Source organism: Streptomyces sp. NPDC054813 (assembly GCF_053611365.1).
In genome coordinates this window covers 1-55944 of the sequence record NZ_JBSHAF010000043.1, presented here as the reverse complement: position 1 = coordinate 55944, position 55944 = coordinate 1, and the positions used below count along the sequence as shown (strand labels likewise).

Here is a 55944-nt window from a genome sequence, read left to right as displayed (position 1 = left end):
GTCGACCATGAGGCAGCCCAGGGTGATGCGGGCGTTGAGCTCGATCTCCCGGGCGCCCACCATCCGCGCGTACTCCACGGCCCGTTCGGCGGCGGCGAAGGCCTCGGGGCCGGGTTCGTGGAGCATGCACCAGTTGGCGACGTTGGCCAGCACATCGGCGTGCACCTCCGAGGGCGGCAGACCGCGCACCAGGTCCTGGGCGGTGCCGAGCTCCTGCCAGCCGTCGCCCCGGGCCAGGTCCTGGACCAGCCGGGAGCGCTGCACCCAGAACCAGGCCGCGCGCAGGGGGTCCCCCTCGTCCTCGACCATCCGCAGCGCCCTCTTGGTGATCTTCAGGGCACGTTCGCGTTCCCCGCAGAAGCGGCCCGCGACCGCCGCCTCCGCCATCAGGTCGAGATAGCGCAGCGGTGTGGTGGCCGGATCGCAGCCGCAGGGAGGGTAGACGTCGGTGTAGTCGACGGGGCGCAGGGCCGCACGGATCTCCTCGGGGGCCGTGTCCCACAGCTCCATCGCCCGCTCCAGGAGCCGCAGTTGCTCGCTGTAGGCGTGCCGGCGGCGGGCCACGACGGAGGCCTGGAGGACGGCGGGCAGGGCCTTGGCCGGGTCGTGGGCCTGGTACCAGTAGCTGGCCAGGCGGGTCACGCGCGCGTCGGCCGGCACCAGCCCTGGGTCCGACTCCAGGGCCTCGGCGTAGCGCCGGTTGATCCGGAAGCGTTCGCCGGGGAGCAGGTCGTCGGCGACGGCCTCGCGGACCAGGGAGTGCCGGAAGCGGTAGCCGTCGCCGCCGGGCGTGGCGGTGAGGATGTTGGCGCCGACGGCCGCCCGCAGCGCCTCGATGAGGTCGTCCTCGGCGAGCTGGGCGACGGCGGCCAGGAGCCGGTACTCGACGGTGGAGCCGCCCTCGGCGACGATCCGGGCGACCCGCTGGGCGCTCTCGGACAGCGCCTCGACCCGCACGAGCAGCAGGTCGCGCAGGGAGTCGGTGAGCCCGGTACAGCAGCCCTCGGCCCAGGCGACGGCGAGTTCCTCGACGAAGAAGGCGTTGCCGTCGGAACGCTCGAAGATCTCGTCCACCTGAGCGGGGTCGGGTTCGGCGGCCAGGATGCCGGCCATCTGGCGGCCGACCTCCTCCCGGTTGAACCGGGCCAGTTCGATACGGCGGACGGTGCGCAGCCGGTCGAGTTCGGCGAGGAGCGGGCGCATCGGGTGGCGGCGGTGGATGTCGTCGGAGCGGTAGGTGGCGAGGACCACGAGCCGGCCGGTGCGCAGGGTGCGCAGCAGATAGGAGAGGAGGTGGCGGGTGGAGGCGTCGGCCCAGTGCAGGTCCTCCAGGGCGACGACCACCGTGCGCTCGGCGGCGACCCGTTCCAGCAGCCGTGCGGTGAGCTCGAAGAGGCGGGCCATGCCCTGCTCGTCGTGGCGGCCGGCCGAGGCCTCGCCGAACTCCGGCAGCAGCCGGGCCAGTTCGTCCTCCTGCCCGGCGGCGGCCGCGGCCAGTTCGTCGGGCAGCGCGGCCCGCAGCGCGCGCAGCGCGGTGGAGAAGGGGGCGAACGGGAGCCCGTCGGCGCCGATCTCCACGCAGCCGCCGAGCGCGACGACCGCGCCCCGGCGGCAGGCGGCCGCGGCGAACTCCTCGACCAGCCGGGTCTTGCCGACCCCGGCCTCACCGCCGAGCAGCAGCGCCTGCGGCTCGGCGGCCTCGGCACGGGCCAGCGCCTCGTTCAGCGTCCCCAGCTCGTCGCTGCGGCCTACGAACACGGGACTCACGGACCTGGTTTCCACGGGCCAGAGCATCGCATGCGGCTCGGAGTGGACGGCAGCGGTTTTCCACAACCCCGGTCCGCTTGTCATACGACCCGCCGGCGTGGCCGGCAGCGGGCGATCCGACGACTGTCCCGCAGACCGGTGGCCGACCCCCGTACGGCCACCGGTCCCCGTGCTCTCGACCGCCGTGTCCTTGACCGCCGTGCTCTCGACCGCCGTGTCCTTGACCGCCGGGCGGCGGTCGGTGCCGCCCGGCCCCCTGTTCACACCGTGCCCGCGAGCCCGCGTCGGCCGCGTCGGACGGTATGGACCTCTTCCGGCACGGCGGCCTGGCGGGCCGCCTGCTCGCGGCGGGCGGCCCGGCGGGAGCGGACGGCCTCGCGGGCCAGGCGGGCGTCGGCGGCCTGGCGGTGCAGTTCGGCGGCACGGACCTGGTGGAGTTCGAACTCGAACATGGTGTTTCCCTTGTGAGAGACGGTGGTTGGGCTTCGCTTCTCGCGATGCCTCCACCTTCGTCTCCCAGGGGGGTGCGCCACATCGGGAGAGTTCCGCATCTTCGGACGGCCGCCGGACCGCGGACACGCATAAGGGGCCTCAGGTCGTCCATAAGGTGCTTACGGACGTCCTAAGGCCCCTTCCGACCTGGGCTGTCTCAGCTGGTCGAAGGCAGTCCGAGGAGCGCGTCGGAGTACTTGAGGACGGCCAGCAGCAGGCCGATGACGCCGAGCGCGACACCCGCCCAGGCGACCGACTTGATCCACGGCGCCTGCGGCCTTCCGGGGGCACCGAAGGCGGGCCGGGCGAGCACCACGACGCCGGTGATCAGCGCCACCAGCGCGAACGCGCCGGCCCACAGCGCGGTGGTCTGCCAGGCATCGCCGTAGACCTCCTTGACCTGCTTGGCGACGCTCGCGGTCGACGAGGTCTGGAGCTGGCCGACAAGGGTCTCGCGGGCGGCGGCCACCGTACCGATCCAGCCACCGGTGAGGGAGACCAGGCCGAGGGCGACGGAGACGACGGCGGCGGCGCCCTGGCCGACCCCGGACGGGCCCTCGGCCTCGTCCTCGGCCAGGTCCCCGGCAAGGTCGGCGTCGTCCTCCAGGTCCTCCGCCTCGAGGTCGGCGTCCGTGCCGTCGGCGGCCTCGGTCCCGGCGGCCGCCGACTCCGCCTCGGCCTCGGTCCCGGACTCCGTCACGTCGTCGGCGCTCTTGGTGACGCTCACCTTCTCCTCGTCGGTCGTGGCCTCGGTGCCCGTCTCGGCACCGGTCTCGTCAGCTGTCTTGGTTCCCATGTCCGGCACCGTACGGATCCTGTCTGAGAGGCGTCTTAATGATCGTTCTGTACGGCACGCGCGCGTGCTTCACGCCATTCCGGGGCGAGGATCGACCACACCTCCAGGTCGTGCCGTAGGCCACCATAGGGGTGCGCCTGGCGGCGTACGCCATCGCGGGTCATCCCCAGCCGCCGGGCCACGTTCAGGCTGGGCTCGTTGCCCGAGGCGGCGACCCACTCGATCCGGTGGATACCGCGCCGCTCGACCGCGAAGTCGATCAGTACCCGCATCGCGCGCGTGACGAGTCCGCGCCCGGTGCCGGCCGGCTCCAGCCAGCAGCCGACCTCGCAGTTCCCCTGCTCCGCGTCGAAGTTCAGGAAGAGCACCCCGCCGACGAGCGTGCCCTCGAGCCACAGTCCGTGCAGGGAGCCGGTGTCGGCGGCGCGCAGGTCGGCGTACCGCTGGAGCATCGCCCGCGCGGAGGGCACGTCCGTCTCCCTGGAACCGAAGGAGATGAACTGTCCGATGAACTCCCGCCCGCGTTCCAGGTGGGCCAGGAACTCCTCGGCATGCCAGGGCTCCAGCGGACGCAGTTCGGCGCCGTCGTCACCCAGGGATATCGCGTACATCGTGCTTCTCCAGTTCCACCACGTCTTCGACCAGCGCGTCGAGCCTCTCATGCGCGGCGTGGCACTCGGGCGGCTCGTTGCCGATCCGGGGCGGGCACGTCAGTCGAACTGGTCTCCGAGAGCCATGACCATGACCCCCAGGATCATCAGCCAGAGGGCTCTGCGGGTACGGCCCCGGGCCCCGAGCACCCCCGCGCCCACACACACGGCGGAGCCCACCGCATAGGCGGTCGGCACCAGCGCGGGCACGCCGCCGCCCAGTCTCATCAGGGAGGCGGTCATGCCCATCACGGTCAGCAGGGCCCCGGTCACGGTGGCGGTCCAGCGGGCCCGACGGGCGTCCTCGTAGGGATCCTCCTCGTCGTCCGCGGCCTCCACCTCGTCGTCCGCGGCCTCCACCTCGGTCGTCTCGGGTTCGGTGTCGGATTCCGGGTGTCCGGTCATGGCGGGCGAGCGTAGTGCCCGCACCTGAGGAAACCTGCTGCGAACGATGTCGACAACTGCTAGCTTCCGCTGGTCAGCCTCGATCGGCCCCTCGCCGACGACCGAAGCGGGTGCATTGTTTGAAGGTCCGAATGAGCTCCTACGCATCGCCTTCCACTACGAAGATCACAAGGAGCCCGTTCACCCATGTCCGACACCAGGACCGGGGGCGACCGCCTCGCTGACCGCCTGACCCACCCCCGTTACCCGCTCAGCAACACCTACGACCCCCGCTGGGTGGTCGACAACCAGATGGGCCCGCACGCCCTGTGGCTGCTGGAATGGCTGGCCCCCGCCCTCGGGCTGGACGGCCTGCGCCCCTGCGCGCGCGTGCTCGACCTCGGCTGCGGCCGGGCGATGACGTCGGTCTTCCTGGCCCGGGAGTTCCATGCCCAGGTCACCGCCGCCGACCTCTGGATCAAGGCCGACGACAACGCCCGGCGCATCGCGGAGGCCGGGTTCGCCGACCGGGTGCAGCCCGTGCATGCCGAGGCGCATGACCTGCCCTTCGCCGAGGGCGGCTTCGACGCGATCGTGAGCATCGACGCCTACCAGTACTTCGGCACCGACGACCTCTATCTCCCCACCGTCGTCCGCCTGTTGCGGCCCGGCGGCCGGATCGGTGTGGTCGTCCCGGCGCTGCGGGAGGAGCCCGCCGGGGTCGAGCCGCCGGAGCACCTCAGGCCCTGGTGGGAGCCCGGCTACTGGTGCTTCCACTCGCCCGGCTGGTGGCGCCGGCACTGGACCCGCAGCGGGGCGGTCGAGGTCGAGGCCGCCGACTGGCAGCCGGACGGCTGGCGGGACTGGCTGCTGTGGTGCGAGGTGGTCGCCGAGGAGAGCCCGGAGGAGTTCCACCGCACGATGGCCCGCCAGGTCGCCGAGATGCTCCGCGCCGACGAGGGCCGCGCCCTGGGATTCGTCCGCGTGGTCGCGCGCCGCACATAGCCGTACGGCCCCGGAGGCGATGCCTCCGGGGCCGTACCGCGTGCTGCTGCTCAGCCCTCGCTGACGCCCAGCCGCTCCAGGATCAGCTCCTTGACGCGGGCCGCGTCGGCCTGGCCGCGGGTCGCCTTCATCACCGCGCCGACCAGGGCGCCTGCCGCGGCCACCTTGCCGCCGCGGATCTTGTCGGCGATGCCCGGGTTGCCGGCGATGGCCTCGTCGACCGCCGTACCGAGCGCCGAGTCGTCGGAGACGACCTTCAGACCGCGCTTCTCGACGACCTGTTCCGGGGTGCCCTCGCCCGCGAGGACGCCCTCGATGACCTGGCGGGCCAGCTTGTCGTTCAGGTCACCGGAGTCGACCAGCGCGGTGACCCGGGCGACCTGCTCCGGGGTGATCGCCAGCTCGTCCAGCGCCTTGCCCGACTCGTTGGCGCTGCGCGCGAGTTCGCCCATCCACCACTTGCGGGCGGAGGCCGCGTCGGATCCGGCGTCGATGGTGGCGACGATCAGGTCCAGCGCGGCGGCGTTGATGATCGCCTGCATCTCCACCGCGGAGATGCCCCACTCGGTGAGCAGCCGGTTGCGGCGGGCCAGCGGCATCTCCGGGAGCGCGGCGCGGATCTCCTCGACCCACGCGCGGGACGGGGCGACCGGGACCAGGTCGGGCTCCGGGAAGTACCGGTAGTCCTCGGCCTCTTCCTTCACGCGGCCCGAGGTCGTCGACCCGGTGTCCTCGTGGAAGTGCCGGGTCTCCTGGATGATCGTCCCGCCGCCGTTCAGCACGGCCGCGTGCCGCATGATCTCGAAGCGGGCCGCACGCTCCACGGACCGCAGCGAGTTGACGTTCTTCGTCTCGGAGCGGGTGCCGAACTTCTCGGTGCCGTTCGGGCGCAGCGACAGGTTCACGTCGCAGCGCATCTGGCCCATCTCCATACGGGCTTCCGAGACGCCGAGCGCCTTGATGACCTCGCGCAGCTCACGGACGTACGCCCGCGCGACCTCGGGAGCACGCTCGCCGGCGCCCTCGATCGGCTTGGTGACGATCTCGATGAGCGGGATGCCCGCGCGGTTGTAGTCGAGCAGCGAGTGCGAGGCGCCGTGGATACGGCCCGTCGCGCCGCCCACATGGGTGGACTTGCCGGTGTCCTCCTCCATGTGGGCGCGCTCGATCTGCACGCGGAAGGTCTCGCCGTCCTCCAGCTGCACGTCGAGGTAGCCGTTGAAGGCGATCGGCTCGTCGTACTGGGAGGTCTGGAAGTTCTTCGGCATGTCCGGATAGAAGTAGTTCTTCCGGGCGAAGCGGCACCACTCGGCGATCTCGCAGTTCAGCGCGAGACCGATCTTGATGGCCGACTCGATGCCGATCGCGTTGACGACCGGGAGCGCGCCGGGCATGCCGAGGCAGGTCGGGCAGGTCTGCGAGTTGGGCTCGGCGCCCAGCTCGGTCGAACAGCCGCAGAACATCTTGGTCTTGGTGCCGAGTTCGACATGGACCTCAAGGCCCATGACGGGGTCGTACGACGCCAGCGCGTCCTCGTACGACACCAGGTCGGTCGTGGTGGTCACGGTGAAACTTCCCTCTCAGCCCAGCAGGACGTCGTCGTCGCCCAGCCGCTTCAGCTCGCGGTACAGCAGGGCGAAACCGGTGACGATCGCGACGGCGGACACGGTGGCATCGACCAGCCGGAGCGTGTCGTGCTCGGCGCGGGCCTTCTTGATCTGCTTGGCGACACCGACCGCGCCGAACACGGTGGTGGCCATCGACAGGTACGTACCGGACTTCGACTTCTTGAAGCCCTTGGCCTTGGACAGTGCGTTGCTCACAGCGACGGTGCCTCCTCAAGGAGCGGGTGCCCCCACCTTTCCACGAAGGCGGCCTCGACAGCGGCTCCGACCTTGTAAAGGCGGTCGTCCTTCAGCGCCGGCGCGATGATCTGCAGGCCCACCGGGAGGTTGTCCTCCGGGGCGAGACCGCAGGGCAGCGACATGGCCGCGTTGCCCGCCAGGTTGGTCGGGATGGTGCACAGGTCGGCCAGGTACATCGCCATCGGGTCGTCGGCGCGCTCGCCGATCGCGAAGGCGGTGGTCGGGGTCGTGGGCGACACGATCACGTCGACCTGCTCGAAGGCCTTCTCGAAGTCGCGCGTGATGAGCGTGCGGACCTTCTGCGCGGAGCCGTAGTACGCGTCGTAGTACCCGCTGCTCAGCGCGTAGGTGCCGAGCATGATGCGGCGCTTCACCTCGGGGCCGAAGCCCGCCTCACGGGTGAGGGAGGTGACCTCCTCGGCGGAGTGCGTGCCGTCGTCGCCGGTCCGCAGGCCGTAGCGCAGGCCGTCGAAGCGGGCGAGGTTGGAGGAGCACTCGGAGGGCGCGATCAGGTAGTACGCGGAGAGCGCCAGGTCGAAGGACGGGCAGTCCAGTTCGACGATCTCGGCGCCCAGTTCCTTCAGCAGCTCGACGGACTCGTCGAAGCGCTGGATGACGCCGGCCTGGTAGCCCTCGCCGCGGAACTGCTTGACGACACCGACGCGCATGCCCTCGACGCTGCCGTTGCGGGCGGCCTCGACGACCGGCGGGACGGGCGCGTCGATGGAGGTGGAGTCCATCGGGTCGTGCCCGGCGATGACCTCGTGGAGCAGGGCGGCGTCCAGGACCGTACGGGCACACGGGCCGCCCTGGTCCAGCGAGCTGGAGAACGCGACCATGCCGTACCGCGAGACCGCCCCGTACGTCGGCTTCACGCCGACCGTGCCGGTGACGGAGGCGGGCTGGCGGATGGAGCCGCCGGTGTCGGTGCCGATGGCGAGCGGCGCCTGGAAGGAGGCGAGGGCGGCGGAGGAGCCGCCGCCGGAGCCGCCGGGGATCTTGGTGAGGTCCCAGGGGTTGCCGGTCGGCCCGTAGGCGCTGTTCTCGGTGGAGGACCCCATGGCGAACTCGTCCATGTTGGTCTTGCCGAGAATGACCACGTCAGCGGCCTTCAGCCGCTTGGTGAGGGTGGCGTCGTACGGCGGGATCCAGCCTTCCAGGATCTTCGAACCGACGGTCGTCGGAACGCCCTCGGTGGTGAAGATGTCCTTGAGTGCGAGCGGGACGCCGGCGAGCGGGCCGAGCTTCTCGCCCCTGGCCTTCTTCTCGTCGACGGCGCGCGCCTGGGCGAGGGCGCCCTCGCGGTCGACGTGCAGGAAGGCGTGCACCTTCTCGTCGACGGCCTCGATCCGGGCCAGGTGGGCCTCGGTGACCTGGACCGCGGTGAGCTCGCCGGAGGCGATCTTCGCGGCGGTCTCGGCGGCGGTGAGCCTGATGATGTCCGTCATGACTGTCTAGTCCTCCCCCAGGATCTGCGGCACCTTGAAACGCTGCTGCTCCTGGGCCGGGGCGCCGGAGAGCGCCTGGGCGGGGGTGAGCGAGGGACGGACCTCGTCCGCGCGCATGACGTTCGTCAGCGGCAGCGGGTGTGAGGTCGGCGGTACGTCTTGGTCGGCGACCTCGCTGACGCGGGCGACCGCGCCGATGATGTCGTCGAGCTGTCCCGCGAAGTGGTCGAGTTCTTCGGGCTTCAGCTCCAGACGCGCCAGCCGGGCGAGGTGGGCGACCTCCTCGCGCGTGATGCCAGGCATGCAGCGATCCTCTGGGGTGAGTGTGTGTGGTTTGGAGCCAATCCTATGGGGCGGGGCCCGGTGACCGTGAAACGGTTTCCCCGGGCCCCGAAACCTCGGCGGCTCACCAGCTCAGTGGCGCTGCTCCCAGGCCGCGCTCTTCAGGTAGTGGTTGTCGTACAGCTCCTGCACCTCGAGGAGGCTCTCCAGGGTGGCCTCGCCCAGCCGCAGGCGCTGGAGGTGGCGGAAGTACTCGAAGCGCTCCACGCCCGGCGTGATGACGATCAGGATGTCCGCGGTGCTGCCGGGGACGGCGGCGAAGGCGTGCGGCGCCCCGGGCGGGATGACGACCAGGTCGCCGCGTTCAGCGGTGACGACGTCGTCGCCGGAGAGCAGGTCGGCGGCGCCGTCGAGCAGGTAGAACATCTCGGCCGAGTTGCGGTGCAGATGCGGCACGGCGCCGTCGGCGCCCTCCCCCAGCGTGACGCGCACGGTGGAGAGCGCGCCGCCGGTGGCGCTGCTGTCGGCGAGCAGCCGGACCCGGGTCGGATCACCGCCGACCACCTCGGCGTCGGCCTCCCGCACGATCACGGACTCATCGAACTTCGGTACGAACAATGACATTTCCGAACCCCCTGTTGATGGACGTGTCGTCCACGCGTGCCGATCAGACGAGGAACAGCAGCACCGCACTGATCAGCACAACGATCGCGGTGGCGAAGTGGATCCCGTACGCGACCGCCTTCGCTCCGCCGTGGCGCAGCACTATCACCGTGTCGAAGAGCGGCACGAGTGCCACACAGAGCATGAACCAGGCCTCGGCACGGGCGCCGGCGAACGCGAGCAGGGCGAGGCCGATGACGCCGAAGGTGCCGTCCCTGAGGCCCTTGATCGCGAGGTAGGCGGAGGCGTCGCCGTTCGGGTCGGCGGGGACGCCGTAGCCGACGGCGGACGCCTTGGGCTGGAGCAGGAACCTGGCCCCGATGAAGAGGATGAACAGGTCGAGTACGACGGCGAGCGTGTAGGCGGTGATGGTCATGACGGCCCCCTTGGTGTCTTTCTAGCAGTGCTAGGACTGAAAGCGAAGCTAGCAGAGCGTTGGCAGATTGGCTAGCGGTGCTAGAATCCCTGGCATGTCGATTCAGACGCGCCGGGAGCGCGAGCGGGCAGAGCGGGAGCAGCTGATCGTCACGGCCGCACGGGAACTCGCGGAGGCGGAGGGCTGGGACGCGGTGACGACCCGCCGCCTGGCCGCCGAGATCGAGTACAGCCAGCCGGTCCTCTACAGCCACTTCAAGGGCAAGGACGCGATCATGGCGGCGGTGGCGGTCCAGGGCTGCGCGGAAATGGCGACGGAACTACGGGCGGCGCGCACGGCGGCGAAGGACACCAGGCAGTCACTGGCGGCGGTGGCGGAGACGTACACGTCGTTCGCCCGCCGACGCCCCGCGCTGTACGACGTGATCTTCACGCACACGGTGGACCTTCCGTTCGCGACCCCTCAGGCTCCGGAGGCCCTGCAGGCCGCGTTCGCGGAGCTGCTGCTGGCGGTGGAGCCGATCGCCATGGCCGGCGACGACCCCGCCCTCCTGACGGAGACGTTCTGGGCAGCCCTGCACGGCCTGGTGACCCTGATGCGCAGCGGCCGCCTGCCGGAAAGCGCCCACGAGACGCGGCTGGCACTGCTGATCGGCCATTTCAGCGCCCCGTAGGCCTTCTGCGCCCCGCAGGTTCCGCGCCCCGCAGGTTCCGCGCCCCAAAGGGGCGCGGGGAACTGCGCGAGCAACCACAGACGCCCCGCACCCGCCCACGGCGCCCCACCCCCACGGCAGACGCCGGCCTCTCCACGAACGGTGAAGGGGCGGGCGCGTCGGCGAAGATCACTCGGCGGCCGGCAACGCAGCCCGCGGACGCTGCCACCCCCGCGACCCCCGCGCCAACAGCCACGCCGTCGCCTCCTCCGGCGGCATCGCCGCGGCGACCAGCCACCCCTGCACAGCGTCACACCCGAGGTCCCGCAGCCGCTCCCACGTCTCGTCGTCCTCCACGCCCTCCGCGACGACCAGCAGCCCCAGCGAATGCGCGAGGTCGACCGTGCAGCGCACGATCTCCGCGTCCTCGTTGTCCACGGCCAGCCGGGCCACGAAGGACCGGTCGATCTTCAGCTCGCTCACCGGCAGCCGCCGCAGATGCACCAACGAGGAGTAGCCCGTGCCGAAGTCGTCCAGCGACATCTTCACGCCGTGCCCGGTCAGCCCGGCGAGGGTGTCGGCGGCCCGCTGCGGGTCCTCCAGGAGCACATGCTCGGTTATCTCCAGCTGGAGCGCCCCCGCCGGGACCCCGTGCCGGGCCAGCCGCGCCGCCACCGAGCCCGCGAAGCCGGGGGTATGGACGTCACGCGGCGAGACGTTCACCGCCACCGGCACCCGCAGCCCCTGTGCCCGCCACCGGGCGACCTGGCCGAGCGCGGTCTCCAGGACGTACTCCGTCAGATGGGGCATCAGGCCCGACGACTCGGCGATCGCTATGAACTCGTCCGGCGGTACTTTGCCGCGCTCGGGGTGCACCCACCGCACCAGCGCCTCAAGACCGGCCACCTGCCCGTCGAAGCGCACCTTCGGCTGGTAGTGCAACTGCACCTCGTGGGCGTCCAGGGCGCGGCGCAGATCGCCCAGCAGCCCCAGCCGGTCCGGGGTGTTGGAGTCCCGCTTGGACTCGTACACCTCGACGCCCGTACGGTCCCGCTTCGCCTGGTACATCGCCACGTCCGCCCGGCGCAGCATCCCCTCCGCGTCCAGCGCGTGGTCGGGGAAGACAGCGACGCCCGCGCTGGCCTCCAGGACCAGGGTGAGTCCGTCGAGGTCGAGCGGGGAGGAGAGGGCCGAGACCAGGCCGCGGGCGACGCGGGTCGCGGACGTCGTGGAGTCGGCGACCGGCAGTAACACCGCGAACTCGTCGCCGCCGAGCCGGGCCGCCTCCGCACCGCGCGGCAGCGCGGCCCGCAGCCGGTCGGCTATCTGCAGCAGCAGCCGGTCACCGGCGAGATGACCGAGCGTGTCATTGACCGAACGGAACCGGTCGAGGTCGATCAGCATCAGTGCGGAGCGGGCGCCGATGCGTTCGGCGTCGTCGAGGGCTGTCCAGATCCGCTCAAGCAGCCACTGCCGGTTGGGCAGTCCGGTCAGCGGGTCGCGCAGCTGCTCCTCCGCGCGGGCCCGGGCTATCCACAGGGTGGAGTCGAGGGCGACCAGCGGGATGGAGAACAGCGGGAGCAGCAGCGGCTGGGCGACGGCGACCACGCAGATCAGCGGGGCGATGCCGAGCAGTGCGACGGCGACCAGGCCCTGGCGCATCAGGGCGGTGCGGGCGACGGTGGGCAGTCCGCCGCCGCGCGGTGCGTGCAGGTACCAGAGCAGGGCGCGGGTGACCGCGAGATAGGCCACCGCGACGAGGACGACCTCGGGGGCGGTGGCGACGCTCCAGCTGCCGGGGTTCCAGGGCGACTCGACGGTCGGCACCCGCCCGAACGCACCGAGCACCAGCGCGCCGGCACCGATACCGAGGATGTCCACCGCGCCGTGCAGGACGCCCTGCCGCCAGCGGTGGCGCCTGGCTATCCCGACCAGGACGACGACGGTCAGGCTGACCATGCCGGCCGGCACCCAGCCGTAGAGCAGCAGTACGGCGAGGGTGAGGGCGGCGCCGGAGCCGGTGCCGCCCCACCAGCGGGCGCGGCCGAGCAGCACCAGGTGGCCGACGATGATGCCGGTCAGTACGGCCAGCGACCAGCCGACCGTGCCGGACGGGAAGAGGGCGTGGTTGTCGGTGAAGGCGCGGTAGAAGCCGGCGCCGAGGGCGAACGCGGCGGCCGCGACGACTCCGGCGGGCAGCGCGGGCCAGGACAGGTGCCGTTCGTGCTCGTGGCCGGGCAGGTCGGGCGGCTCGACGGCGGCCAGCGGCAGCGGGTCGCGCGCGTCCACGGAGGCGCTCAACCCCGGCATGCCGACGTGCCGGTCGCCCCATACCGTCCACCGAGTCCCCCGCCACACGCTCGCCCGGCGGCGCGGCGTCAGCCGCGCTTCCGGGGCGGCGCTCTCGGTCGGTTCCATTCCCGTCCCTCTCACAGCCGGCGGTGCCCACGCCATGCGGTCCGTGCCCTGCCGGAGCACGGGAATGCCCCAACCGCAGCTGGGCACGGCAGGCGCACGCCTCAACAGTAGGCCGCAGAAGGCTTCCACGGGCAGCGGTCGTCTACGGTTGCCCGATTGCGCCCTGGCCACCCGTATGCATCTGGTATGCGCCGAACGGGTGGCCTTCAACCGCTACTCCTCGGTCGGAAGGGCGACTTCGGCCGCCGCGTCCGGTCCCTGCTCCAAAAGGACGACAAATCCGTCCTCGTTCAGAACCGGCACCTTCACCTGCATCGCCTTGTCGTACTTCGATCCGGGGTTGTCACCCACGACCACGAACGACGTCTTCTTCGATACCGAGCCGGTCACCTTGGCTCCGCGGCTCTGCAGGGCGTCCTTGGCGCCGTCCCGGGTGAAGTGCTCCAGGGTTCCGGTCACGACGACGGTGAGCCCTTCCAGCGGGCGCGGTCCCTCGTCCTCGCCGGTCGACTCGTCCTCCAGCGGGACTCCAGCGTTCTTCCACTTTCGGATGATCTCGCGGTGCCACTCCTCGGCGAACCACTCCTTGAGCGCCGTCGCGATGATGCCGCCGACGCCGTCGATGTTCGACAGCTCCTCCTCACTGGCCTGCTCGATGCGCTCGATGGAGCGGAACTCGCGGGCCAGCGCCTGCGCGGCGACGGGTCCGACGTGCCGGATGGACAGGCCGTTGAGGAAGCGGGCGAGCGGGCGGGTCTTCGCCTCCTCGATCTTCTGGAGCAGGGCGAGGGTGTTCTTCTTGGGCTCGCCCTTCTGGTTGGCGAAGACCGTGACGACCTTCTCCTCGCCCGTCTTGGGGTCGCGCTTGGGCAGCCCGCTGTCCTGGTCCAGGACGTACGCCTTGATGGGCAGCAGCTTCTCGACGGTGAGGTCGAAGAGGTCGCCCTCGTCGGTCAGCGGCGGGTCGGCCGGCTCCAGCGGCCGGGTGAGGGCGGCCGCGGCCACCGAGCCGAAGTGCTCGATGTCCAGGCACTCGCGGCCCGCGAGATAGGAGACGCGCTCTCGCAACTGGGCGGGGCAGGCCCGGGCGTTGGGGCAGCGGAGGTCGATGTCGCCCTCCTTCATGGCCCGCAGCGGTGTCCCGCACTCCGGGCACTCGGCCGGCATCACGAACTCCCGCTCGCTGCCGTCCCGCAGGTCGACGACCGGGCCGAGGATCTCCGGGATCACGTCACCGGCCTTGCGCAGCACCACCGTGTCGCCGATCAGCACACCCTTGGCCTTGACGACCTCCTGGTTGTGCAGGGTCGCGAACTCCACCTCGCTGCCCGCCACCGTGACCGGCTCGACCTGAGCGTACGGCGTGACCCGGCCGGTGCGGCCGACGCCGACCTTGATGTCGACGAGCTTGGTGTTGACCTCTTCCGGCGCGTACTTGTAGGCGATCGCCCAGCGCGGCGCCCGCGCGGTGGAGCCGAGCCGGCCCTGGAGGCGGATCTCGTCGAGCTTGACGACCACTCCGTCGATCTCGTGCTCCACGGAGTGCCGGTTCTCGCCGTAGTAGGCGATGAACTCCCGTACGCCGTCCAGGTCGTCGACCACCCGGTTGTGCGGGGAGGTGGGCAGACCCCAGGTCTTGAGCAGGTCGTAGGCCTGGGAGAGCCGGGTCATGCCCTCGAAACCCGCCAGGGCGCCGATGCCGTGGACGACCATGTGCAGCGGGCGGGAGGCGGTGACCCGCGGGTCCTTCTGGCGCAGCGAACCGGCCGCCGCGTTGCGCGGGTTGGCGAACGGCTTGTCACCGGCCGCCACCAGCCGCTCGTTGAGCTCGGCGAACTTCTCCATCGGGAAGTAGACCTCGCCGCGGATCTCGACCAGGTCCGGCACCGTGTCGCCGTGCAGCCGGTCCGGGATCTCGGCGATCGTACGGACGTTGGGCGTGATGTCCTCGCCGGTGCGGCCGTCGCCGCGGGTCGCCGCGCGGGTGAGCCGGCCGTGCTCGTAGGTGAGGTTGACGGCGAGGCCGTCGACCTTCAGTTCGCACAGGAAGTGGTACTCCTGGTCGCCCAGTTCCTTGTGGATCCGCTCGGCCCAGGCGGCGAGGTCCTCGTCGTTGAACGTGTTGTCCAGCGACAGCATCCGCTCGCGGTGCTCGACCGCCGTGAACTCCGTCGCGTACGCCCCCGCGACCTTCTGGGTCGGCGAGTCCGGGGTGCGCAGCTCGGGGTACCGGTCCTCCAGTGCCTCAAGGGACTTCAGGAGCTTGTCGAACTCCGCGTCGCTGATGACCGGAGCGTCCTTCACGTAGTACCGGAAGCGGTGCTCCTCGATCTGCTCGGCGGTCCGCGCGTGCTGTTCCCGTGCCTCGGCGGGTACCGCCGTCTCCGCCTGCTGCTTGTCGCCGGCCACCGTGTTCCTCCCGTTACTCTGGGTTGTCCGCGAGTGATCTCGCCGCCCGGACGCAGTGGGCGAGCGCCTGCCGGGCGTACGCGGGGGAAGCGCCCGCGAGCCCGCACGACGGGGTGACCGTCACGGCCTCCGTGAGAAGCCCTGGTTGCAGCCCCAGCCTGCGCCACAGCGTCCTGACACCCATGACGCTACCGGCAGGGTCTGACAATGCCGTGTCCGTGCCCGGCACGACACCGACGAACAGCTGGGTACCGCCCTCCACGGCCTCGCCGATCGCGTCCTCGTCACGTTCGGTGAGGAGCGAGAAGTCGAAGGAGACGGCGGCGGCCCCGGCGCGGCGCAGCAGTGCGAAGGGGACGTCGGGGGCGCAGGAGTGGACGGCCACCGGGCCGCCGGCCTGGACGCCCATGACGTCCCGCAGCGTCGACTCGACGAGCTGGCGGTCCACGGCCCGGTGGGTGCGGTAGCCACTGGCCGACCTCACCTGACCGCGCAGCACGGCGGTCAGGGACGGCTCGTCGAGTTGCAGGACGAGCCGGGCGCCGGGGATCCGGCGGCGGACCTCGGCGAGGTGCAGGCGCAGGCCCTCGGCGAGGGAGGCGGCCAGGTCCCGGCAGGCGCCGGGGTCGGAGAGGACCACCTCGCCGTTCCGGAGCTCCAGGGCCGCGGCGAGGGTCCAGGGGCCGACCGCCTGGACCTTGAGCGGTCCCTCGTAGTCCTGGGTGAACTCCTCCAGCGCGTCCAGGTCCTCCCCCAGCCAGGAGACGGCACGCCGGGTGTCCCGGCCCGGCCGGTCGCCGAGCCGCCAGCCGCTGGGTTCCACGCGCGCGTACAGCTCGACGAGCAGGCCGGCGGTACGGCCGATCATGTCGGCGCCGGGGCCGCGGGCGGGCAGTTCGGGGAGGAAGGGGAAGTCCTCGAAGCTGCCGGTCGCGGTCTTGGCGGCCTCTCGGGGGTCGGTGCCGGGGAGGGAGCCGATGGCTGTCGCGGGTCCGAAGGAGGGGGTTGCGTTCACGTGGGAAGCCTAGGTTCGGTGCCGACGGGGGGTGCGACGGTGGTTGGTCACGTGCGGGTCGTGGGGGCTGGTCGCGCAGTTCCCCGCGCCCCTGACAGCGCTATCCCTGACCCGGTCGAACCGTCACGTCGTTGATCTCCGCGTCCCTCGGGAGGTCCAGAGCCGTAAGGATCGTGGTCGCCACCGATTCCGGGTCGATCCACTTCGCCGGTTCGTAGTCCTTGCCCTCCTGCTGGTGGACCTTGGCCTGCATTGGGCTCGCCGTACGGCCGGGGTAGACCGAGGTGACCCGGACGCCGTTGCCATGTTCCTCCTGGCGGAGGGCGTCGGCGAGGGCCTTCAGGCCGTGCTTGGAGGCCGCGTACGCCGACCAGCCCGCGCCGGCGTTGAGGCCGGCGCCCGAGTTGACGAACAGCACATGGCCGCGGGCGGCGCGCAGTTGGGGCAGGAAGTGGCGGGTCAGCTCGGCCGGCGCGACCAGGTTGACGTTCAGCTGGTGGCGCCAGGACTTCGGGGTCAGCTCGCCGATCTCGCCGAGGTCGACCACGCCCGCGATGTGCAGCAGCGAGTCGACCCGGTCCGGGAGCGACTGGTGCGAGAAGGCCCAGGAGAGCTTGTCCGGGTCCGCCAGGTCGCCCACCAGGGTGCGGGCACCGGGGAACCCGGCGGCCAGTTCCTTCGCGCGGCCCGCGTCGCGCGCGTGCAGGACGAGGTCGTCCCCGCGCGCGTGCAGTCGGCGGGCCACGGCGGCGCCGATGCCGGAACCGGCACCGGTGATCACATGAGTTGCCATGGGGGCCATGCTCGCATCAGTCGACGGGCCGGTTCGCCTCCAGGTAGGTGAGTGCGTCGGCGGGTTCGGCGGCGAAGTGCATCAGCTCCGCCAGGGGGCGGGGCAGGAAGCCCTCCTCCTCCATGCGGTGGAACTGCTGCTCGAGGCCGTCGTAGAAACCGGCGGTGTTCAGCAGGACGACCGGCTTGTCCGTGCGGCCGTGCTTCTTCAGCTCCAGGATCTCGGTGGCCTCGTCCAGGGTGCCGGTTCCGCCGACCATGATCACCACGGCGTCGGCCTTCTCCAGCAGGAGCCGCTTGCGCTCCGCGAGGTCGGACGCGATCACCATCTCGTCGACGCCGGGGCGGGCCTTGTTCGCGAGGAACTCGACGGAGACGCCCAGCAGCTTGCCGCCGGCTTCGTGGACGCCGTCCGCGACGACCTTCATGAGACCGGTGTCGGAGCCGCCCCAGACGAGGGTGTGGCCGCCTTTGCCGATCAGTTCCCCGAAGTGCCGGGCCGGCCGGGTGTAGCGCTCGTCCAGGTCGGCGGCGGAGAGGAAGACACAGATTCGCATGAGGTCAGGGTAGGCGGGAACAACCCGGCCCCCGCCGCTGTCATCCCTGTATGGCTTCTGGACACACGATCATCATCGAGAAGAGCGACGAGCGCGTGCGCGTGGTGCACGGCGATCTCGTACTGGCCGAGAGCGATCGGCCCCTCGTCCTGCGTGAGACCGGCTCCCCGGTGCGGTACTACATCCCCGCCGAGGACGTCCGGCTCGATCTCCTCACGCCCTCCGAGTCGCACACCGTGTGCCCCTTCAAGGGCACCGCCTCCTACTGGTCCCTGCCGGACGCGCCGGACCTGGTGTGGGCCTACCCCGACCCCAAGTCCGACGTCGCCGCGATCAAGGACCACCTCTGCTTCTACGACGTCGAGGTCACTGGCTGACGGCTGCCGTGTCCGCCGCCCGGACGGTCGACGCGATGGTCGCCGACCCGACGACCCGCGTGTCGTCGTACAGGACGATCGCCTGGCCGGGTGCGACGCCCCGGACCGGCTCGGTGAACGTGACGCGCAGCTCGCCGTCGACGAGTTCGGCGCTGACCTCGGTCTCGCCGCCGTGGGCGCGGAGCTGGGCGGTGTAGAGGGCCGGGCCGGTGGGGGCGGTGCCGCACCAGCGGGGCCTGATCGCCGTCAGTGCGCTGACGTCCAGGGCGGCGGCCGGGCCGACCGTCACCGTGTTGTCGACCGGCGAGATGTCGAGGACGTAGCGCGGCTTGCCGTCGGCCGCCGGGGTGCCGATCCGCAGCCCCTTGCGCTGGCCGATGGTGAAGCCGAACGCGCCCTCGTGGGTGCCGACCTTGGCACCGGACTCGTCGACGATGTCGCCCTCGGCCTTGCCGAGCCGCCGGGCCAGGAAGCCCTGGGTGTCGCCGTCGGCGATGAAGCAGATGTCGTGCGAGTCGGGCTTCTTCGCGACCGCGAGGCCCCGGCGCTCGGCCTCGGCGCGGATCTCGTCCTTGGTCGTCAGGGTGTCGCCGAGCGGGAAGAGCGCGTGCGCGAGCTGCTGCTCGTCCAGGACGCCGAGGACGTACGACTGGTCCTTCGCCATGTCGGAGGCCCGGTGCAGCTCGCGGGAGCCGTCGGGGAGCGTCACGATCTTCGCGTAGTGGCCGGTGCAGACCGCGTCGAAGCCCAGCGCGAGGGCCTTGTCCAGCAGCGCCGCGAACTTGATCTTCTCGTTGCAGCGCAGGCACGGGTTGGGGGTGCGCCCCGCCTCGTACTCGGCGACGAAGTCCTCTACGACGTCCTCGCGGAAGCGGTCGGCGAGGTCCCAGACGTAGAACGGGATGCCGATGACGTCGGCGGCGCGGCGGGCGTCGCGGCTGTCCTCGATGGTGCAACAGCCCCGCGCGCCGGTGCGGAAGGATTGGGGGTTCGCGGAGAGTGCGAGGTGGACGCCGGTGACGTCGTGGCCCGCCTCGGCCGCGCGGGCGGCGGCGACGGCGGAGTCCACGCCGCCCGACATGGCGGCGAGGACGCGGAGGGGGCGGGTGCGCTGCGGGGTGTCAGTCATAGCCCCTCCAGGGTAAGGGGGCGCGGGGAACCGGGGCCCGCGAGTATCCGTTGGGGATCACATGGGGGCGACGAGCGGTGATCGGGACCGGCGGATCGGGCGGCGGGCGCTGCTGATCGGCGGGGCGGCGGCCGCCGCGGGCACGGTGGCGCTGACCAGGGACGAGCTGACGCGGCTTTACTGGCGGCTGCCGGGAGTGCGCAAGGCGCGGGTGGCCGGCGCGGTGGACTTCAGGGGCGCGCGCTGGGTGGCCGCATCGCCCGCGAACTACCGGACGGCGAACCGGCCGGACGACTATCCGATCGACCGGGTGGTCATCCATGTCACCCAGGGCGGCTACGCGAGCGCGGTGAAGGTCTTCCAGGACCCGGCGCACGAGGCGGCGGCGCACTACATCGTGCGCAAGGACGGGCGGGTCACCCAGCTGGTCCGCGAGCTGGACGTGGCGTTCCACGCGGGCAACCGGTCGTACAACGAGCGCAGTGTCGGCATCGAGCACGAGGGTTTCGTGGACCGTCCGGAGGACTTCACCGACGCGATGTACGCGGCGTCGGCGCGGCTGACGGCCGCGATATGCCGGCGGTACGGCATGTCCATGGACCGCGAGCATGTGATCGGTCATGTGGAGGTGCCGGGGACGGACCACACCGACCCGGGCAAGTACTGGGACTGGGATCGCTACATGGGTCTTGTACGGCGGGTCGGACAGGCCTGACCCCCGGTTCCGCATGTGACTGAATCGTTATCCTGTGCTCGCTCTGCGCGCTGCCTGTGTCCATTGCGTCCCCCACCCCGGGCGCCAGCTGCGCCTGGTCAACTCCGTCTCCTTTCAATGGAGTTCAGCATCACCAGCATCCACGGCCGCCTCACAGTCCCCCCGCCCACTTCCTAACTTCGCCTCAGATTTCACACAGGGCTCAGGTCAAACATCCCCGCCATGACCCACACCTCAGAGCCCTCCTTCGAGACGGGCGGCAGCGAAGAGCAGGACACCCGCGGCAGGCGCCGGCGCGCCAAGGGCGCGGAGCACTCCAAGGCCGAGCGCGTCACCGGGGCCGAGCACTCCAAGGACGCGACGGCCAAGCGCGGCAAGGGCGTACACCGGCGGAAGTTCCTCGGCGGCATGGCCGGCGTCGGTCTGGGCGCGGTCGCCGCGGGCGGTGCGACCTTCGCCCTGCTGACCGACGCGAGCGGCAACAAGGCCGGCGCCGCGACCAACACCGCCACCCTCTCCGTCCCGGACCTCCTGGAGGGCACCACCTCCGACAGCACCACCACCTACACGATCGAGGCGCAGACCGGCAGCGCCGAGGTGATCAGCGGTGTCACCAGCACCACCGCGGGCTACAACCAGTCCTTCCTCGGCCCGACCATGAAGTGGACCAAGGGCAACACGGTCCTCCTCAACATCACCAACAGCCTGGGTGAGGACACCACGGTCCACTTCCACGGCGCGCACGTCCCGGCCAAGATGGACGGCGGTCCCCAGGTCGCCTTCTCCGACGGGGAGACCTGGTCGCCGACCTTCGAGGTGCTCGACGAGCCCATGACGCTCTGGTACCACCCGCACGCCCTGGGCACCACGGCCAAGCAGGCGGTGCACGGCCTGGCCGGCATGATCATCGTCGACGACAGCGACAACACCACCAGCGCCGCGCTGCCCACCACCTACGGCACCGACGACATCCCGCTGATCTTCCAGTGCCTGGCCGTGGACGCCGACGGCGACATCAAGTACGACCTCACCGGCTACCTCGGCGGCGACCTGACCTACCCGCTGCTGGTCAACGGCACCAACGTCGACGACACCACACTCACCTTCTCCGCGACCAAGACCCGGACCCGGTTCCGGCTGCTCAACGCCTCGCCGTCGGACATCATCACCATCCAGCGCAGCGACGGCGGCACGATGTCGCAGATCGCCACCGACCAGGGTTATCTGTCCGCGGCGGCGGACGTGACCGAGATCCGGCTGGTGGCCGGCGCCCGCGCCGAGATGGTCATGGACCTGTCGGACGACGTCACCCTCCAGGCGGTCGTCACCACCGGCTGGGTGCGCGGCGGCAGCGGCACGTACGACTTCCTGACCGTCGCCGCCGGCGGCACCGACACCCCGGACGACCTGCCGACCTCGCTGCGGACCATCGACCGGTACGACACCAGCGACTTCACCGCCCGGACCATCACCCTCGGCCAGAGCGGCACCACCATGACCATCAACGGCTCGGCCGGTACCAGCATGAGCTCGATGGCCATGATCAGCACGACCCTCGGGTCGAAGGAGATCTGGACGATCAAGAACGGCACCCAGCTGGAGCACTCGTTCCATCTGCACGACGTGCCGTACCAGCTGATCTCCATCAACGGCGAGGATCCCACCGGGGTCGAGCTCGGCTGGTACGACACCTACGAGGTGGTCGGCGGTGGCTCCATCGAGATCGCCATGGAGTTCACCGACTTCACCGACGACACGTACATGTACATGCTCCACTGCCATCTCCTGCAGCACGAGGACGAGGGCATGATGGCGTCCCTCATGGTCACCGAGAGCTAGCCCGAACCTGGCTCTCGGGACGGCTGCCGCCGGCGGGGGGTCAGCCGGCGGCCGCCCCCAGCGCCGCCGGCGGTGCCGCGCGCCTCACCGCCCCGCGGCCCCGGCCCGGCCGCCCCCCCCGCCCGGCTCCCGGGCGGGGCGCCGGGGGGGGGGGCGCGCGGGGGGGCCCCCCCAAACGGGGGGGGGGGGGGCGCGGGGCCCCCCCCCCCCGCCCCCCCCGGGCCCGCTCCACCGCCGGGCCGATCGCCTTGGCGACCGCCTCCACGTCGGCCTGGGTGGAGGTGTGACCGAGCGAGAAGCGCAGGGTGCCGCGGGCCAGGTCCGGGTCGGTCCCGGTAGCCAGCAGGACATGGCTCGGCTGGGCCACCCCGGCCGTGCACGCGGAGCCCGTCGAGCATTCGATGCCCTGGGCGTCGAGCAGCAGGAGCAGCGAGTCGCCCTCGCAGCCGGGGAAGGTGAAGTGCGCGTTGGCCGGCAGGCGCTCCACCGGGTCGCCGCCGAGGATCGCGTCCGGTACGGCCGTGCGCACGGCGTCGACCAACTGGTCGCGCAGGGCGCCGATCTCGCGGGCGAACCACTCGCGGCGCTCGACGGCGAGGTTCGTCGCGACCGCGAAGGAGGCGATCGCCGGGACGTCGAGGGTGCCGGAGCGGACGTGCCGCTCCTGGCCGCCGCCGTGCAGGACCGGCACGGGGGTGTACTCACGGCCGAGGAGCAGGGCGCCGATGCCGTACGGGCCGCCGACCTTGTGGCCGGAGACGGTCATCGCGGCGAGGCCGGAGGCGGCGAAGTCCACCGGGGTCTGGCCGACGGCCTGGACCGCGTCGGCGTGCAGGGGGATGCCGAACTCGCTTGTCACGTCGGCGAGTTCGCGGACCGGCAGGACCGTGCCGATCTCGTTGTTGGCCCACATGACGGTGACGAGGGCCACGTCGTCGGGGTTGCGGGCGATCGCCTCGCGCAGCGCCTCGGGATGGACCCGGCCGTAGGAGTCGACGGGGAGGTACTCCACCGTCGCGCCCTCGTGTTCGCCGAGCCAGTCGACCGCGTCGAGGACCGCGTGGTGTTCGACGGGGCTGGACAGGACGCGGGTGCGGGCGGGGTCGGCGTCCCGGCGGGCCCAGTAGAGGCCCTTGACCGCGAGGTTGTCGGCCTCGGTGCCGCCGGAGGTGAAGACGACCTCGCTGGGGCGGGCGCCGAGTACCGCCGCGAGGGTTTCCCTCGATTCCTCGACCGTGCGGCGGGCCTTGCGGCCGGAGGCGTGCAGGGAGGACGCGTTGCCGGTGACGCCGAGGGTAGCGGTGAGGGCTTCTACCGCCTCCGGGAGCATCGGGGTCGTGGCGGCGTGGTCGAGGTAGGCCATGGTGGGTCGATTCTACGGGGGCTTCGCCGTGGAACCGAGGGCGCCGTGGTCGGCTCGGCCGGTGGGTCACTGCGGGCCGTGCGGGGCTGGTCGCGCAGTTCCCCGCGCCCCTGAGGGGGCGCTTCCCTGAACGGGGCTCACAGGGTCCCGCTCACAAGCTCCAGGACACCGTGTTCGAGATCTCCATCGCGAGGGCGAGGACCGCCAGGTCCGCGACGCCCAGGGCCAGGCCCAGGTATGCGCGGCCCTTGCGCTGCGTGCCGCGCCACAGCGAGACCAGGGCCAGGACGATCGCGATCGGGCCCAGGAACAGGTTCAGGACGAGGAGGCCGAGGAGGCCGAGGATGAAGGACGCCACGGCCATGCCGTCGGCGTCGCGGGTGCGGGGTTCGGGGCGGGTGGTGGCCGGGGCGGTGAGGTGCAGCATGGCTCAGCTCCTGGAAGTCGTGGTGGACGGTCAGTTGGCCGAGGTGCGGCGCCGGCGGGCGATGCGCTCGCGGAGTGCGAAGACGGCCAGCCAGACGGCGATCACGGCAGCGAGTCCTGCGGTGACGTCGAGCGGCGCGTGGGCCACGGTGCCCAGCACCACGCCGAGCAGCATGAGTGCGGCGACGAGGAACAGCATGGGATTCGATCCCCCCTCCGTTAAGTTTGGGTGAACGGTTGTAGTAACACTTGTTCACTGACTTTGAGTCTAGCAACTCCGACGGCTTTTCAATTCCGGAGAACAGTTGTTAACTGGATGACATGAGTCACACCCTCGGCATCCGACAGGCCCAGAAGCAGAAGACCCGCCAGGCCTTCCTGGACGCGGCGCTGGGGCTGCTGGAGGAGCAGAGTCTGAGCAGCCTGGGGCTGCGCGAGGTCACCCGGGCCGTCGGCGTCGCCCCGACCGCCTTCTACCGGCACTTCCGCTCCACCGCCGACCTGGGCGTCGCCCTCGTCGACGAGGCGCTCGGCAGCCTGCACCCCATGGTCCGCACGACCGTCTCCACGCCCGGCCCGGAGCGCATCACCCGTGCTGTGCGGCTGATCGCCGACCATGTGGCCGCGCACCCGGCGCATGTCCGGTTCATCGCCCGGGAGCGGCACGGCGGGGTGCAGCCGGTGCGCGAGGCCATCCGGGACCAACTGGCCCGGTTCGCCGAGGAGGTCAAGACCGAGCTGGCCAAGGACCCCGAGGCCGCCGGGTGGAACGACGACGACCTGCTGATGCTCGCCCACCTCTACGTGGACCAGATGCTCATGACCGCGTCGCTGTTCCTGGAGACCCTGGAGTCGCCGGAGCCCTCGGAGGGGGAGCGGCAGCGCGTCACCCAGGTCGCCGCCCGCCAGATGCGCCTGATCAGTCTCGGCCGACAGCACTGGCTGGACTAGGGCCTGTCCGGGCGACGCGAAGGGGCGGTGCGTCCGCTCGCCGGACGCGCCGCCCCTGTCGTACGACGCCTGGTGTCAGCTCTTCGTGGCCTGCTGGGTCGGCGCCCCGCTGGGCGCCGCACCGCCCGCACCGGGGCCGCCCTGACCGCCGCCGCACCCACCGCCGCCCTGACCGCCGCCAGGGCCGCCCTGACCGCCGGCGCCCGGACCGCCGCTCGGCATGCCGGTGGGCTTGACGGTGGAGTTGCCCGTGGGCGCACCGGAGGGAGCACCGCTCGGCATTCCGGAGGCGTTGCCGGTCGGCATGCCGGACGGCGCCTGACAGGACTGCGACTGGCCGGAGTTGCCGCTGCCGGAGGACGACGACGAGTCGCCCGAGCCGCACGCGGTCAGCAGCAGCGGAGACACGGCGAGCAGGGCGACCGCGGGGACGAGACGTACACGCTTCATGAGAGACAGCTCCATAAAGGATGAGGGAGTCCTGAGGCGTGGCACTCAACCAACGGCGCTTAGGGCGTACTTGGGCCCGCACTGTCCCCGGCCTGTGACTCGGGTAAAGGGCGGTTCAAGAAAACCCACTGACCTGCTCCTTTCCGGACGGTCGCGGTCTACTCGCTGGTACACGTCCGTGACAGAACGGGGTCCCGGCGGATACCTCAGCCGAGGCGGACCCGGGCCAACTGCCGTGACTGGGCGACCAGTCGGTCGGCGCTGTCCCAGACCTCGGCGTCCTCCTCCAGGAAGCCGCCGGCCAGGTTGCGGGTGGTGATGGAAACACGCAACGGGCCCGGGGCGGGGCGGTGGCGGACGTGCACGGTGAGTTCGACCGTGGGGACCCAGCCCTTGAGGCCGATCTCGAAGGCGGTGGGCGGCAGCGCGTCGACGGCCAGGAGCAGGGCGAGGGGGTCGGCGTCACGGCCGTCGGCGAGGCCGAACCAGGAGCGCATCTCGCCCTTGCCGGAGGGGGCGCCGAGGGCCCAGCCGAGGGTCGACGGATCCAGCTTGAGCATCAGGCGCTCGGTGATGGCGGAGCTGCCGTCGACCGGGGCAGGTCCGTCCTCGGGCCCGAAGCACTGGTCCATGGGCGGGATGGCCGGCGGGGTCGCCGTGGTGCGGACGTCGTCGGGGAGGGCGGCGAGGTCGCCGTAGGAGGCGAGGACGCGGATGCGTTCGACCTCGTTGCCGTCGTCGTCGTACTGGAAGAGCGAGGCCTGGCCGGTGGAGAGGGTGCGGCCGGTGCGGACGGTGTCCGTGCGGATCACGGCCGGGCCCGGCTGGGACGCGGTCAGGTAGTGCGCGGAGATGGTGAACGGGTCCGGATGCGGCAGCGTGTCCGCGAGGGCCCGGCCGAGGACGGCCAGCAGATAGCCGCCGTTGACGGCGCTGATGATGGTCCAGCCGGCCGAGAGGTCGATGTCGTAGACCCCGGGCGCGCGCCGGACGACCGCCGTGTCGCGGTCGAACTCGCTGTCGCCGATCACGGCCCGCGTGGAAGCTGCTTCTGGCATGGCTGAACAGTACAAGAATTGATTACTAAGCGGTAGCTTTTGTGATCTACATACCAGCGGACCGGCCGGTAAAGGATCCACCCGCCGGGGTGAGGTTCCGGCAATTTCTAGGTAAGTGTCCGGACACGTCCGTAACCCGGAGCCCGGAATTCCCCTCTATGGGGTCATGAGCCTCACCGGGACTCCGTTCCTCTACACGACCATCGTCCTGTCCGTGGTCGCCCTCATACTCCCGCTCGTCCTGTGGTCGAGGATGCGCGGGCCCCAGGCAGTGCGCACCGCGGCCCGGGTCCTGATGCTGCTGTTCGCGCAGGCCACCGCGGTGACGCTGATCTTCGTGCTGGTCAACAACCAGAACGACCTGTACGACAACTGGGCCGACCTGCTCGGGACCGGCAACCACGTCCAGCAGGCCGCCGACCTCGGCCAGGACGGTACCGGCGGCATAGCTCTGAAACGGTTGCCCAAGGTGAGGCAGAGCTTCACGGCGTCCGAGGGGCCGGCCATGCGCGCGGCCGGCGGGGTCCGGGTCACCCAGCTCAAGGGCCGGGTCTCGGGCGTCAACGCCGAGGTCTACGTCTGGCTGCCGCCCCAGTACGACGAACCGGAGTACCGCTACCACCGGTTCCCGGTGGTGGAGCTGCTGCCGGGCTATCCCGGCTCGGCCAAGGCCTGGTTCGGTTCGCTGAAGGTGCACGAGCAACTGGAGCCGCTGATGAGGAGCGGCCGGGTCGCGCCCTTCATCCTGGTCGCCCCGCGCACCAACCTGCTGGCCGGCGTGGACACCGGCTGCGCCAACATCCCGGGCACCGTGAACGCCGACAGCTGGCTCAGCATCGACGTGCCGAAGATGGTGACCGACAACTTCCGCGCCGCCACGGCCCCGGCGAACTGGGCGGTCGCCGGGTACTCGGCGGGCGCGCACTGCGCGGTCAAGCTGGCCGTCGCCCACCCGGATCGCTACCGGGCCGCGATCAGCCTGTCGGGCTACAACGACCCGATCGGCGAACGCAATTCACTCGCCGCGCAGAGCGTGACCCTGCGCGAGCGGAACAATCCCTATCTGCTGCTCCGGAAGGCGGCCGCCCCGCCCCGGATCGCCCTCTACGTCTCCGGCGAGTCCGGCGACGGCTACCAGGCCGGAGTGGCGCTCGAACAGGTCGCCAAGGCACCGACCACCGTGCATGTGGTGTTCCTGCCGCGCAGCGCGGGCGGCCACAACATGGCGCTGTGGCGGCCCCAGATCCCGGCCGTCTTCGAGTGGCTGACGGTCAACATGGGCCAGAGCCACGTCAGGGCCGGTACTACTCCTCGCGAACCGTCGTCCGCCGGTTCCACGCACGCGGCGCTCGCCAGTGGAACCGCATCGCGAGCAGGCGCAGCACGAAAGCGGTGACGACCGCGAGCCCGCTGGTGAACGGGGTCAGCACGTCGTAACGGATGCACAGTGCCACCATGGTCGCCCCGACGATCGCCGGGACCGCGTACAGGTCGCGGTCCCAGCGCAGCAGCGAGGGAACCTCGTTGGCGAGCACGTCCCTGAGCACACCGCCGCCGACCGCGGTGGCGAGCCCCAGGGCGACCGAGGCGGTCAGATTGAGGCCGTAGGAGTACGCCTTCGTGGTGCCGGTCACGCAGAACAGACCGAGGCCGGCCGCGTCGAAGACCAGCACCGACGACTGGATGCGCTCGACGTGCGGATGCAGGAAGAACACCACGAGCGCCGTGAGCAGGGGGGTGATGAAGTACCCCAGGTCCGTGAAGGCGGCCGGGGGCACGGCCCCGATGATCACGTCCCGGAAGATCCCTCCGCCCAGCGCGGTGACCTCGGCGAGCACGGCGATGCCGAAGACGTCGAAGTTCTTGCGGACGGCCAGCAGCGCGCCGGAGATCGCGAACACGAAGATGCCGATGACATCGAGCGTGTGCTGGACGGAGGGAGAGAAGAGTTGCTGGAGCTGCACCCTGACATTGTGACCTGTCAGGGCGCATGAACCTTACAAAGCCAGGCTCACAGGGCGGGTTTCCCTGGGGTGAACAGCCAGGTCCGGAACAGGTCGTCGAGCTGCTGCCCCGAGACCTTCTCCGCGAGCCGGATGAAGTCGGCGGTGTCGGCGTTGCCGTACCGGTGCAGCTTCGTCCAGGCGGGCAGCAGCTTGAAGAACGCGGTGTCCCCGATCCGCTCGCGCAGCATCTGCAGGGTCATCGCGCCGCGCTGGTAGACGGCGGAGGCGAACATGGTGTCGCGCTGCGGGTCGGCGACGACGGTCTGCCAGAAGGCGTTGTCCGCGGCGCGGGAGTTGTAGCCGGCCAGGAAGGAGTCGTGGGCCGAGCGGGTGCCCTGGTGCTCCGCCCACAGCCACTGGGCGTAGGTGGCGAAGCCCTCGTTGAGCCAGATGTCCTTCCACTGCGCCACGCTCACCGAGTCGCCGAACCACTGGTGGGCCAGCTCGTGCACGATCGTCGTCTCGTTGCGCACCGCCGAGTAGGCCGGCTTGCTCTGCACCTCGAGCGAGAACCCGGCCTCCGGCATGTCGTCGACGATCGCGCCGGTCTCCTCGAAGGGGTACGGCCCGAAGATCTGCGACCAGTAGTCGGTGGCGGCGGCCGTCACGGCGTACACGTCGACGCTGTTGCTGTTCGCGAGGACCGGGTCGATGGCGACGTAGATGGGGATGCCGGAGGGCGTCTTCCCGGTCTGCACGTCGAACTTCCCGATGGTGGCGGTGGCGAGATAGGTCGCCATGGGCCGGCTCTCCCGCCAGTGCGTGTACGTCGAGGCGCCCTTGTCGTACGTCGATACCAGCCGGCCGTTGGAAACGCCGGTCAGGCCCTTCGGGGCATTGATCCGGATGTCATAGGTGGCCTTGTCGGAGGGGTGGTCGCTGGACGGGAACCAGGTGGAGGCGGCGTTGGGCTCGCAGGCGACGAAGACGCCGTCGGCGGTCTTCATCCAGCCGTAGTCGGAGCCGAAGACGATGGGGCCGCTGAGGGGTTCGGGGACGCCGCCGTAGGTGACGGTGACGGTGAAGTCGCGGCCCTTGGCCACCGGGTTCCTCGGCGTGATGGTGATCTCGTCGCCGGTGCGCGTGAACTGGGCCCGTCTGCCGTTCACTTCGACGCGTGTGACCTCCAGCTTCTGGAGGTCGAGATCGAGGGAGGAGAGGTTCTGGGTGGCGTGCGCGGTGAGTGTCGTACGGCCGTCGAGACGGTCGGTGTCCGGGTTGTACGCCACGTCGAGGTCGTAGTGACGGGCGTCGAAGCCGCCGTTGCCCAGGTCGGGGAAGTAGGGGTCACCGATGCCGGGGGCGCCCGGTGTGGGGGCGGGGGATGCGGCTATGACAAGGAAAGAGGCCGCCGCTGTCGCGAGGGCCCCTAAACGTGCCGAACGGGAGAGTTTCATGAGTCGTCCCTCTCGAGCGTGTGCCGATAATCGGACACGGACGACTCTGCAGGCTCCCGTTCGGTCATGTGCATGACTTTACCAACTTGTCATGCGTCACCCGCCGGTTGACTCCTGGCCCTCGAGACACCTCGGCCTTCGGCGTGGGGGTTTACCTCCGCGCCGGCGCCGACCGGGACAGGGTGAAGGGGAATTGCTGCCACTACGGCGCCGCGTAAAGGAAGTACCGGCAGGGATGGCCCCTGCCGGTACTTCGGCGTCGCACTTCGACAAGCGATCAGCTCTGCTTGTCAGTCGGCTCCTGGCTCTCGGCCTCCGCCGGCTCCTGGCTCTCGGCCTCCGCCGACTCCTGGCTCTCGGCCTCCGCCGACTCCTGGCTCTCGGCCTCCGCCGGCTCCTGGCTCTCGGCCTCCGCCGGAGTCGCGGCTTCGGCGACCTCTGCCGCCGCCACCTCCGCCGCCACCGCTGCCGACGTCTCCGCAGACTCCGCGAGCACCTCGGCCGCGACCAACTCGGCCGCCTCCTTGGCGACCGTCAGCAGAACCGTGTCCTGCGGGGCCTGGTCGGCGAAGTTCTCCGGGTGGTGGCAGGCGACCTGCTGACCGGGCTTCAGCTCGACGAGCTTCGGCTCGGTCGTCTTGCAGATCTCCGTCGCCTTCCAGCACCGGGTGTGGAAGCGGCAGCCGCTCGGCGGCGAGATCGGCGAGGGCACGTCACCCTGGAGCAGGATGCGGTCGCTCTTGGCGTTCTTGCGCCGCGGGTCCGGAATCGGCACCGCCGACATGAGCGCCTTGGTGTACGGGTGCATCGGCGCCTTGTACAGCGACTCGCGGTCGGCCAGCTCCACGATCTTGCCGAGGTACATCACCGCGATCCGGTCCGAGACGTGCCGGACGACCGAGAGGTCGTGCGCGATGATCACGTACGTCAGACCGAGCTCCTGCTGGAGGTCGTCCAGCAGGTTGACGACCTGCGCCTGGATCGACACGTCCAGCGCCGAGACCGGCTCGTCCGCCACGACCAGCTTCGGCTTCAGGGCGAGCGCGCGGGCGATGCCGATGCGCTGGCGCTGACCGCCGGAGAACTCGTGCGGGTAGCGGTTGTAGTGCTCGGGGTTGAGGCCCACGACCGACAGCAGCCGCTGGACCTCCGCCTTGATGCCGCCCGGGGGCGTGACGCCCTGCAGCTTGAAGGGGGCGCCGATGATCGTGCCGATGGTGTGGCGCGGGTTCAGCGAGGAGTACGGGTCCTGGAAGATCATCTGGACGTCGCGGCGCAGCGGACGCATGCCGCCCACCCCGAGGTGCGTGATGTCCTTGCCCTGGAACTCGACCGTGCCGCCGGTCGGCTCCAGCAGCCGGGTGATCAGCCGGCCCATCGTCGACTTGCCGCAGCCCGACTCGCCCACGACGCCCAGCGTCTCACCGGCCTTGACCTCGAAGTCGAGGCCGTCGACCGCGTGCACGGCACCGACCTGCCGCTGGAGCAGGCCCTTCTTGATCGGGAAGTGCTTCTGAAGCCCGGTCACCTTCAGCAGGGTCTCGCCGGGGGTGGCGTCCTTGGTGAGGGTGGCACCTTCGCTCTGCGCAGGGATGGTCACCGCTTTGTCCTCGCTCACAGCTTCGGCGCAATCTCTTCGGTCCAGATCCGCTCCCGCTGCTCCTGCGTCATGTGGCAGGCGGCCCAGTGCTGGCTGCCGACCTCGGTCAGCTCGGGGCGGACCGTGCGGGTGACGTTGTCCTTCGGAACGTCGGCATACGGGCAGCGCGGGTTGAAGGCGCAGCCGGACGGGACGTTGATCAGGGAGGGCGGGGAGCCCTTGACCGGGATCAGGCGCTCCTGCTGCTCGCGGTCGAGCCGCGGCATCGAGCCGAGCAGGCCCCAGGTGTAGGGGTGGCGGGGCTCGTAGAACACCTTCTCGGCCGGGCCCCGCTCGATGCAGCGGCCGCCGTACATCACCAGGATGTCGTCGGCGAGTTCGGCGACGACGCCCAGGTCGTGGGTGATGATGATGACCGCGGAGCCGAACTCCGTCTGCAGGTCCCGGATCAGGTCGAGGATCTGCGCCTGGACGGTCACGTCCAGGGCCGTCGTCGGCTCGTCCGCGATGAGCAGCTCGGGGTTGTTCACCAGCGACATGGCGATCATCGCGCGCTGGCGCATACCGCCGGAGAACTCGTGCGGGTAGCTGTCGACGCGCTTGTCCGGCTGCGGGATGCCCACCCGGTCGAGCATCTCGACCGCACGCCGCTTCGCGGTCTTCTTGTCGACGTCGTGGTGGATCCGGTACGCCTCCACGATCTGCTGGCCGATCGTGTAGTACGGGTGCAGCGCGGACAGCGGGTCCTGGAAGATCATCGCCATGTCCCGGCCGCGCAGCTTGCGCACGTGGTCGGGGTCGGCGGACAGCAGCTCGGTGCCGTCCAGCCAGATCTCGCCGGAGATCTGGGCCTTGCGCTTGCCGTACTGCCCGGCGGTGTGCAGCCCCATGATGCCGAGCGAGGTCACCGACTTGCCGGAGCCGGACTCGCCCACGATGCCGAGGGTCTTGCCCTTCTCCAGCGTGAAGCTCAGCCCGTCCACGGACTTGACCAGGCCGTCGTCGGTCGGGAAGTGCACCTTCAGGTCGCGCACTTCCAGGAAGGACGTCGGGGCGGGCGAGGTGAGCGTGGGCTCGCCCACGGCCGCTCCGCTCTTGCTCAGTTCCGTCATGAGAGCCTCACTCGGGGGTCGATCACGGCGTACAGGACGTCCACCACGAGGTTGGCGATCAGCACCGCGAGAGAAGTGATCAGGGTGACGCCCAGAATGATGGGCAGATCCTGGTTCTTGATGGCGGTGAGCACCGCCTGGCCGAGACCGGGCAGGCTGAACGTCGTCTCGGTCAGGATGGCGCCGCCGATGAGAGCACCGAGGTCCATGCCGAGCATGGTCAGGATCGGCGTCATCGTGGAGCGCATGGCGTGCTTGCCGATGACGACCTGTTCCTTGAGGCCCTTCGCGCGTGCCGTGCGGATGTAGTCCTCGCCAAGGATCTCCAGCATGGTGGCGCGGGTGATGCGGGCGTACATGGCGGCGTAGAGGAAGGCAAGGGTGATCCAGGGCAGGATCATGCCGCCGAGCCAGCCGGAGAAGCTCTGGTCCAGGGGGACGTACTGGCCGTTGATCCAGTTCAGCCCGTAGCTGAAGACCGCCAGCGAGAGCAGACCTGTGAAGTAGATGGGCAGGGACACGCCGCCGAGCGCGACCACCATGGCCGTCCGGTCCCAGATGGTGCCCCGCTTGAGCGCGGAGAGCACACCCGCCGCGACGCCGAAGACCAGCCACAGCACGGCGGCACCGAGCGCGAGACCCAGGGTCACCGGGAAGCGGTCGGTCAGCACCGGCCATACGGACTGCTCGCTACGGAAGGAGTAGCCGAAGCAGGGCGCGGCACAGTGGGTGACGTCTCCGCCGGCCGAGTAGGTGCGGCCTACGAAGATGCCCTTGAAGAAGTGCCAGACCTGCACGAAGATCGGGTCGCTCAGACCCAGCTTCTCCCGCACCGCCTCGACGGCATGAGGGTCGGCCTGCTTGCCCACGAAACTCGTGGCGATGTCCACGCCCGCCCACTTGGGGACGAGGAAGAAGATGCTGAAGACCACCAGGATGATGACCACCAGCATCACTGCGGCGGCGAACAGCCGCCTGATGAGGTAAGCGAGCACAGCTAACGGCCCGCCGCGGGACCGCGGACCACCGGAGGTCTTCCGGTGGCCCACGGTCCCGCCGCGCCGGCCTTCACCTGCCTTTCGTGCCGTACGGCGGGTGTGCCGGGATTTACTTCGTGGACTTCAGACCGATGTTGACGAAGTCGTAGTAGCCGCTGTACGCGTTCGTCGTGTAGACGTTGGCGATACGCGAGGAGCGCCAGTTCAGGAGTCGCTCGAAGGTGAAGGGCAGGTAGTACGCGCCGTCACTGACCTTGTGGTTGATCTCCGTGGCGATCTGCGTCTTCTTCGCGTCGTCCAGCGTGGTGGTGTACTGGTCGAACAGCCCGTCGATCGACTTGTCCTTGATCAGGCCGAAGTTGTTGTTACCGCTCTGCAGGATGTAGTTGCTGCTCCACAGCGGGATGCCGTAGCCCTGGACGGTCGGGAAGTCCGGACCCCAGCCCATGATGATGATGCCGAGCTTCTTCTTCGCGACATTCGAGGGAGAACCGATGATGCCGGAGCTCTGCGCACCGTCGTACTGGTAGATGTCGGCCTGGATGCCGACCTTCTTCAGCGCCGCCTGCAGGGACGTGGCCGTGGCCACCTCCTGCTGCTTGTTGTTGCGGACGGCGATGGTGGTCTTGAAGCCGTTCGGCTGACCGCAGGCCTTCAGCGCCTGCTTGGCCAGGTCGTCGTTGCCGTTCTTGTTGGCACCGGCGATCTTGTACGGGTCGTACTTCTGGCCCTCGCCACCGGCGATCGACGGCGGGAGCATGTTGGTGCCGATGTCACCACCGGCGACCGGGCCACCGCGCGCGGTCTGCAGCGACACGTGGTCGGCCGCGTAGATGACGGCCTTGCGGCACTCGATGTTGTCGAACGGCTTGACGCTCTGCGGGAAGACCGCGTAGCGGATGAAGCCGGAGACCGGGTTGTCCAGGTTGCCCTTGTGCTCCTTCAGGGCGATGGTGCGGCCCTGCGGGCCCAGGCCCGTCTGGCCGGCGTCGATGTCGTAGTCGCCGTTGATCAGGCGCTGGTCCATGTCGGACTGGTTCGAGGAGATCGTCAGCGAGATCTTGTCCGGGTACGCCTTGCGCACCGGGTCCGACGACGCCTTCCAGTTGGTGTTGCGGACCAGCACCAGCTTCTTGCCGGGGCTGTACGACTGGAACTTGTACGGACCGGAGGAGAAGGGGTGCAGCGTGTACTTCGCCTTGGTGTCCATGTCCTGGCGGACCGGGGACGCCGTGACCATGGCGAGGACCTGCTTGAAGTCGGAGTTCGGCTTGGGCAGGTGGAAGATGATCGTCTTGGCGTCGGGCGTGGAGATCGCCTTCAGGCCGAGCTTGTCCTTCGAGGTGTCCTTGTAGGGACCCTTGTAGGTGTCCTTCGGGTCGAGCATCTGCTGGAGGTAGATCGGACCGCCGGACAGCACGTCCTGCGCCCAGACCCGCTCGATGCCGTACTTGATGTCCTGGGAGGTGATGGTCTTGCCGTCCTCCCAGGTGATCCCGTCACGCAGGTGGAACGTGTACGTCTTGCCGTCGGCCGAGACCTGGCCCTCGTCGGTGGCGAGGTCGGGCGTGATCTCGGCGCCCGCGGCACCCGGCTCGGTCTTGTAGGTGAGCAGCTGACGGCTGTAGTAACGCGAGAAGTCCCACATGAAGCCGTAGTAACCGCGCGTGGTGTCCCAGAAGTCGGCGTCCTGGGCGGAGACGAACTTCAGCTCCCCGCCCTTCTTGACCAGCGAGGCCTGGGCGACCTTGTTGTTCGCCGCGTCGAAGCCGGCGGCGCCGTTCTTCGAACCGCCGCCGTCGCTGCCGCTGCCGCCGCACGCCGCCAAGGCCAGCATGCCGGCGACCGCGGCAGCAGCGGCCAGCGCCTGCTTACGCCGCCCTGTGGTGCGTTGGGTAGTCACGATCTCGGATCCTCCGGATTTGATGAGAGACCCCGTGTAGATGGCACGGGACGCTTGGGGTGAGGCGGTTCAGCGGGCGCCCTTCGGGTCCAGCGCGTCCCGCACGCCGTCACCGAAGAGGTTGAAGGCCAGAACGGTGATGAAGATCGCCACGCCGGGGACGACCATGTACATGGGGTCCGAGTCGTAGTAGTCGATCGCGGTGGAGAGCATCTGCCCCCAGGAGGACGTGGGCGGCTTGACGCCCACACCCAGGAAGCTGAGTGCCGCCTCGGTGAGGATGTTGGTGGGGATCATCATCGTCGTGTAGACGATGATCGGCGCGACCAGGTTGGGCAGCAGTTCCTTGAACAGGATGTAGAAGCGCCCGGCGCCCAGCGATCGGGCGGCCTCGACGTACTCGCGCTCACGCATCGAGAGGGTCTGCCCGCGCACCACGCGTCCGATGTACGGCCAGCCGAAGAAGCCGATGACCAGGATCATCACGAACACACGCACGCTGGACCCGCTCAGGCCCAGCATCTCGTTCGGCATCACGGAGACCAGCGCGATGATGAAGAGCAGCTGCGGGAAGGCCAGCAGACCGTCCATGACGCGGCTGATCGCCGAGTCGACCCAGCCGCCGAAGAAGCCGGCCAGGATGCCGAGGACGGTGCCGAGCACGACGGCGACGATCGCGGACAGGAAGCCGACGAGGAGCGAGATCCGGGAGCCGTAGAGGATCCGCGCGAAGATGTCGCGGCCGTTGACGGGCTCGACGCCCAGCAGGTGGTCACCGCTGATGGCGCCCAATGACCCCTTGGGGGTGCCGAACAGAGGGTCGATCAAGCTCTCGTGGAAGGTGTCCGGATCCTGCCCGATCAGGTTGGCGATCACTGGGGCGAGAACGGCGACCAGGATGAGGAGGAGCACGACGACGCCGCCCGAGAGGGCGAGTTTGTCGCGCTTGAGGCGCTCCCAGGCGATCCGGCCCAGGGAGCGCCCCTGCACGGCCTTGTCGCCGGCGGTGACAACCGCCGCTTCTTCGGCCGCGCTCGGGGCCGCTTCCGCGGTCGGCTCGTGCAATGGTGCCGTCATCTGGCAGGGACCCCTCTCAACCGGCTGTAGCCGGCTTGCACTTGCCGCTGGTAGCGGCATGATCGCTCTCTCCTGGTCAGGGATGAACACCCCTTGGAGCGCGAGTCTTCAACGCTGCGGCGACCGGTTGCCATAGTTGGCGGTGAATGGATGCGCAACCGTGATGAGAGCAAGGTGTTTCGTTATCCGAACGACGGGTAACACCTGTCGGACAGGGGCAAGCCTGACAAGACGTCATATCGCCGGGTCAAAGCCCCTGGTCTACGCGCGGAGACAAGGCCGCGGACGCACCCCCACCCCCGGAATCGCCGGGCGTCGCGTGACCCAGGTCACAGCATGCTGTGGGCCGGCTCCCGTCCCAAAAAGGACAACAAAGGCATCTCAGTAGCCGCCGGGGGCCGGTGGATAGCCGTACCCCGCGACCGGTGCCGGTGGCAGGGCCGCGTGGGCCTCGCGGTCGTAGAACGGCCGGGCGGTCGCCCGCATCCACATCACCACCGGGTCGTACTCGTCGGTCATGGCGACCGTCGACACCGGCAGCCCCTCCGGCACCGCCCCGATGGACTGCTGCATCATCGCCCGCACCGAGTCCACGGCCGGCGGCGACGTGTCGTACACGTCGAGCCCGATCGCGAGATAGGGCGCCCCCAGCTCCGGCTGCACCCAGGCGCGCCGCAGCGAGCGGATCGCGGGCGTGCGATGGGCGTTCTGCGACAGCAGCGCGTAGAACTGCGGGATCTCGATGGCCGGTTCGGCGAGGCGCAGCGGCCCCGCGGGCTGGCGGTCCAGGCCGGTCGCGATCCGGCGCAGATCCAGCCAGGGGATGCCGACACCGCCGCCAGGGGCGTGCGGGTTGAGCCACAGGCCGAAGTGGTCGGGATAGAGCGTGCGGGCCACGTCGAGGCCGTCGACCACCTCGTACGAGCGGTTCCAGCCGCTCGCCGACAGTTCCTGGGCCGAGGTCACGCAGGGGGCGTAACCGTGGCCGTCGACCTCCATGTTCCCGTACTGGGCGTCGGGGGAGCCGCCCTGCCCGTGCCAGAGCAGCATCCAGATCTGGCCGGAGGAGGGCGTGGCGAGGGCGCGGAGGAGTGCCTCGTAGGCGTCGTAGCGCCCGGGGGTTACCTGGCGCAGCATGTGCTCGACCTGTCCGGTCGCCGCGGTGCCGCTGGCGCTCACGTGTTACCGCCCCTTCATTGAGTTGCCCCGCGTTGGAGGTCGCCCCGCGTTTGGAGACAGCTTAAGCGCCCAGGGGGTGGGGGCCGATGGTCCGTCGGCGGGCGCGGCCGGCCCGGTGGCCGGTCGCGCCCGCGCGGCGGAGCCGCGGATCGGCACCGCCCCGCGCCCCTGGTCGGCTGCCTTCAGGGCGTTCCTAGTGGCCGTACTGATAGAAGGGGCGGACGTTCTCCCGCATCCAGTGGCCCACGGGGTCGTCCGCCACGTCCAGCAGGACCAGGTTCACCGGCCACTTCACCGGGACCCTGCCGAGGGCCTTGCCCAGCGCCTCCAGGGGCAGCGCCCTGATGTCCCCCTCCCACTGGGACAGTTCGACGCCCACGAACATCACGGGGTCCGCCGTCTCGACCGCGGCCAGGCAGCGGCGGGCCGTGGCGACCACGCCGGTCTGCGCGAACTCGGCGGAGGCCACGGCCAGGAAGTCCACCGGGTCTTCCTGCCAGTCCGGTTCGAAGAGCCGGACCCGGCCGCCCGAGGCGGGGCCGTCCAGTTCGCTGCGGCCTGACCGGCACAGCTCGGCGACCGCCTCCGGCGGCAGCGGGACACCCACCACTCCCCCGGGGTTCACGGCGATGCCGACCTGCGGGGGCAGACCGCGGGCGAACTCGACGGCCGGGGCGATCGTGTACGACAGATGGGAGCCGACCACCTGGCGGAACTGCTCCTCGGAGCTGAAGACGGGGACGTACACCCGGCCCTCGATCTCCGTGGTGGGCAGATCCAGCGGGCCGCTGTGCGGGCCGCCGCCCTCCGGCAGCGGGATCCACAGGAAACTGCGGCCCAGTACCTCGAGGAGCCGGCCCGCCGCGGCGGGGACGCCGAGGGAGGCCGACAGGACCTCCTCCAGCTCGTTGCCGGGCCAACCGCCGTGCGGGTGGGGGTGCGCCTGTGCCGGGAAGTCCGCGGGAATGTCCGCCGGGAAGTCCATCTGCCTACCGCCTGCTGGAAACCGCTGCTGCTGAGGCTGAAAAGGCTAGCGGGTGGCTGTGACAATGCCTCACCCCGTGACCCGCTCGGCTTCCCGGAAGGCGATCCGGCACAGCACGTCCGCCGCGTCCCGGTCGAGGAGCACCGCCGAGCCGACGCCCTGGGGCAGCCCGCCCTTCTCCACCGCCCGCACCAGGCTAGCGGCGGCGTGACGGTGGCGCAGGAAGGCGTACCGGGAGACGCCCCGGCCGCGCTCGCGCTGCCCGTCCAGTGCCGTGCCGGGCGTGACGTCCAGGAGCAGCAGGTGCAGGGTGCCGCCGCGGCGGCGGGCAGCGCGGGCCAGCCAGTCGCGCACCCAGGCCTGGGTACCGCAGTCGTGCACCACCATGCCCTCGCCGGTGCGCAGCGCGCGGCGCAGCCCGGCGTAGTGGGCGATGCGGACCAGCGGACGGTAAAGGGCGTACGGCAGGAGGCGGGCCAGGCGGGCGTCCCAGCGGTCACGGGTGTCCTGGGAGTCGATCCGGATGCCCTGGACGGTGCGGTGCATCAGGGTGGACTTGCCGCTGCCCGGCAGCCCGGTGACCACGACCAGGTCACGAGGGCCGAAGAGCAGGCCGTTCGGGCTGCGGCCGGCGCGGTCGCGCAGATCGCGGACGACCGGTGCCATGGGGCTCCCCCCGCGCGAGCGCAGCCGAGCGTGGGGGAGCTCCCCGCACCGCTCACGGGCCGGGGCCGTCGGCTGCCCGGGCAGGGCGATACCCGTCGTCGCGTATGCCGTGGTCCTTGTCACCGTGATCGTCCTCCCTGGGGGTTCAGGAAAGGTTCTCCCCGCTTACCGTAAAGAGAAGGTAATGCACGGTGTCTCGCGGTTCCGTCCGCTTCCGGCCACAGGCCTGTTACAAAGCTCCGCCCGGCATGCAATGATGTGCCCGCCAACTGCATACCGGCCGTTTGAATCCGCGCGGGAGAGTCCTCAGCAGCCTTCGCTGGGGCGCCGAAGGAGCAAGTCCCTCCCTTGAATCTCTCAGGCCCCGTTACCGCGCGGGCGAGGCACATCTGAAAAGCGGGTCGCCGTGTCGGTGGCCCCACCCAAGGTGCAAGCCATGACCACCGATGTGGTCAGGGCGAACCTCTCAGGTTCCGATGACAGATGGGGAGGACAGACCTCGCCTGTCATGCCCTGGGATCTTTGGGAGACGACCGACCGATGAGCAGTTCCGATTCCGCTGGACTCCGCCGTACCGCGCTCGATGCCCTGCATCGCTCGCTCGGCGCCACCATGACCGACTTCGCCGGCTGGGACATGCCCCTGCGCTACGGATCCGAGCGCGACGAGCACGTCGCCGTGCGGACCAGGGCCGGGCTCTTCGACCTCTCCCACATGGGCGAGATCGCCGTGACCGGCCCCCAGGCGGCCGACCTGCTGAACCACGCCCTGGTCGGCAACATCGCCTCCGTCGGCGTCGGGCGCGCCCGCTACACCATGATCTGCCGGGCCGACGGCGGCATCCTCGACGACCTGATCGTCTACCGGCTGGCCGAGACCGAGTACCTGGTCGTGGCCAACGCCTCGAACGCCCAGGTGGTCCTCGACGCACTGACGGAGCGTGCCGCCGGGTTCGACGCCGAGGTGCGGGACGACCGGGACGCGTACGCGCTGATCGCCGTCCAGGGACCGGAGTCGCCCGGGATCCTGAAGTCGCTGACCGACGCCGACCTCGACGGCCTGAAGTACTACGCCGGGCTGCCCGGCACCGTCGCCGGGGTCCCGGCGCTGATCGCGCGCACCGGCTACACCGGCGAGGACGGCTTCGAGCTGTTCGTGAAGCCCGAGCACGCGGTGGAGCTGTGGCAGGCGCTGACCGAGGCGGGTTCCCCGGTGGGCCTGGTGCCCTGCGGGCTGTCCTGCCGGGACACCCTGCGCCTGGAGGCGGGCATGCCGCTCTACGGGCACGAGCTGACCACCTCGCTGACCCCCTTCGACGCCGGCCTCGGCCGGGTGGTGAAGTTCGAGAAGGACGGCGACTTCGTGGGGCGCGAGGCGCTCCGGGAGGCCGCCGACCGTGCCGCGGCCGAGCCGCCGCGGGTGCTGGTCGGCCTGGTCGCCGAGGGCCGCCGGGTGCCGCGCGCCGGATACCCGGTGGTCGCCGGCGGCGCGGTGATCGGCGAGGTCACCTCCGGTGCCCCCTCCCCCACGCTCGGCAGGCCGATCGCCATGGCGTACGTCGACGCGGCGCACGCGGCGCCGGGCACCGCGGGTGTCGGCGTGGACATCCGGGGCAGCCACGAACCGTACGAGGTCGTGGCCCTGCCGTTCTACAAGCGCCAGAAGTAGACCCCCGAGGCAGACCCAGAAGGAGACACTGAGCCCGGCGGCGCGTGACCCTGCGCACATTTCCGCTGCTCACGCGTGTTTCCAGCAGTCCTTTTTCACCACCACTCCCCCGCGTACAGGAGAATTCAGGCCATGAGCAACCCCCAGCAGCTGCGTTACAGCAAGGAGCACGAGTGGCTGTCGGCCGCCGCGGACGGCGTGGCGACGGTCGGCATCACGGAGCACGCGGCCAACGCGCTCGGTGACGTCGTCTTCGTCCAGCTCCCGGCCGTCGGCGACACCGTGACCGCGGGCGAGTCCTGCGGCGAGCTGGAGTCGACCAAGTCGGTCTCCGACCTCTACTCGCCGGTCAGCGGTGAGATCACCGAGATCAACGAGGACGTCGTGGACGACCCGTCCCTGGTGAACTCGGCCCCCTTCGAGGGCGGCTGGCTGTTCAAGGTGCGTTTCGCGGACGAGCCGGCCGACCTGCTCTCCGCCGACGAGTACACCGCCTTCACCGCCGGCTGAGGAGTCGTAGAAACAGATGTCCGTTCTGAACACGCCCCTGCACGAGCTCGACCCGGAGGTCGCGGCGGCGGTCGACGCCGAGCTGGCGCGCCAGCAGTCCACCCTGGAGATGATCGCCTCGGAGAACTTCGCTCCGGTCGCGGTCATGGAGGCGCAGGGCTCGGTACTCACCAACAAGTACGCCGAGGGCTACCCCGGCCGCCGCTACTACGGCGGCTGCGAGCACGTCGACGTCACCGAGCAGATCGCCATCGACCGGGTGAAGGAGCTGTTCGGCGCCGAGTACGCCAACGTGCAGCCGCACTCCGGTGCCTCCGCCAACCAGGCGGCCCTGTTCGCGCTGGCCCAGCCCGGCGACACCATCCTGGGTCTGGACCTGGCGCACGGCGGCCACCTGACCCACGGCATGCGGCTGAACTTCTCCGGCAAGCAGTTCGACGTCGTCGCCTACCACGTCGACGACGCCGGTCTCGTCGACATGGCCGAGGTGGAGCGGCTCGCCAAGGAGCACCGGCCGAAGGTGATCATCGCCGGCTGGTCGGCGTACCCCCGCCAGCTGGACTTCGCCGAGTTCCGGCGGATCGCCGACGAGGTCGAGGCCTACCTGTGGGTCGACATGGCCCACTTCGCCGGCCTGGTCGCGGCGGGCCTGCACGAGAACCCGGTGCCGTACGCCGACGTGGTCACCTCCACCACCCACAAGACCCTCGGCGGTCCCCGCGGCGGGATCATCCTGGCCCGCCAGGCCTTCGCGAAGAAGCTGAACTCGTCCGTCTTCCCGGGCTTCCAGGGCGGTCCCCTGGAGCACGTGATCGCGGCGAAGGCGGTCTCCTTCAAGGTCGCCGCCTCGGAGGACTTCAAGGAGCGCCAGCGTCGTACGGTGGAGGGTGCGCGCATCCTCGCCGAGCGGCTGACGGCGGCGGACGCCCGCGAGGCCGGCGTGAACGTGCTGTCCGGAGGTACGGACGTCCACCTGATCCTCGTCGACCTGCGCGCGTCCGAGCTGGACGGGCAGCAGGCCGAGGACCGTCTCCACGAGGTCGGCATCACGGTCAACCGCAACGCCGTCCCGAACGACCCGCGGCCGCCGATGGTGACCTCGGGTCTGCGGATCGGCACCCCGGCGCTGGCCACCCGAGGCTTCACGGCCGAGGACTTCGCCGAGGTCGCGGACGTGATCGCCGAGACGCTGAAGCCGTCCTACGACGCGGCGGCCCTGAAGGCCCGGGTCCAGGCCCTGACCGACAAGCACCCGCTGTACCCCGGTCTGAACAAGTAGTTCCCCGGCGGGGGCACCCGATGGCGTGTGCCCCCGCCCTTTTCGGAGGAGTTCCCGTGGCCATCTCGGTCTTCGACCTGTTCTCGATCGGCATCGGCCCGTCGAGCTCCCACACCGTCGGCCCGATGCGCGCGGCCCGCATGTTCGCACGACGCCTGCGCAACGAAGGGCTGCTGGACTCCGTCACCTCCATACGCTCCGAGCTGTACGGGTCGCTCGGTGCGACCGGCCACGGCCACGGCACCCCGAAGGCGGTGCTGCTCGGTCTGGAGGGCGCCTCGCCGCGCACGGTCGACGTGGAGGGCGCGGACGACCGGGTCGAAGCGATCAAGACCACGAAGCGCCTGTCGCTCCTCGGCGAGCACGAGATCGCGTTCTCCTTCGACGCCGACCTGAAGCTGCACCGCCGGAAGACCCTCCCGTACCACGCGAACGGCATGACCCTCTGGGCGTACGACGCGTCCGGGGCGGAGCTGCTGTCCAAGACGTACTACTCGGTCGGCGGCGGGTTCGTCGTCGACGAGGAGGCGGTCGGCGCGGACCGCATCAAGCTGGACGACACGGTCCTGAAGTACCCCTTCCGCACGGGCGACGAGCTGCTGCGCCTGACGAAGGAGACGGGTCTGTCGATCTCCGCGCTGATGCTGGAGAACGAGCGGGCCTGGCGTACCGAGGAGGAGATCCGCGAGGGTCTGCTGGACATCTGGCGGGTGATGCAGGCGTGCGTCGCGCGCGGGATGTCGCGGGAGGGGATCCTCCCCGGCGGGCTGCGGGTCCGCCGCCGTGCCGCCGTCACCGCGCGCCAACTGCGCGCCGAGGGCGACCCGTTGGCGCACGCGATGGAGTGGATCACGCTCTACGCGATGGCCGTGAACGAGGAGAACGCGGCGGGCGGCCGGGTGGTCACCGCCCCCACGAACGGCGCGGCGGGCATCATCCCGGCCGTCCTGCACTACTACATCAACTTCGTCCCGGGCGCCGACGAGGACGGCGTGGTCCGCTTCCTGCTCGCCGCCGGCGCGATCGGCATGCTCTTCAAGGAGAACGCCTCCATCTCCGGCGCCGAGGTCGGCTGCCAGGGCGAGGTCGGCTCCGCCTGCTCGATGGCGGCGGGCGCGCTGGCCGAGGTGCTGGGCGGATCCCCCGAGCAGGTCGAGAACGCGGCCGAGATCGGCATGGAGCACAACCTCGGCCTCACCTGCGACCCGGTCGGCGGCCTGGTCCAGATCCCCTGCATCGAGCGCAACGGCATGGCCGCGGTCAAGGCGGTCACCGCGGCCCGCATGGCCATGCGCGGCGACGGCTCCCACAAGGTGTCCCTGGACAAGGTCATCAAGACCATGAAGGACACGGGCGCCGACATGAGCGTCAAGTACAAGGAGACGGCCCGGGGCGGGCTGGCGGTGAACATCATCGAGTGCTAGGGAATCAGGCCCTGACCAGCGCGTTCGTGTCTTTCGGCGCTGTCGGGGCCTTCCCTGCTTACGCGGCGGAAAGTCCCTGGACCAACCGTCCAGAGGCGTCCGCGCTCCCCACACCCAGCGAAGCGAAAACCCGACCCGGGCAGTTCCGCAGCGCCACCACCGTGGCACAGCTTGTCGAGATCGCACATCCGAAACGATCGCCGACACTCGCGCGCTCCTCGCCCACGCCCTCACGCCGACGAGCGCGGCAGCACACGCAACAGCCGCGGCCGACCACGGTGCCGAACGCTTCATACGGTCCACTCAGGAATGCGGCATGGGAAAGGTGTTGAGCGACTCCTCCTCCCACGCATGTGCTCGCCACCCGAGTCGGACGGCCACCTCCCTCATACGCCGCCCGCCCAGCGCCGGGTAAGCGGCCGGAGCAGCTCCCACCAGACCCGGAACGATGACGCGGACCACGAACATACCGGCGGCGGCGGCCTCGGGCGTGGTCAGATCCACGCTGAGCACCTCGTGCCCGGCGTCGGCCACGCGAGCCGTCAGCACGTCGGCCGCTCGCCGGGGCAGTGCAGGAACCTCCGCCCATGCGCCGGTCAAGGGCGCCCAGGCCCAGGGGGCGACCCGGTCCGCTGCCCGGCGGTCCAGGTAGAGCTGCAGGTGGCACAACTGCTCGACGGCGTCGCACCCGTCGGCGCGGTAGGAGTCCAGGTAGCGGCGGTCCTGGCGCCAGCCCTTGAACGGGGAGGGACGTCCGGCGGGGTGGGGTACGCCCGAGGGGCTGTCCAGCGACTGGCAGGTGATCTGCAGGGTGCAGGCCTCGGCCAGCGCCTTGCCGGCGGCCTCCATGGGATCCGCGCGGGCTGCGAAACCGTAGGTCAGCCAGCCCTCGGCACGACTGCGGACACCGGCGGCGACGACCGGCACGCCGGAGTCGTTCGCCAGGTGGGTGTAGCGGACGTCGAAGGCTCGCTGCGCGCCCTCGACCAAGTGGCGCAGCGATGTGTCTGCCGGAAGAGCGGGTGCGGGGTACGCGTTGGCCCACCACACGGCGGCCGCATCACGTTCGATGACCTCTTCGAGCCCACTGACCAGGGCGAATTCCTCGGTGGGCCCCGCAGCGACGCCGCCCACGGCCGGAAACGCATAGAGCGGCTCCGGATGCGGCTGGGGCATGTGCGGCCAGGCGGAGTGGACGAGGAACGCCGGCACCAGCAACGACGTGCCGTGCGTCACGGACCGGGCCTCGAGCCAGTGGGCGGGTGAGTCGGGCCCGAAGGGCCGGAAGGGGAAGCCGGGCGTGGCGTACTGCCGGGCGGAGTAGAGGACGATCCGGTGCGGATGGAGCGCGCGCAGGCCCCGGCGGGTCAACTCGCGGTAGCTGCCCCAGTGGAGGCGTTCGGACGCGGGGGCGTGCGCCTCGCAGTGGCGTTCCACGGCTTCGCCCTCGGCGGACCGGCGCGCCTGCTCCGGCCCCTCCCAGGATGTTCCGAAGGTCCGCAGGCAACTCTGCCAAGGCCGGTCGGTGGCATCGGCGAGATCACTGACGGCCAGATGCAGCGTCGGCGGGGTTCCGCCGACACCGGTCAGGACGCGTGTTCTCGTGACACAGAAAGACGTGGTGGCGGAGCCCGGCGCAGGACGGACAGTGCCGTCCTGGCCGGTCTCCGCGACCGTGCGGTCGGTCACCGTCAGGCCACGTGCGCCGGCACACAGTTCTCGACGACGAACTGCTCGCCCACGTGCGCGGGGACACAGTTCTCGATGACGAGCTGCTCCGTCTCCTCGGCGACGTGCGCCGGGACACAGTTGGTGACGAACAGCTGCTGGTTCATACTCGTTTCCCCTCTGATGCGATACGCGGAAGCGGTGTCCCGCCTCCTTCCCGCACGGCGGGTGCCATGCGGAAGCCTTGAGTGCCGGTGATCAGGAGCCATCCGCAGCCGGCCGCGCCGGCGAACGCAGCGGACACCGTCCACAGCGCGGTGCCACCCCACCGGTCGAGGACCCAGCCACCGCCGACCGGACCGAGGAAGCCGGCGGCCGACCAGGCCGCGGCGTACATGCCCAGGTAGCGACCGCGCTGCTGCTCCGGGGCCCGCTCTGCGACGACCGCGCTGCCCGCCGGCGCCTGGAGCATCTCGCCGAAGGTCCAGACGACCACCGCACCGACGTAGAGCCACGGGCTGTCGGCGAAGGCCGTCACCGCGAGTCCCGCCCCGACGAGAAGTCCTCCGGCCCACAGGGCGCTGCCTTTGGAGCGGCGGCTCATCAGCCGGGTGAGCGGGATCTGCACGACGACCACCAGCGCCGCGTTGACCGCGTTGAGCAGGCTGAAGACCGCGGGAGAGTGTCCCTGGGCCGCCATCACCATGGCCAGGGAGCCGGAGCGCTGCTCGAAGGCGAGGGCGAACAGCAGCGTCAGCAGGGTGAACAGGACAAAGGACCGGTCCTGCCGTGTGGGGACGGCCCCGCGCACCTCTTGTGCGCCCGCGGACTCGCGCGACGGCTCCTGGGCCGCCGCGCCGGGCAAAGCGCGTCCGGGCAGGGTTTCCGGGACCTTCGCCAGGACGACCAGCGCACACAGCAGCGTCGTAGCCGCATCGGCGACGAACAGCAGGGTGTAGCCCTGCCGCACCAGCAGCCCGGCGAGCACGGCGGAGACCGCCATTCCGGCGTTCACCGCCCAGTAGTTGAGGGCGAAGGCCCGCTGCCGGTCTGCGGCCGGCAGCACGTCCGCAAGCGCGGCACCCGCGGCCGGCCGCACCACCCCGGTCCCGATTCCCACCGCCAAGGAGGCGGCGGCCACGGCCGTGCGGTCCTGCACGAGCCCGAGGGCGGCCATGGTGGCGGCGGTCCACACATGGCCGCTCACGAGGGTGACGCGTCGCCCGTACCGGTCCGCGAGGACGCCCCCGAGCGCGTTGCCCACGATGGCGCCGAGCCCCAGCAGCGAGACGACGAATCCGGCGTACGAGGCGGAGTAGCCCCGGTCCGCGGTGAGCGAGAAGGCCAGCATCGGTCCCGCGAAGGCACCGAGCCAGTTGATCAGCAGACTGGCCCAGATCCACCAGAAGACGGCGGGAAGTCCGCGTAATCCGGTGGGCGGCCGCGCATGCTGCTCGCCCGTCACCAACCGCGTTCCCGCCACTGCCGCAGGGACGGCCGCTCCGCTCCGAGTGTGGTGTCCCTGCCGTGGCCCGGGTAGACCCAGGTGTCGTCGGGGAGCTGATCGAAGATCTTCGTTTCGACGTCGTGGAGGAGCGAGGCGAAGCGCGCCGGGTCCTTCTCTGTGTTGCCGATGCCGCCGGGAAAGAGGCTGTCCCCGGTGAACACGTGCGGATGCCCCTTCGGGTCGCGGTAGAGCAGCGCGGTGGAGCCCGGCGAGTGGCCCACCAGATGGATCGCGGTGAGGGACACGGCGCCGACCCGCACAGTGTCACCGTCGTCCACCAGGACGTCCGCGACCGGGAGACCTGGCGCGTCGTCGCGTCCGACGAGGGAGCGGGCACCGGTGGCGGCGACCATGTCGGCCAGGGCCCGGTGGTGGTCCCAGTGCTGGTGCGTGGTGAACACCGTGGCCAGGCCGCCGTCACCGACAAGGTCCAGCAGCGTCTGCGGCTCGGCCGCCGCGTCGATCAGGAGCTGTTCGCCGGTTGTCCGACAGCGCAGCAGGTAGACGTTGTTGTCGATCTCGCCGACCGAGACCTTCGTGATCACCAGGTCGGTCGTCTCCCGGGTGTCCCCGGGGCCGCCGGCCTGGACGTCACCGGTGTAGCTCTTCATTGCTCGTACCTTTCCGCGGGACCCATATCCCGTCTGTCCTTGGGCAGTTGAGGATCTTCCGGTCAGGATGCCAGCCGCACATAGCGTCCGGAGTGGAAGACCAGCGGGCCCGCCGAGGCGGCCTCCGGCCCGACCCCTGAGGACCAGTCCAAGGCCCTGGCGATGACCAGTTCGTGGTCGCCGGCCGGGTGGATCTGCTCGATGGTGCAGTCCAGCCAGCCGAGCCCGTCCGACAGCAGGGGATGCCCTGCAGGGGTGCGGACCCAGTCTCGGCCGGCGAACCGGTCCGCGCCCCGGGTGGCGAAGGTCCGGCAGACCTCCTCGTGATCCTCACGCAGGATGGTCACCGCGAAGCCCCCGGCCGCGCGGATCGCGGGCCATGTCGTCGAGGTGTGCGCCGCGCACAGCGCGATCAACGGGGGCACGAGGGACACCGAAGTGAAGGAGTTGGCCGCCATTCCGGCAGGCCCGGCCTCGGTCTGTGCCGTGACCAGGACGACCCCCGTGGTGAAGCGGCCCAGCACATCGCGGAAGGATCGCTGAGTCGACACCTTCGTCTCCACTTCCTACTCCCTTTCCCTGGGTGCCTGTCAGGCGTGGGTCACGAACTCGGTGAAACTCGGTCCGCGCAGCTTGAGTTGAGCGTGGACATCGCCGCCCAGGCCGAACCGTCCGATGGCTCCTACGTAGTTCTGCTGGTAACTCATCCACAGCAGGACGACGTTCATGATCCGGTCACCGGCCGCGGTCTCCGGGTCGGGGAACGGGTTCGGCATCCGCGCGTGGTAACTGCCGTTGCCCTTGTGGTCGGCAATCAGCACGTTCGGCACGCCGAGCGGGCCCGGCCGTACCGGCCCCGAGGGGTCCAGGTCGCGGCGCCGCACGGACATCACCGTGTAGAGGCTGTTCGGCAGCAGCCCGGTGAACTCGCAGTGGAAGTCAGCCGCCCGGCCCCCGTCCACCAGCGTGACCCGCACCTCGCCGGCCGCCTGCACCCACTGGCCGAGCGTGATCGGTTCCGTCACCTTCGGCCCGTCCTCGGGGCGCAGGTCCGGCAGCGGCACTTCGTGGAAGGCGTAGCTGGGACGAACCACCGCGAAGGGGTCGGGAAGTTGGTCCGGCGCGAAGACCTCCGGGTAGTTGGTGCACGGCAGCGGCAGCGGCAGCGTGTGCAGGACCAGGCTTTCGTCCGCGGCCGACAGCTGCGGGCCCAGCTCGCGGACTATGCGATACGGGGCCGTGCCGCCCAGCTCCGGCAGGGGGCTGTCCGCAGCGACGATCGCGCTGCCCCACTCGGAGGTGACCCCTCCGCCGGCCGCCTCCCGATTGACGTAGCCGATCACCACGAAGTTCCCGTCGGGGTCCATGACTTCGCTGGGCGGGTACAGCGGGCCCTGGGTGGTGACGCTCAGTTCGTACGACATCGACTGCGGGCCCATCAGGTGTCCTTGGTGACGCGTCGGTAGAGACGGGTGTACAGGCCTTCCTCGGTGACGAAACGGGCGTGCGCGTACCGCGCGATCTCGCCATAGCGCTCCGAGGAGAACGCAGACAGGTAGTCCTCGGGGTCGCAGGAGAACCCGGAGACGAACATGACCCCGGGCTCCGTGGACAGCAGCGAGTGATAGGCGAGGAACGTCTCCACCTGCTCCGTCGTCCGTACGACGTCGAAGATCGTGCCGTCCCGCCAGTCCAGGTACTCCTCGTGGACGGGGGGCTTCACCTCGACGTGCCGCAGCTGGACGTAGGGGGTGTCCGGGAGGGCCGCGCCGGCCGGGGCCGGCTTCGGCGCCTCCACGAAGCGCAGCACCTGGCGGCGCACGTCACCGATGACCAGCTCGGCCAGTTCCTTGGCCTGCTGGCGCCAGTGCTCGTCCAGAGCGGCGAGGCCGTCGAGGCCGTCGAGCGGAGTGAGTTCGAGCAGGGTCGGGGCCTCCAGACCCCGGTAGAGGACGGAGCCCGGCGCGCTGGGCCGGTTCTGCCATGCGGCGAGTGCCTCGTCGGCGCGCTCGCCCACGGGGATCTCGGTCACCAGAAGCAGTGCGGATGACATGGGGGTCCCTTCAGAGGTCGTGTACACAAATCCACGGGAGAACGGTTCAGCCGGCCGGGACCAGGTCCGCCTCGCGGCGGCCGAGCACCCTCAGGGCCCGTGCGGTGCCCCGGCGTTCCTTCTGGCCCAGGGCCGAGCTGTGGATGGCGCCGCACACCATGCGAACGGTGGCGGCGGGCAGGCCGGCCTGCTCGAAGGTGACGCGGACGTCGAAGGACAGCTGGGAGGAGTCGCTCAGGTCGGCGGAGAGGACCTCGTACTCGATGGTGGCAGCCAGTGGGAACAGGAAGGTCAGGAACTTGCTGTCCATGCTGTCGAGCACAAAGCTGTAGTGCTGCTCGGGCCAGCGGGACAGGTAGTACCGCTCGCTCACCGCCACGAACATCTGGCGTGCGGCCTCCAGGACGACCATGCCCTGCACGTGCCCGCCCTGGTGATCGAGGAGCAGTTCCTGGTCGTTGTGGATACGCAGGGCCGCCCGGAAGCGGCTCTCGCCGGCCCGGTCGAGGCCCGCGATCAGGACGTTGCACTCGCGGTGCTTGTGCGTCTCGGTCTGCCGGCACAGGCAGCCCGCGTCGTTCTCCCGGATCCGCGTGCGCTCCCGAAGGCCCCGGCGGTCCAGCTCGTCCCGCATGCGGTCCCAGTCGAAGGAGGTGAGGCCCTGGCCCTCGACCAGGACGAGCTCCGTGTCGTCCCGGTGGCGATCCGCGCGCAGGTCGGCGACGAAGCGGGAGACCGTGCGGATCGTGTCGTGGGTGGCGAACGGCTCGAAGCGGTCACCGACTATGTAGCGCGTCGTGGGAGTCTGCGCTGTCATCAGACCCACTGCCAGGCGTCGAGCTCGACAGTGGCGACATGCGCACCGCGCGAGCTGGTGAGGATCGCGCAGGTGGCGTCGGCAACATCGTCGGCGGCCAGCATCCGATCGCACTGCTCCTGGGTGAGCTCGCCCGGCATGTTCTCGCGGAAGGCGGTGTCGACCTTGTCGAGGACGATGCCCGAGACACGGACACCCCACGGCTTGGCCTCCTCGGCGAGCGCCTTGGTGAGGCCCTCGACCCCCCACTTCGACACCGAGTAGGCGAGCATGGCTCCGGGCGGCGCGGTCCGTTTGCCCCAGATCGACGACATGTTGACGACGAACCCGTCGCCGGCTTCCTTCATGTACGGCAGCACGACCCGGGCCATCACGAAGTAGCCGGTCAGGTTGGTGGCGAGGGTGCGGTCCCAGATCTCCTGGCTCGTGGTGAGGACACCGCCGGGGTGGGCGACACCCGCCACGTTCAGCAGGTAGTCGATCTTCCCGAAGCGGGCGACGGCATCGGTGACGGCCGCCTCGACGGCCGCGGCGTCGGCCACGTCGTGGACGGCGGTGAGCACCTGCTCGTCCGTCCAGCCCTCGTCGGCGACGGTCTTCTTCAAGCCCTCCCCGTTGTGCGAGTGGAGGACCAGCCGGCACCCCTGGGCGCCGAGCCTGCTCGCCAGGGCGCGGCCTATGCCCCGGTCGGCCCCGGTGATGAGAGCCACCTTGCTCGTGAAGTCCCTGGACGTGTCCGGTCCCGGCTGTGTGGTCTGCGTACTCAACTAGCTTTCCTTTCTTCCTCCGTGGGCCGATGACAACACCGGCCAGCCACGCGTCCGGGCGAGCTCGCCGAGCGTCGGATCGTCCCCGATCACCGACGGCCTGCCCACCACGCGCAACATGTCGAGATCACTGGCGTGATCCCCGTATCCACAGCAGTCCTCGGCGGCCAGGCCGAGCTCGCGCATCGTCCGCTCGACGGCGTCCGCCTTCGCCCGGCCGATCATCGGCTGCACGACCTCGCCGGTGAGGAACCCGCGCTCGTCGACGACGAGTTCACCGCACAGCACCCGGTCCGCCGCCAGATCCTCGGCGAGCGGAGCGAGGCAGGCCCGGAAGGAGCCGGAGACCAGCACGACGGTGTCTCCGGCCGCCCGGTGCCGGGCCAGCGCGGACAGGCCCGCGGTGACGAAGGCGTCCGGGCGTTCCCTGTACCCGGCGTACCAGTCACGGCCCGCCGCCCGGACGTCGGCGGCGTAGGAGCCCGCGTAGTACTGGTAGTAGGCGCTGTTGACCTCCTCGCGGGGCATGCCGAGTGCGGACATGTCCCGCAGGGCGGCGGCGTGGCGCGCGTACCGGGTGCCGTCGTCGCCGTTTCGAGCCAGCCAGAAGCGCAGGAACTCGAACATGGACTTGGCGGTGATCAGCGTCTCGTCGACGTCGAAGAACGCCGCTCCCCCGACCGCGCCCCCACCCGCTCCGGACCGGCCGCGCGCCCCGCTCATGTGACGTCCGCCGGGCTCGCCGGCCTGCGCAGCACGGCCAGGACGACCACGAGCGCCAACGCGGAGGCAACCATCACGACCACCCCGGTCGAGGGCAGCGTGGACAGGGTGCCGAGGACGGCGACACCCAGGGCGACTCCGGCCTGCCGGGAGGCGGTTGCCGCGCCCTGGCCGGTAGCGGCCAGCTCCGGCGGGGCGGCCGAGGCCATGTCGGCGGTGGCGGCGGGCACCACCGTCGTCCCCCCGAGGGTCAGCAGGATCTCCATGGGGACCAGCGCCGCCAGCGGCGGGTGGTCGCCGACGAAGCACAGCCCGAGCCCGGCCAGCACATGCGCCCCGAGCCCCACCAGGATGACCGCCCTGGCCCCGTACTTGACGACCGCGCGTCCCGCGAGCAGCGGGATGACGCAGGCGGGCAGCGTCATCGGCAGCAGGGCGACACCGGTCTGCAGCGGGGACAGGTCCCGCTCCCGGATCAGCCACAGGGTGAGCGCGAAGAACGAGCCGTAGAAGACGAAGCACGACATCGCGCCCGCCATCAGGTCGGCGCGGACCCGGCCGAGCGACATCAGGCGGGGCGGCAGGACCGGCGCCTCCACCTTCCGCTCGACGAGCAGCAGCGCCACGAACGCGAGCACGCCGACGGCCAGCGCGCTCAGCGCGACGGGCCGGTCCCAGCCCTGGCTGCCCGCGTCGATCAGACCGAAGGTGACGGCGCCGAGCCCGACGATCGACAGGACGAGACCCGCGTAGTCGATCCGTTTGAAGGACGTCGGCCGGTGGGCGCTGAGCCACCTCGTGGGCAGCAGCACCAGGCAGATGATCACCGGGTTGACGAGGAACACCGCGCGCCAGCCGCCGAGTTCCACCAGGCCGCCGCCGATCAGCGGGCCCGCGATGAATCCGCTGGAGCTCAGCGCGCCCCAGGCGCCGATCGCCCGGGACCGCTTGCCGGGGTCCGGATAGAGCTTGGCAAGCAGCGCGATCGAGGCCGGGACCAGGCCGGCCGCCGCGATGCCGAGCGCCGCCCGGCCTGCGATCAGACCGGCGGCGTTGGGGGCGGCGGCGCAGGCCAGGGAGAGCAGCGCGAACAGGCACAGGGCAGTGCGGTAGACACGGCGCGGACCCCAGCGGTCGGCGACCGCTCCGGAGGCCAGAAGCAGACCCGCGAAGACGACCGTGTACGCGTCCGCCGTCCACGGCAGTTGGGACGCGGTGGCGTGCAGATCGCTGCGCACGTCGGGAAGGGCGACGTTCAGGATGGAGACGTCGAGGATGACAAGGTAGTTGCCGGCCACGAGGCTGGCGAAGAGAAGAGGTGTCCGTGATCGCGGGACCTGGTGCTCCGCACTCTGGGCGACCTCGGCCGTGTTCCTACCGACGGCGGTCATGAAGGCTCCGGTTCGGATATTGGGTGGGGGGATTCAGCTGGGGATCGCGTGCCCCGGGGTCAGCCCCGGGCGGCCACGATGTGCTCGATGGATTCCTTGGGGCGCGCGACGGCACCGGTCAGCTGCGGTGCGACGTAACGGGCAAGCAGCTCCAGGCTCCTGTCCGTCTTCTCCCAGGAGCACCAGTCCGGCACGTAGACCAGCAGGGTGCCGAATCCGCCGGTGCGCTCCTGCAGCCGCCGGATGCCCGCGACGACGTCCTCGGGCGAACCGACGATCGCGCCGCCCACCTCGACCCGCGCCTCGAGCTCCCGTCCCTTGGGCACACCCGGCGTGGACACGTCGCGGCCGGCCGCGCGGCCGAAGAAGTCGAAGAGCCAGCGGTCGAAGCCCTCGCGGACGTCGGCGAACGCCTGCTCCGTGGTCTCCGCGACATGCACCGGCAGGGCCACCCGCCAGTTGTCACGGACCATGGTGTGGCCGTGTTCCTCGGCGGCCTCCTCGGCGTAACTCCACTGCTGGGCGAGGTCAATGGTCCGGGGCGCGCCGGGCTGGCTGAGTGCGAAGGAGACCAGGCTGGTGCCGTGCTGCCCGGCGAGGACCGGGCTGCTGGGCGAGGTGCCACCGCTGGCGATGGCCACCTCCAGGCCACCGGGGGTGTAGCGGGGCAGCTGGAGCTTGGCGTCGCGCAGCCCGTACCAATCGGTCTTGTCGGTGATCCGGCCCTCGCCGTTGACCAGTTCGATCACCGTCGGCAGCGCTTCGGCGAGCCGGGTACGCTGCTCGCTCGCTTCGATGCCGAGCATCTGCGCGTCCGGGAAGATGCCGGGGCCGACGCCGAGAATGTAGCGGCCCCGGGTGAGGTGGTCCAGGTGCACGGCACGCGAGGCCACGTGGAAGGGGTGGTGCCAGGGCAGCGGTACGACTCCGTTGGCCAGCTTGATCTGCCGGGTCCGCTGGGACGCGGCGGCGATCATCGTCTCCGGGGCGCCCACGAGGCCCCAGCCGAGTGTGTGGTGCTCGCCGAACCAGGCCTCGTCGAGGTTGAGCACGTCGGCCTTCTCCACCAGGTCGAGCTGACGGCGCAGCACCAGGTGCGGGTCCTGGCCGGGCTCGTTCACGGGGGACAGGAATATCCCTATGCGGCTGTGCATGACGGTCCTCCAGAAGGGAGCGGAAGCGGGTGGGAAAGGGGGGTTCAGCCAGCGGGGGTGTCGACGCTGCCGCGGGATTCCATCAGCGCGACGACCGCAGCCACACTGCCGGCATCGACCAGCTCCTCCTCGGCTATTTTGATGCCGTACTTCCGCTCGATGATCACGGAAAGCTCCAGCATGATCAGCGAGTCGAGTTCCATCTCACTAAACGGGGTAGAGGGGGTGACAACCTGATCCAGATCGAAGTTTTCGGTCAGGATGGTAGCGATGCTCTCGGCTACTGTTTGGGAATTCATGGGTCCCTTTTCACATGACAGGCGTATACGAGGAAGGAAAGCCGCGGGAATCAGGCGGCTCAGATGTCCGTGGAGATTTCCGTGACGTCGATTTCCGGCCACCGCAGTGCGGTCGAGGCCCAGCTGAGGCCGCCGCCGAACGCGGTCAGCAACACACGGTCGCCGGCCTTGATCCGCTCGCTCACGGCCGCGTCGGTCAGCGCCAGTGGAATCGAGGCGGCCGAGGTGTTGCCGACCTGGTCGAGGTGGACCAGCATGCGGGACCGTTCGACACCGAGCACGTCCGCGACCGTGTGCAGGATCCGGATGTTCGCCTGGTGCGCGGCACACCAGTCGACATCCGCCGCGCTCCAGCCGATCCGCTCGAGCAGTTGCTCGGACGAGCCGACCATCCTGTTCACGGCGTGCGTGAACATGTCCTTGCCCTGCATGGTCATATACGCGTCCTCGGGCCTGGGCGGCAGTCCGCTGCCCCGCTCCCGCGAACCGCCGCCGGCCACCTGGGCCATCTCGTGGCCGGTCCCGTCGCTGCCCAGGTCGAAGCCGAGCAGCGCGCCGTCCTCGTCGGCGCCGCCCGCGCGCAGGACCGCGGCTCCGGCGCCGTCTCCGAAGATGATGGTGGTGGAGCGGTCCTGCGGGTTGAGCCGCGTGGACCAGACGTCCGCGCCGACGACCAGGACCCGTTCCGCGACGCCGGACGCGATCGCCCCGGCCGCGGCGGACAGCGCGTAGAGGAATCCGGAACAGGCCGCCGAGATGTCGTAGGCGGCGACGTGCCCGAGTCCGAGCGCGGTCGCCACTTCGGGCGCCGTGCCGGGCATGGGCTGGTTTCCGGTGCTGGTCGCCAGGATCACCAGATCCACGGAATCGACCCCGGCGGATTTCAGCGCCCGCGCACCGGCGGCGGTCGCGAGATCACCAGTGCTGGTTCCCGTGTCGGCCCAGTGCCGGGTACGAATACCAGTCCTCGTACGAATCCATGCGTCGTTGGTGTCCAGTGTCTCGGCGAGTTCATCATTCGAGACCGAACGCGGCGGAATTGCCGCTCCAATTCCTACCAAGACTGCTGCGCGTATCACATTTCCCCCTCGCGCTGATTTCACTGACTACTTTATCGGGTGGGCGTCCTGTACAGGAAGCTTGCACATGCCCTGTGCATGCACATCCGTTTTCCTGTCACGCCTCTTCGTTGACCCACGACATGAGCTTGCGGAGCTGCTTGCCGGTGGTCTCCAGCAGGTGCTCGGAGTCCTGCTTCTTGTACTCGTTGT

General features: G+C 70.3%; 56 protein-coding genes, 1 pseudogene and 2 riboswitches (1 of these 59 only partly in view). Of the genes and pseudogenes, 11 read left to right on the top strand and 46 right to left on the bottom strand.

Annotated features, from left to right (window positions below):
• From ACWGJB_RS47320 to ACWGJB_RS47300, 5 genes are all read right to left on the bottom strand, one after another.
• A protein-coding gene (locus ACWGJB_RS47320; protein ID WP_453386232.1) for a helix-turn-helix transcriptional regulator crosses the window boundary here: on the bottom strand, positions 1-1794 show its 5' portion. 1278 nt of this gene lie to the left of the window's left edge; the window shows 1794 of its 3072 coding nt (coding positions 1-1794); the start codon lies at positions 1792-1794; the stop codon falls past the left edge of the window.
• A gap of 233 nt (positions 1795-2027) precedes the next feature.
• Positions 2028-2219, bottom strand: coding sequence for a hypothetical protein (locus ACWGJB_RS47315; RefSeq protein WP_453386231.1), 192 nt, complete (start codon positions 2217-2219; stop codon positions 2028-2030).
• 197 nt (positions 2220-2416) lie between these two features.
• Positions 2417-3055 carry a hypothetical protein gene (locus ACWGJB_RS47310; RefSeq protein ID WP_453386230.1) on the bottom strand — a complete coding sequence of 213 codons (639 nt, stop codon included), beginning with the start codon at positions 3053-3055 and terminating at the stop codon, positions 2417-2419.
• 35 nt (positions 3056-3090) lie between these two features.
• Positions 3091-3666, bottom strand: a complete 576-nt coding sequence (locus ACWGJB_RS47305) for a GNAT family N-acetyltransferase (protein WP_453386229.1) — start codon at positions 3664-3666, stop codon at positions 3091-3093.
• Between the two features lie 99 nt (positions 3667-3765).
• On the bottom strand, positions 3766-4110 hold the full coding sequence (locus ACWGJB_RS47300; RefSeq protein WP_453386228.1) for a hypothetical protein: 345 nt from the start codon (positions 4108-4110) through the stop codon (positions 3766-3768).
• 186 nt (positions 4111-4296) lie between these two features.
• On the opposite strand from ACWGJB_RS47300, the gene ACWGJB_RS47295 reads away from it, so the two are divergent.
• Positions 4297-5094, top strand: a complete 798-nt coding sequence (locus ACWGJB_RS47295) for an SAM-dependent methyltransferase (RefSeq protein WP_453386227.1) — start codon at positions 4297-4299, stop codon at positions 5092-5094.
• Between the two features lie 50 nt (positions 5095-5144).
• Here ACWGJB_RS47295 and gatB read toward each other — a convergent pair whose 3' ends face one another.
• The 6 genes from gatB to ACWGJB_RS47265 all read right to left on the bottom strand — a co-directional run bounded on the left by gatB (position 5145) and on the right by ACWGJB_RS47265 (position 9728).
• Complete coding sequence (gene gatB / locus ACWGJB_RS47290; protein ID WP_453386226.1) at positions 5145-6659, bottom strand: Asp-tRNA(Asn)/Glu-tRNA(Gln) amidotransferase subunit GatB; 1515 nt, start codon at positions 6657-6659, stop codon at positions 5145-5147.
• Between the two features lie 15 nt (positions 6660-6674).
• Positions 6675-6917: a hypothetical protein gene (locus ACWGJB_RS47285; protein WP_351323461.1), complete on the bottom strand. Its 243-nt coding sequence runs from the start codon at positions 6915-6917 to the stop codon at positions 6675-6677.
• Positions 6914-8407 carry an Asp-tRNA(Asn)/Glu-tRNA(Gln) amidotransferase subunit GatA gene (gatA, locus tag ACWGJB_RS47280; protein ID WP_453386225.1) on the bottom strand — a complete coding sequence of 498 codons (1494 nt, stop codon included), beginning with the start codon at positions 8405-8407 and terminating at the stop codon, positions 6914-6916. Before gatA ends, ACWGJB_RS47285 begins: the two co-directional genes overlap by 4 nt.
• Positions 8408-8413: 6 nt before the next feature.
• Positions 8414-8710 carry an Asp-tRNA(Asn)/Glu-tRNA(Gln) amidotransferase subunit GatC gene (gene gatC / locus ACWGJB_RS47275; RefSeq protein WP_018544665.1) on the bottom strand — a complete coding sequence of 99 codons (297 nt, stop codon included), beginning with the start codon at positions 8708-8710 and terminating at the stop codon, positions 8414-8416.
• Between the two features lie 111 nt (positions 8711-8821).
• Positions 8822-9313 carry a cupin domain-containing protein gene (locus ACWGJB_RS47270; protein WP_453386224.1) on the bottom strand — a complete coding sequence of 164 codons (492 nt, stop codon included), beginning with the start codon at positions 9311-9313 and terminating at the stop codon, positions 8822-8824.
• A gap of 43 nt (positions 9314-9356) precedes the next feature.
• On the bottom strand, positions 9357-9728 hold the full coding sequence (locus ACWGJB_RS47265) for a DUF4267 domain-containing protein (RefSeq protein WP_453386223.1): 372 nt from the start codon (positions 9726-9728) through the stop codon (positions 9357-9359).
• A gap of 94 nt (positions 9729-9822) precedes the next feature.
• Here ACWGJB_RS47265 and ACWGJB_RS47260 point away from each other — a divergent pair, with 94 nt between their 5' ends.
• A complete protein-coding gene (locus tag ACWGJB_RS47260; RefSeq protein WP_453386222.1) occupies positions 9823-10401 on the top strand; it encodes a TetR/AcrR family transcriptional regulator in 579 nt (192 codons plus the stop codon).
• A gap of 168 nt (positions 10402-10569) precedes the next feature.
• Here the strand turns inward: ACWGJB_RS47260 and ACWGJB_RS47255 are convergent, their stop codons facing one another.
• The 5 genes from ACWGJB_RS47255 to ACWGJB_RS47235 form a co-directional block, all read right to left on the bottom strand.
• Positions 10570-12798: a putative bifunctional diguanylate cyclase/phosphodiesterase gene (locus tag ACWGJB_RS47255; RefSeq protein WP_453386221.1), complete on the bottom strand. Its 2229-nt coding sequence runs from the start codon at positions 12796-12798 to the stop codon at positions 10570-10572.
• Positions 12799-13011: 213 nt separating this feature from the next.
• The gene (ligA, locus tag ACWGJB_RS47250; RefSeq protein WP_453386220.1) at positions 13012-15207 is read right to left on the bottom strand and encodes an NAD-dependent DNA ligase LigA; all 2196 of its coding nucleotides are present in this window, start codon (positions 15205-15207) and stop codon (positions 13012-13014) included.
• Between the two features lie 13 nt (positions 15208-15220).
• Entirely contained in the window at positions 15221-16222 is a 1002-nt protein-coding gene (locus ACWGJB_RS47245) for a methionine synthase (RefSeq protein WP_453386219.1), read from the bottom strand.
• 100 nt (positions 16223-16322) lie between these two features.
• Entirely contained in the window at positions 16323-17015 is a 693-nt protein-coding gene (locus ACWGJB_RS47240) for an SDR family oxidoreductase (RefSeq protein WP_453386218.1), read from the bottom strand.
• A 16-nt stretch (positions 17016-17031) separates the two neighbouring features.
• Positions 17032-17571 carry an LOG family protein gene (locus ACWGJB_RS47235; protein ID WP_453386217.1) on the bottom strand — a complete coding sequence of 180 codons (540 nt, stop codon included), beginning with the start codon at positions 17569-17571 and terminating at the stop codon, positions 17032-17034.
• A gap of 50 nt (positions 17572-17621) precedes the next feature.
• Between ACWGJB_RS47235 and ACWGJB_RS47230 the strand changes: the two genes are divergently transcribed.
• The gene (locus ACWGJB_RS47230) at positions 17622-17948 is read left to right on the top strand and encodes a DUF427 domain-containing protein (RefSeq protein ID WP_453386216.1); all 327 of its coding nucleotides are present in this window, start codon (positions 17622-17624) and stop codon (positions 17946-17948) included.
• Here ACWGJB_RS47230 and mnmA read toward each other — a convergent pair.
• Complete coding sequence (gene mnmA / locus ACWGJB_RS47225) at positions 17938-19077, bottom strand: tRNA 2-thiouridine(34) synthase MnmA (RefSeq protein ID WP_453386215.1); 1140 nt, start codon at positions 19075-19077, stop codon at positions 17938-17940. The genes ACWGJB_RS47230 and mnmA overlap by 11 nt on opposite strands.
• A 61-nt stretch (positions 19078-19138) precedes the next feature.
• Between mnmA and ACWGJB_RS47220 the strand changes: the two genes are divergently transcribed.
• Both ACWGJB_RS47220 and ACWGJB_RS47215 read left to right on the top strand, forming a co-directional pair.
• Positions 19139-19792, top strand: a complete 654-nt coding sequence (locus ACWGJB_RS47220; RefSeq protein ID WP_453386214.1) for an N-acetylmuramoyl-L-alanine amidase — start codon at positions 19139-19141, stop codon at positions 19790-19792.
• 222 nt (positions 19793-20014) lie between these two features.
• Entirely contained in the window at positions 20015-21631 is a 1617-nt protein-coding gene (locus tag ACWGJB_RS47215) for a multicopper oxidase family protein (RefSeq protein WP_453386213.1), read from the top strand.
• 217 nt (positions 21632-21848) lie between these two features.
• Here ACWGJB_RS47215 and ACWGJB_RS47210 read toward each other — a convergent pair.
• The 3 genes and pseudogenes from ACWGJB_RS47210 to ACWGJB_RS47200 all read right to left on the bottom strand — a co-directional run.
• A pseudogene (locus tag ACWGJB_RS47210) lies at positions 21849-22994 on the bottom strand (cysteine desulfurase family protein); the annotation flags it as partial.
• A gap of 151 nt (positions 22995-23145) precedes the next feature.
• A complete protein-coding gene (locus ACWGJB_RS47205) occupies positions 23146-23418 on the bottom strand; it encodes a DUF4190 domain-containing protein (protein ID WP_453386237.1) in 273 nt (90 codons plus the stop codon).
• Positions 23419-23451: 33 nt separating this feature from the next.
• Positions 23452-23619: a hypothetical protein gene (locus tag ACWGJB_RS47200; RefSeq protein WP_351323447.1), complete on the bottom strand. Its 168-nt coding sequence runs from the start codon at positions 23617-23619 to the stop codon at positions 23452-23454.
• 122 nt (positions 23620-23741) lie between these two features.
• Between ACWGJB_RS47200 and ACWGJB_RS47195 the strand changes: the two genes are divergently transcribed.
• Positions 23742-24371, top strand: a complete 630-nt coding sequence (locus ACWGJB_RS47195; protein ID WP_453386212.1) for a TetR family transcriptional regulator — start codon at positions 23742-23744, stop codon at positions 24369-24371.
• A 75-nt stretch (positions 24372-24446) separates the two neighbouring features.
• On the opposite strand, the gene ACWGJB_RS47190 is transcribed toward ACWGJB_RS47195, so the two are convergent.
• Positions 24447-24821 carry a hypothetical protein gene (locus ACWGJB_RS47190; RefSeq protein WP_453386211.1) on the bottom strand — a complete coding sequence of 125 codons (375 nt, stop codon included), beginning with the start codon at positions 24819-24821 and terminating at the stop codon, positions 24447-24449.
• Between the two features lie 206 nt (positions 24822-25027).
• Complete coding sequence (locus ACWGJB_RS47185) at positions 25028-25879, bottom strand: thioesterase family protein (RefSeq protein ID WP_453386210.1); 852 nt, start codon at positions 25877-25879, stop codon at positions 25028-25030.
• A 166-nt stretch (positions 25880-26045) separates the two neighbouring features.
• Here ACWGJB_RS47185 and ACWGJB_RS47180 point away from each other — a divergent pair, with 166 nt between their 5' ends.
• Positions 26046-27275 carry an alpha/beta hydrolase gene (locus ACWGJB_RS47180; protein ID WP_453386209.1) on the top strand — a complete coding sequence of 410 codons (1230 nt, stop codon included), beginning with the start codon at positions 26046-26048 and terminating at the stop codon, positions 27273-27275.
• On the opposite strand, the gene ACWGJB_RS47175 is transcribed toward ACWGJB_RS47180, so the two are convergent.
• The 10 genes from ACWGJB_RS47175 to ACWGJB_RS47130 all read right to left on the bottom strand — a co-directional run bounded on the left by ACWGJB_RS47175 (position 27184) and on the right by ACWGJB_RS47130 (position 38931).
• Positions 27184-27843: a trimeric intracellular cation channel family protein gene (locus tag ACWGJB_RS47175; protein WP_453386208.1), complete on the bottom strand. Its 660-nt coding sequence runs from the start codon at positions 27841-27843 to the stop codon at positions 27184-27186. The genes ACWGJB_RS47180 and ACWGJB_RS47175 overlap by 92 nt on opposite strands.
• 47 nt (positions 27844-27890) lie before the next feature.
• Positions 27891-29282: a M1 family metallopeptidase gene (locus tag ACWGJB_RS47170; RefSeq protein ID WP_453386207.1), complete on the bottom strand. Its 1392-nt coding sequence runs from the start codon at positions 29280-29282 to the stop codon at positions 27891-27893.
• Between the two features lie 277 nt (positions 29283-29559).
• On the bottom strand, positions 29560-30882 hold the full coding sequence (locus ACWGJB_RS47165) for a dipeptide ABC transporter ATP-binding protein (RefSeq protein ID WP_453386206.1): 1323 nt from the start codon (positions 30880-30882) through the stop codon (positions 29560-29562).
• A gap of 14 nt (positions 30883-30896) precedes the next feature.
• Entirely contained in the window at positions 30897-31994 is a 1098-nt protein-coding gene (locus ACWGJB_RS47160; protein ID WP_453386205.1) for an ABC transporter ATP-binding protein, read from the bottom strand.
• Positions 31991-32989 carry an ABC transporter permease gene (locus ACWGJB_RS47155; protein WP_453386204.1) on the bottom strand — a complete coding sequence of 333 codons (999 nt, stop codon included), beginning with the start codon at positions 32987-32989 and terminating at the stop codon, positions 31991-31993. The genes ACWGJB_RS47160 and ACWGJB_RS47155 overlap by 4 nt, the downstream gene beginning before the upstream one ends.
• Positions 32990-33101: 112 nt before the next feature.
• Complete coding sequence (locus ACWGJB_RS47150; RefSeq protein WP_453386203.1) at positions 33102-34895, bottom strand: ABC transporter substrate-binding protein; 1794 nt, start codon at positions 34893-34895, stop codon at positions 33102-33104.
• 69 nt (positions 34896-34964) lie between these two features.
• Positions 34965-35972 (bottom strand): ABC transporter permease, encoded by a 1008-nt coding sequence (locus ACWGJB_RS47145; RefSeq protein ID WP_453386202.1) that lies wholly within the window; start codon positions 35970-35972, stop codon positions 34965-34967.
• Positions 35973-36353: 381 nt separating this feature from the next.
• The gene (locus tag ACWGJB_RS47140; protein WP_453386201.1) at positions 36354-37151 is read right to left on the bottom strand and encodes an enhanced serine sensitivity protein SseB C-terminal domain-containing protein; all 798 of its coding nucleotides are present in this window, start codon (positions 37149-37151) and stop codon (positions 36354-36356) included.
• A gap of 193 nt (positions 37152-37344) precedes the next feature.
• Complete coding sequence (locus ACWGJB_RS47135; protein ID WP_453386200.1) at positions 37345-38136, bottom strand: enhanced serine sensitivity protein SseB; 792 nt, start codon at positions 38134-38136, stop codon at positions 37345-37347.
• Positions 38137-38205: 69 nt separating this feature from the next.
• Positions 38206-38931, bottom strand: coding sequence for an AAA family ATPase (locus ACWGJB_RS47130; RefSeq protein WP_453386236.1), 726 nt, complete (start codon positions 38929-38931; stop codon positions 38206-38208).
• Between the two features lie 156 nt (positions 38932-39087).
• A riboswitch (glycine riboswitch) is annotated at positions 39088-39185 on the top strand.
• Positions 39186-39295: riboswitch (glycine riboswitch) on the top strand.
• Positions 39296-39342: 47 nt separating this feature from the next.
• On the opposite strand from ACWGJB_RS47130, the gene gcvT reads away from it, so the two are divergent.
• The 4 genes from gcvT to ACWGJB_RS47110 all read left to right on the top strand — a co-directional run bounded on the left by gcvT (position 39343) and on the right by ACWGJB_RS47110 (position 43683).
• Positions 39343-40470 carry a glycine cleavage system aminomethyltransferase GcvT gene (gene gcvT, locus ACWGJB_RS47125; protein WP_453386199.1) on the top strand — a complete coding sequence of 376 codons (1128 nt, stop codon included), beginning with the start codon at positions 39343-39345 and terminating at the stop codon, positions 40468-40470.
• 132 nt (positions 40471-40602) lie between these two features.
• Positions 40603-40980 (top strand): glycine cleavage system protein GcvH, encoded by a 378-nt coding sequence (gene gcvH, locus ACWGJB_RS47120; protein WP_360484506.1) that lies wholly within the window; start codon positions 40603-40605, stop codon positions 40978-40980.
• Positions 40981-40996: 16 nt separating this feature from the next.
• Positions 40997-42259 (top strand): serine hydroxymethyltransferase, encoded by a 1263-nt coding sequence (gene glyA / locus ACWGJB_RS47115; protein ID WP_453386198.1) that lies wholly within the window; start codon positions 40997-40999, stop codon positions 42257-42259.
• 56 nt (positions 42260-42315) lie between these two features.
• On the top strand, positions 42316-43683 hold the full coding sequence (locus ACWGJB_RS47110; protein ID WP_453386197.1) for an L-serine ammonia-lyase: 1368 nt from the start codon (positions 42316-42318) through the stop codon (positions 43681-43683).
• A 303-nt stretch (positions 43684-43986) separates the two neighbouring features.
• Here the strand turns inward: ACWGJB_RS47110 and ACWGJB_RS47105 are convergent, their stop codons facing one another.
• From ACWGJB_RS47105 to ACWGJB_RS47040, 14 genes are all read right to left on the bottom strand, one after another.
• Positions 43987-45372, bottom strand: a complete 1386-nt coding sequence (locus ACWGJB_RS47105; protein ID WP_453386196.1) for a YcaO-like family protein — start codon at positions 45370-45372, stop codon at positions 43987-43989.
• 2 nt (positions 45373-45374) lie between these two features.
• Positions 45375-45518 carry a hypothetical protein gene (locus tag ACWGJB_RS47100; protein ID WP_453386195.1) on the bottom strand — a complete coding sequence of 48 codons (144 nt, stop codon included), beginning with the start codon at positions 45516-45518 and terminating at the stop codon, positions 45375-45377.
• On the bottom strand, positions 45515-46816 hold the full coding sequence (locus tag ACWGJB_RS47095; RefSeq protein ID WP_453386194.1) for an MDR family MFS transporter: 1302 nt from the start codon (positions 46814-46816) through the stop codon (positions 45515-45517). The genes ACWGJB_RS47100 and ACWGJB_RS47095 overlap by 4 nt, the downstream gene beginning before the upstream one ends.
• Positions 46813-47469 (bottom strand): MBL fold metallo-hydrolase, encoded by a 657-nt coding sequence (locus ACWGJB_RS47090; RefSeq protein WP_453386193.1) that lies wholly within the window; start codon positions 47467-47469, stop codon positions 46813-46815. Before ACWGJB_RS47090 ends, ACWGJB_RS47095 begins: the two co-directional genes overlap by 4 nt.
• Before the next feature lie 62 nt (positions 47470-47531).
• The gene (locus ACWGJB_RS47085) at positions 47532-48020 is read right to left on the bottom strand and encodes a flavin reductase family protein (protein WP_453386192.1); all 489 of its coding nucleotides are present in this window, start codon (positions 48018-48020) and stop codon (positions 47532-47534) included.
• Between the two features lie 39 nt (positions 48021-48059).
• Positions 48060-48908 carry a hypothetical protein gene (locus ACWGJB_RS47080; RefSeq protein WP_453386191.1) on the bottom strand — a complete coding sequence of 283 codons (849 nt, stop codon included), beginning with the start codon at positions 48906-48908 and terminating at the stop codon, positions 48060-48062.
• The gene (locus tag ACWGJB_RS47075) at positions 48908-49522 is read right to left on the bottom strand and encodes a hypothetical protein (RefSeq protein ID WP_453386190.1); all 615 of its coding nucleotides are present in this window, start codon (positions 49520-49522) and stop codon (positions 48908-48910) included. The genes ACWGJB_RS47080 and ACWGJB_RS47075 overlap by 1 nt, the downstream gene beginning before the upstream one ends.
• Before the next feature lie 46 nt (positions 49523-49568).
• Positions 49569-50339: an AfsA-related hotdog domain-containing protein gene (locus ACWGJB_RS47070; protein ID WP_453386189.1), complete on the bottom strand. Its 771-nt coding sequence runs from the start codon at positions 50337-50339 to the stop codon at positions 49569-49571.
• Positions 50339-51106: an SDR family oxidoreductase gene (locus ACWGJB_RS47065; protein ID WP_453386188.1), complete on the bottom strand. Its 768-nt coding sequence runs from the start codon at positions 51104-51106 to the stop codon at positions 50339-50341. Before ACWGJB_RS47065 ends, ACWGJB_RS47070 begins: the two co-directional genes overlap by 1 nt.
• Positions 51107-51829 (bottom strand): HAD family hydrolase, encoded by a 723-nt coding sequence (locus ACWGJB_RS47060; protein ID WP_453386187.1) that lies wholly within the window; start codon positions 51827-51829, stop codon positions 51107-51109.
• Complete coding sequence (locus tag ACWGJB_RS47055; protein ID WP_453386186.1) at positions 51826-53220, bottom strand: MFS transporter; 1395 nt, start codon at positions 53218-53220, stop codon at positions 51826-51828. The genes ACWGJB_RS47060 and ACWGJB_RS47055 overlap by 4 nt, the downstream gene beginning before the upstream one ends.
• 59 nt (positions 53221-53279) lie before the next feature.
• Positions 53280-54374: an LLM class flavin-dependent oxidoreductase gene (locus ACWGJB_RS47050; RefSeq protein ID WP_453386185.1), complete on the bottom strand. Its 1095-nt coding sequence runs from the start codon at positions 54372-54374 to the stop codon at positions 53280-53282.
• Between the two features lie 44 nt (positions 54375-54418).
• Positions 54419-54673: an acyl carrier protein gene (locus ACWGJB_RS47045; RefSeq protein ID WP_453386184.1), complete on the bottom strand. Its 255-nt coding sequence runs from the start codon at positions 54671-54673 to the stop codon at positions 54419-54421.
• A 59-nt stretch (positions 54674-54732) separates the two neighbouring features.
• On the bottom strand, positions 54733-55752 hold the full coding sequence (locus ACWGJB_RS47040; protein ID WP_453386183.1) for a beta-ketoacyl-ACP synthase III: 1020 nt from the start codon (positions 55750-55752) through the stop codon (positions 54733-54735).
• Between the last annotated feature and the right edge of the window lie 192 nt (positions 55753-55944).

Coding starts and splice junctions, on each gene's coding strand:
- ACWGJB_RS47310 (WP_453386230.1), bottom strand. CDS start 3,055: ATGGGAACCAAGACAGCTGACGAGACCGGTGCCGAGACGGGCACCGAG.
- gcvH (WP_360484506.1), top strand. CDS start 40,603: ATGAGCAACCCCCAGCAGCTGCGTTACAGCAAGGAGCACGAGTGGCTG.
- ACWGJB_RS47260 (WP_453386222.1), top strand. CDS start 9,823: ATGTCGATTCAGACGCGCCGGGAGCGCGAGCGGGCAGAGCGGGAGCAG.
- gcvT (WP_453386199.1), top strand. CDS start 39,343: ATGAGCAGTTCCGATTCCGCTGGACTCCGCCGTACCGCGCTCGATGCC.
- mnmA (WP_453386215.1), bottom strand. CDS start 19,077: ATGACTGACACCCCGCAGCGCACCCGCCCCCTCCGCGTCCTCGCCGCC.
- ACWGJB_RS47190 (WP_453386211.1), bottom strand. CDS start 24,821: ATGAAGCGTGTACGTCTCGTCCCCGCGGTCGCCCTGCTCGCCGTGTCT.
- ACWGJB_RS47145 (WP_453386202.1), bottom strand. CDS start 35,972: ATGACGGCACCATTGCACGAGCCGACCGCGGAAGCGGCCCCGAGCGCG.
- ACWGJB_RS47160 (WP_453386205.1), bottom strand. CDS start 31,994: ATGACGGAACTGAGCAAGAGCGGAGCGGCCGTGGGCGAGCCCACGCTC.
- ACWGJB_RS47315 (WP_453386231.1), bottom strand. CDS start 2,219: ATGTTCGAGTTCGAACTCCACCAGGTCCGTGCCGCCGAACTGCACCGC.
- ACWGJB_RS47270 (WP_453386224.1), bottom strand. CDS start 9,313: ATGTCATTGTTCGTACCGAAGTTCGATGAGTCCGTGATCGTGCGGGAG.
- ACWGJB_RS47195 (WP_453386212.1), top strand. CDS start 23,742: ATGAGTCACACCCTCGGCATCCGACAGGCCCAGAAGCAGAAGACCCGC.
- ACWGJB_RS47200 (WP_351323447.1), bottom strand. CDS start 23,619: ATGCTGTTCCTCGTCGCCGCACTCATGCTGCTCGGCGTGGTGCTGGGC.
- ACWGJB_RS47240 (WP_453386218.1), bottom strand. CDS start 17,015: ATGGCAACTCATGTGATCACCGGTGCCGGTTCCGGCATCGGCGCCGCC.
- ACWGJB_RS47100 (WP_453386195.1), bottom strand. CDS start 45,518: ATGAACCAGCAGCTGTTCGTCACCAACTGTGTCCCGGCGCACGTCGCC.
- gatC (WP_018544665.1), bottom strand. CDS start 8,710: ATGCCTGGCATCACGCGCGAGGAGGTCGCCCACCTCGCCCGGCTGGCG.
- ACWGJB_RS47135 (WP_453386200.1), bottom strand. CDS start 38,136: ATGGACTTCCCGGCGGACATTCCCGCGGACTTCCCGGCACAGGCGCAC.
- ACWGJB_RS47255 (WP_453386221.1), bottom strand. CDS start 12,798: ATGGAACCGACCGAGAGCGCCGCCCCGGAAGCGCGGCTGACGCCGCGC.
- ACWGJB_RS47045 (WP_453386184.1), bottom strand. CDS start 54,673: ATGAATTCCCAAACAGTAGCCGAGAGCATCGCTACCATCCTGACCGAA.
- ACWGJB_RS47180 (WP_453386209.1), top strand. CDS start 26,046: ATGAGCCTCACCGGGACTCCGTTCCTCTACACGACCATCGTCCTGTCC.
- ACWGJB_RS47090 (WP_453386193.1), bottom strand. CDS start 47,469: ATGAAGAGCTACACCGGTGACGTCCAGGCCGGCGGCCCCGGGGACACC.
- ACWGJB_RS47235 (WP_453386217.1), bottom strand. CDS start 17,571: ATGCGAATCTGTGTCTTCCTCTCCGCCGCCGACCTGGACGAGCGCTAC.
- ACWGJB_RS47220 (WP_453386214.1), top strand. CDS start 19,139: ATGGGGGCGACGAGCGGTGATCGGGACCGGCGGATCGGGCGGCGGGCG.
- gatA (WP_453386225.1), bottom strand. CDS start 8,407: ATGACGGACATCATCAGGCTCACCGCCGCCGAGACCGCCGCGAAGATC.
- ACWGJB_RS47055 (WP_453386186.1), bottom strand. CDS start 53,220: ATGACCGCCGTCGGTAGGAACACGGCCGAGGTCGCCCAGAGTGCGGAG.
- ACWGJB_RS47300 (WP_453386228.1), bottom strand. CDS start 4,110: ATGACCGGACACCCGGAATCCGACACCGAACCCGAGACGACCGAGGTG.
- ACWGJB_RS47075 (WP_453386190.1), bottom strand. CDS start 49,522: ATGTCATCCGCACTGCTTCTGGTGACCGAGATCCCCGTGGGCGAGCGC.
- ACWGJB_RS47185 (WP_453386210.1), bottom strand. CDS start 25,879: ATGCCAGAAGCAGCTTCCACGCGGGCCGTGATCGGCGACAGCGAGTTC.
- ACWGJB_RS47080 (WP_453386191.1), bottom strand. CDS start 48,908: ATGGGCCCGCAGTCGATGTCGTACGAACTGAGCGTCACCACCCAGGGC.
- ACWGJB_RS47060 (WP_453386187.1), bottom strand. CDS start 51,829: ATGAGCGGGGCGCGCGGCCGGTCCGGAGCGGGTGGGGGCGCGGTCGGG.
- ACWGJB_RS47230 (WP_453386216.1), top strand. CDS start 17,622: ATGGCTTCTGGACACACGATCATCATCGAGAAGAGCGACGAGCGCGTG.
- ACWGJB_RS47305 (WP_453386229.1), bottom strand. CDS start 3,666: ATGTACGCGATATCCCTGGGTGACGACGGCGCCGAACTGCGTCCGCTG.
- ACWGJB_RS47265 (WP_453386223.1), bottom strand. CDS start 9,728: ATGACCATCACCGCCTACACGCTCGCCGTCGTACTCGACCTGTTCATC.
- glyA (WP_453386198.1), top strand. CDS start 40,997: ATGTCCGTTCTGAACACGCCCCTGCACGAGCTCGACCCGGAGGTCGCG.
- ACWGJB_RS47215 (WP_453386213.1), top strand. CDS start 20,015: ATGACCCACACCTCAGAGCCCTCCTTCGAGACGGGCGGCAGCGAAGAG.
- ACWGJB_RS47050 (WP_453386185.1), bottom strand. CDS start 54,374: ATGCACAGCCGCATAGGGATATTCCTGTCCCCCGTGAACGAGCCCGGC.
- ACWGJB_RS47070 (WP_453386189.1), bottom strand. CDS start 50,339: ATGACAGCGCAGACTCCCACGACGCGCTACATAGTCGGTGACCGCTTC.
- ACWGJB_RS47170 (WP_453386207.1), bottom strand. CDS start 29,282: ATGAAACTCTCCCGTTCGGCACGTTTAGGGGCCCTCGCGACAGCGGCG.
- ACWGJB_RS47295 (WP_453386227.1), top strand. CDS start 4,297: ATGTCCGACACCAGGACCGGGGGCGACCGCCTCGCTGACCGCCTGACC.